The 56,905-nt window shown below is 73.0% G+C and carries 50 protein-coding genes (1 of these 50 cut by a window edge); 24 read left to right on the top strand and 26 right to left on the bottom strand.

Features of this window, described 5'->3' with window-relative positions; all coding sequences use genetic code 11:
* The first annotated feature begins 175 nt into the window (after positions 1-175).
* A complete protein-coding gene (locus tag ACFC09_RS34680) occupies positions 176-841 on the top strand; it encodes a response regulator (RefSeq protein ID WP_376534979.1) in 666 nt (221 codons plus the stop codon).
* 197 nt (positions 842-1,038) lie between these two features.
* Positions 1,039-2,196: an ROK family transcriptional regulator gene (locus tag ACFC09_RS34685; RefSeq protein WP_376534981.1), complete on the top strand. Its 1,158-nt coding sequence runs from the start codon at positions 1,039-1,041 to the stop codon at positions 2,194-2,196.
* 108 nt (positions 2,197-2,304) lie between these two features.
* Here ACFC09_RS34685 and ACFC09_RS34690 read toward each other — a convergent pair whose 3' ends face one another.
* Both ACFC09_RS34690 and ACFC09_RS34695 read right to left on the bottom strand, forming a co-directional pair.
* Positions 2,305-3,066: a GntR family transcriptional regulator gene (locus ACFC09_RS34690; protein ID WP_376534983.1), complete on the bottom strand. Its 762-nt coding sequence runs from the start codon at positions 3,064-3,066 to the stop codon at positions 2,305-2,307.
* 326 nt (positions 3,067-3,392) lie between these two features.
* Positions 3,393-4,277, bottom strand: coding sequence for an RNA polymerase sigma-70 factor (locus ACFC09_RS34695; protein ID WP_376534985.1), 885 nt, complete (start codon positions 4,275-4,277; stop codon positions 3,393-3,395).
* Positions 4,278-4,563: 286 nt separating this feature from the next.
* Here ACFC09_RS34695 and ACFC09_RS34700 point away from each other — a divergent pair, with 286 nt between their 5' ends.
* The 4 genes from ACFC09_RS34700 (at position 4,564) to ACFC09_RS34715 (ending at position 10,868) form a co-directional block, all read left to right on the top strand.
* Positions 4,564-5,394: an alpha/beta fold hydrolase gene (locus tag ACFC09_RS34700; RefSeq protein ID WP_376534987.1), complete on the top strand. Its 831-nt coding sequence runs from the start codon at positions 4,564-4,566 to the stop codon at positions 5,392-5,394.
* A gap of 160 nt (positions 5,395-5,554) precedes the next feature.
* A complete protein-coding gene (locus ACFC09_RS34705) occupies positions 5,555-7,141 on the top strand; it encodes an alkaline phosphatase D family protein (protein WP_376534989.1) in 1,587 nt (528 codons plus the stop codon).
* 469 nt (positions 7,142-7,610) lie between these two features.
* Positions 7,611-9,056 (top strand): GNAT family N-acetyltransferase, encoded by a 1,446-nt coding sequence (locus ACFC09_RS34710; RefSeq protein ID WP_376534991.1) that lies wholly within the window; start codon positions 7,611-7,613, stop codon positions 9,054-9,056.
* A gap of 120 nt (positions 9,057-9,176) precedes the next feature.
* A complete protein-coding gene (locus ACFC09_RS34715; protein ID WP_376534993.1) occupies positions 9,177-10,868 on the top strand; it encodes a DUF885 domain-containing protein in 1,692 nt (563 codons plus the stop codon).
* A 232-nt stretch (positions 10,869-11,100) separates the two neighbouring features.
* Here ACFC09_RS34715 and ACFC09_RS34720 read toward each other — a convergent pair whose 3' ends face one another.
* The 4 genes from ACFC09_RS34720 to ACFC09_RS34735 form a co-directional block, all read right to left on the bottom strand.
* Positions 11,101-11,616 (bottom strand): immunity 21 family protein, encoded by a 516-nt coding sequence (locus ACFC09_RS34720; RefSeq protein ID WP_376534995.1) that lies wholly within the window; start codon positions 11,614-11,616, stop codon positions 11,101-11,103.
* A gap of 110 nt (positions 11,617-11,726) precedes the next feature.
* A complete protein-coding gene (locus tag ACFC09_RS34725) occupies positions 11,727-14,720 on the bottom strand; it encodes an AAA family ATPase (RefSeq protein ID WP_376534997.1) in 2,994 nt (997 codons plus the stop codon).
* The gene (locus ACFC09_RS34730) at positions 14,717-15,964 is read right to left on the bottom strand and encodes an exonuclease SbcCD subunit D (RefSeq protein ID WP_376534999.1); all 1,248 of its coding nucleotides are present in this window, start codon (positions 15,962-15,964) and stop codon (positions 14,717-14,719) included. The genes ACFC09_RS34725 and ACFC09_RS34730 overlap by 4 nt, the downstream gene beginning before the upstream one ends.
* Before the next feature lie 116 nt (positions 15,965-16,080).
* Positions 16,081-16,707, bottom strand: coding sequence for a YigZ family protein (locus tag ACFC09_RS34735; protein ID WP_376535001.1), 627 nt, complete (start codon positions 16,705-16,707; stop codon positions 16,081-16,083).
* A gap of 325 nt (positions 16,708-17,032) precedes the next feature.
* Here ACFC09_RS34735 and ACFC09_RS34740 point away from each other — a divergent pair, with 325 nt between their 5' ends.
* Positions 17,033-18,991 carry an amino acid transporter gene (locus ACFC09_RS34740; RefSeq protein WP_376535003.1) on the top strand — a complete coding sequence of 653 codons (1,959 nt, stop codon included), beginning with the start codon at positions 17,033-17,035 and terminating at the stop codon, positions 18,989-18,991.
* Between the two features lie 99 nt (positions 18,992-19,090).
* On the opposite strand, the gene ACFC09_RS34745 is transcribed toward ACFC09_RS34740, so the two are convergent.
* The gene (locus ACFC09_RS34745; protein ID WP_376535005.1) at positions 19,091-19,672 is read right to left on the bottom strand and encodes a histidine phosphatase family protein; all 582 of its coding nucleotides are present in this window, start codon (positions 19,670-19,672) and stop codon (positions 19,091-19,093) included.
* Positions 19,669-20,445 (bottom strand): hypothetical protein, encoded by a 777-nt coding sequence (locus ACFC09_RS34750; RefSeq protein WP_376535007.1) that lies wholly within the window; start codon positions 20,443-20,445, stop codon positions 19,669-19,671. Before ACFC09_RS34750 ends, ACFC09_RS34745 begins: the two co-directional genes overlap by 4 nt.
* A 183-nt stretch (positions 20,446-20,628) precedes the next feature.
* Here ACFC09_RS34750 and ACFC09_RS34755 point away from each other — a divergent pair, with 183 nt between their 5' ends.
* Positions 20,629-21,036 carry a CoA-binding protein gene (locus ACFC09_RS34755; RefSeq protein WP_376535094.1) on the top strand — a complete coding sequence of 136 codons (408 nt, stop codon included), beginning with the start codon at positions 20,629-20,631 and terminating at the stop codon, positions 21,034-21,036.
* Here ACFC09_RS34755 and ACFC09_RS34760 read toward each other — a convergent pair.
* The 3 genes from ACFC09_RS34760 to ACFC09_RS34770 form a co-directional block, all read right to left on the bottom strand.
* Positions 21,033-22,004 carry a hypothetical protein gene (locus tag ACFC09_RS34760; RefSeq protein ID WP_376535009.1) on the bottom strand — a complete coding sequence of 324 codons (972 nt, stop codon included), beginning with the start codon at positions 22,002-22,004 and terminating at the stop codon, positions 21,033-21,035. The two genes, ACFC09_RS34755 and ACFC09_RS34760, sit on opposite strands and share 4 nt — an antisense overlap.
* 450 nt (positions 22,005-22,454) lie before the next feature.
* Complete coding sequence (locus tag ACFC09_RS34765) at positions 22,455-22,886, bottom strand: hypothetical protein (RefSeq protein ID WP_376535011.1); 432 nt, start codon at positions 22,884-22,886, stop codon at positions 22,455-22,457.
* Complete coding sequence (locus ACFC09_RS34770) at positions 22,846-23,049, bottom strand: hypothetical protein (protein ID WP_376535013.1); 204 nt, start codon at positions 23,047-23,049, stop codon at positions 22,846-22,848. The genes ACFC09_RS34765 and ACFC09_RS34770 overlap by 41 nt, the downstream gene beginning before the upstream one ends.
* Positions 23,050-23,579: 530 nt before the next feature.
* Here ACFC09_RS34770 and ACFC09_RS34775 point away from each other — a divergent pair.
* Together ACFC09_RS34775 and ACFC09_RS34780 are read left to right on the top strand one after the other, a co-directional pair.
* Positions 23,580-24,554 (top strand): SGNH/GDSL hydrolase family protein, encoded by a 975-nt coding sequence (locus ACFC09_RS34775; protein ID WP_376535015.1) that lies wholly within the window; start codon positions 23,580-23,582, stop codon positions 24,552-24,554.
* A 743-nt stretch (positions 24,555-25,297) separates the two neighbouring features.
* Entirely contained in the window at positions 25,298-25,819 is a 522-nt protein-coding gene (locus ACFC09_RS34780; RefSeq protein ID WP_376535017.1) for an SMI1/KNR4 family protein, read from the top strand.
* A gap of 279 nt (positions 25,820-26,098) precedes the next feature.
* On the opposite strand, the gene ACFC09_RS34785 is transcribed toward ACFC09_RS34780, so the two are convergent.
* The 5 genes from ACFC09_RS34785 to ACFC09_RS34805 all read right to left on the bottom strand — a co-directional run bounded on the left by ACFC09_RS34785 (position 26,099) and on the right by ACFC09_RS34805 (position 32,991).
* Positions 26,099-27,169 (bottom strand): FUSC family protein, encoded by a 1,071-nt coding sequence (locus ACFC09_RS34785; RefSeq protein WP_376535019.1) that lies wholly within the window; start codon positions 27,167-27,169, stop codon positions 26,099-26,101.
* 484 nt (positions 27,170-27,653) lie between these two features.
* Entirely contained in the window at positions 27,654-28,307 is a 654-nt protein-coding gene (locus tag ACFC09_RS34790) for a GntR family transcriptional regulator (protein ID WP_376535021.1), read from the bottom strand.
* 194 nt (positions 28,308-28,501) lie between these two features.
* On the bottom strand, positions 28,502-29,521 hold the full coding sequence (locus tag ACFC09_RS34795) for a cupin domain-containing protein (RefSeq protein ID WP_376535023.1): 1,020 nt from the start codon (positions 29,519-29,521) through the stop codon (positions 28,502-28,504).
* A gap of 325 nt (positions 29,522-29,846) precedes the next feature.
* Entirely contained in the window at positions 29,847-30,686 is an 840-nt protein-coding gene (gene fdhD / locus ACFC09_RS34800) for a formate dehydrogenase accessory sulfurtransferase FdhD (RefSeq protein ID WP_376535025.1), read from the bottom strand.
* Between the two features lie 7 nt (positions 30,687-30,693).
* Entirely contained in the window at positions 30,694-32,991 is a 2,298-nt protein-coding gene (locus ACFC09_RS34805; RefSeq protein ID WP_376535027.1) for an FdhF/YdeP family oxidoreductase, read from the bottom strand.
* Positions 32,992-33,233: 242 nt separating this feature from the next.
* Here ACFC09_RS34805 and moaA point away from each other — a divergent pair, with 242 nt between their 5' ends.
* The 4 genes from moaA to ACFC09_RS34825 all read left to right on the top strand — a co-directional run bounded on the left by moaA (position 33,234) and on the right by ACFC09_RS34825 (position 37,107).
* Positions 33,234-34,220 carry a GTP 3',8-cyclase MoaA gene (moaA, locus tag ACFC09_RS34810; protein WP_376535096.1) on the top strand — a complete coding sequence of 329 codons (987 nt, stop codon included), beginning with the start codon at positions 33,234-33,236 and terminating at the stop codon, positions 34,218-34,220.
* Positions 34,221-34,280: 60 nt separating this feature from the next.
* Positions 34,281-34,535, top strand: a complete 255-nt coding sequence (locus ACFC09_RS34815; RefSeq protein ID WP_376535029.1) for a hypothetical protein — start codon at positions 34,281-34,283, stop codon at positions 34,533-34,535.
* Between the two features lie 2 nt (positions 34,536-34,537).
* The gene (locus ACFC09_RS34820; protein WP_376535030.1) at positions 34,538-35,761 is read left to right on the top strand and encodes a molybdopterin molybdotransferase MoeA; all 1,224 of its coding nucleotides are present in this window, start codon (positions 34,538-34,540) and stop codon (positions 35,759-35,761) included.
* A gap of 128 nt (positions 35,762-35,889) precedes the next feature.
* Positions 35,890-37,107, top strand: a complete 1,218-nt coding sequence (locus tag ACFC09_RS34825) for a 4-hydroxybenzoate 3-monooxygenase (protein WP_376535032.1) — start codon at positions 35,890-35,892, stop codon at positions 37,105-37,107.
* A gap of 24 nt (positions 37,108-37,131) precedes the next feature.
* Here the strand turns inward: ACFC09_RS34825 and ACFC09_RS34830 are convergent, their stop codons facing one another.
* Entirely contained in the window at positions 37,132-37,497 is a 366-nt protein-coding gene (locus ACFC09_RS34830) for an ArsR/SmtB family transcription factor (protein WP_376535034.1), read from the bottom strand.
* 61 nt (positions 37,498-37,558) lie between these two features.
* On the opposite strand from ACFC09_RS34830, the gene ACFC09_RS34835 reads away from it, so the two are divergent.
* Entirely contained in the window at positions 37,559-38,782 is a 1,224-nt protein-coding gene (locus ACFC09_RS34835) for a cation diffusion facilitator family transporter (protein ID WP_376535036.1), read from the top strand.
* A gap of 2 nt (positions 38,783-38,784) precedes the next feature.
* On the opposite strand, the gene ACFC09_RS34840 is transcribed toward ACFC09_RS34835, so the two are convergent.
* From ACFC09_RS34840 to ACFC09_RS34850, 3 genes are all read right to left on the bottom strand, one after another.
* The gene (locus ACFC09_RS34840; RefSeq protein WP_376535038.1) at positions 38,785-39,342 is read right to left on the bottom strand and encodes a YbaK/EbsC family protein; all 558 of its coding nucleotides are present in this window, start codon (positions 39,340-39,342) and stop codon (positions 38,785-38,787) included.
* 181 nt (positions 39,343-39,523) lie between these two features.
* Positions 39,524-40,096 (bottom strand): helix-turn-helix domain-containing protein, encoded by a 573-nt coding sequence (locus ACFC09_RS34845; protein WP_376535040.1) that lies wholly within the window; start codon positions 40,094-40,096, stop codon positions 39,524-39,526.
* A gap of 194 nt (positions 40,097-40,290) precedes the next feature.
* Complete coding sequence (locus ACFC09_RS34850) at positions 40,291-41,055, bottom strand: acyltransferase (protein ID WP_376535042.1); 765 nt, start codon at positions 41,053-41,055, stop codon at positions 40,291-40,293.
* Between the two features lie 148 nt (positions 41,056-41,203).
* On the opposite strand from ACFC09_RS34850, the gene ACFC09_RS34855 reads away from it, so the two are divergent.
* Positions 41,204-41,731, top strand: a complete 528-nt coding sequence (locus ACFC09_RS34855) for a gamma carbonic anhydrase family protein (RefSeq protein ID WP_376535044.1) — start codon at positions 41,204-41,206, stop codon at positions 41,729-41,731.
* Between the two features lie 124 nt (positions 41,732-41,855).
* Here the strand turns inward: ACFC09_RS34855 and ACFC09_RS34860 are convergent, their stop codons facing one another.
* Positions 41,856-42,512 (bottom strand): DedA family protein, encoded by a 657-nt coding sequence (locus tag ACFC09_RS34860; protein WP_376535046.1) that lies wholly within the window; start codon positions 42,510-42,512, stop codon positions 41,856-41,858.
* Between the two features lie 464 nt (positions 42,513-42,976).
* On the opposite strand from ACFC09_RS34860, the gene ACFC09_RS34865 reads away from it, so the two are divergent.
* The 3 genes from ACFC09_RS34865 to ACFC09_RS34875 all read left to right on the top strand — a co-directional run bounded on the left by ACFC09_RS34865 (position 42,977) and on the right by ACFC09_RS34875 (position 46,291).
* On the top strand, positions 42,977-43,909 hold the full coding sequence (locus tag ACFC09_RS34865) for a YbhN family protein (RefSeq protein ID WP_376535048.1): 933 nt from the start codon (positions 42,977-42,979) through the stop codon (positions 43,907-43,909).
* 238 nt (positions 43,910-44,147) lie between these two features.
* The gene (gene galU / locus ACFC09_RS34870) at positions 44,148-45,101 is read left to right on the top strand and encodes a UTP--glucose-1-phosphate uridylyltransferase GalU (protein WP_376535050.1); all 954 of its coding nucleotides are present in this window, start codon (positions 44,148-44,150) and stop codon (positions 45,099-45,101) included.
* A 179-nt stretch (positions 45,102-45,280) separates the two neighbouring features.
* The gene (locus ACFC09_RS34875) at positions 45,281-46,291 is read left to right on the top strand and encodes a hypothetical protein (protein ID WP_376535052.1); all 1,011 of its coding nucleotides are present in this window, start codon (positions 45,281-45,283) and stop codon (positions 46,289-46,291) included.
* Between the two features lie 203 nt (positions 46,292-46,494).
* Here ACFC09_RS34875 and ACFC09_RS34880 read toward each other — a convergent pair whose 3' ends face one another.
* Positions 46,495-47,340: a spermidine synthase gene (locus ACFC09_RS34880; protein WP_376535054.1), complete on the bottom strand. Its 846-nt coding sequence runs from the start codon at positions 47,338-47,340 to the stop codon at positions 46,495-46,497.
* Between the two features lie 119 nt (positions 47,341-47,459).
* A complete protein-coding gene (tuf, locus tag ACFC09_RS34885) occupies positions 47,460-48,638 on the bottom strand; it encodes an elongation factor Tu (RefSeq protein WP_376535056.1) in 1,179 nt (392 codons plus the stop codon).
* A 419-nt stretch (positions 48,639-49,057) separates the two neighbouring features.
* On the opposite strand from tuf, the gene ACFC09_RS34890 reads away from it, so the two are divergent.
* The 3 genes from ACFC09_RS34890 to ACFC09_RS34900 all read left to right on the top strand — a co-directional run bounded on the left by ACFC09_RS34890 (position 49,058) and on the right by ACFC09_RS34900 (position 51,310).
* Positions 49,058-49,849, top strand: coding sequence for a TVP38/TMEM64 family protein (locus ACFC09_RS34890; RefSeq protein ID WP_376535058.1), 792 nt, complete (start codon positions 49,058-49,060; stop codon positions 49,847-49,849).
* Between the two features lie 257 nt (positions 49,850-50,106).
* Positions 50,107-50,982 (top strand): undecaprenyl-diphosphate phosphatase, encoded by an 876-nt coding sequence (locus ACFC09_RS34895; protein ID WP_376535060.1) that lies wholly within the window; start codon positions 50,107-50,109, stop codon positions 50,980-50,982.
* A gap of 148 nt (positions 50,983-51,130) precedes the next feature.
* Positions 51,131-51,310, top strand: coding sequence for a hypothetical protein (locus ACFC09_RS34900; protein ID WP_121891261.1), 180 nt, complete (start codon positions 51,131-51,133; stop codon positions 51,308-51,310).
* A 144-nt stretch (positions 51,311-51,454) separates the two neighbouring features.
* On the opposite strand, the gene ACFC09_RS34905 is transcribed toward ACFC09_RS34900, so the two are convergent.
* Entirely contained in the window at positions 51,455-52,195 is a 741-nt protein-coding gene (locus ACFC09_RS34905) for an SDR family NAD(P)-dependent oxidoreductase (protein WP_376535063.1), read from the bottom strand.
* A 489-nt stretch (positions 52,196-52,684) separates the two neighbouring features.
* Positions 52,685-53,671, bottom strand: a complete 987-nt coding sequence (locus tag ACFC09_RS34910; RefSeq protein WP_376535065.1) for an LLM class flavin-dependent oxidoreductase — start codon at positions 53,669-53,671, stop codon at positions 52,685-52,687.
* A gap of 228 nt (positions 53,672-53,899) precedes the next feature.
* On the opposite strand from ACFC09_RS34910, the gene ACFC09_RS34915 reads away from it, so the two are divergent.
* Entirely contained in the window at positions 53,900-54,385 is a 486-nt protein-coding gene (locus tag ACFC09_RS34915; protein ID WP_376535068.1) for a nuclear transport factor 2 family protein, read from the top strand.
* Between the two features lie 101 nt (positions 54,386-54,486).
* A complete protein-coding gene (lnt, locus tag ACFC09_RS34920; protein ID WP_376535070.1) occupies positions 54,487-56,085 on the top strand; it encodes an apolipoprotein N-acyltransferase in 1,599 nt (532 codons plus the stop codon).
* Here the strand turns inward: lnt and ACFC09_RS34925 are convergent.
* Positions 56,003-56,905 carry the 3' portion of a Gfo/Idh/MocA family protein gene (locus ACFC09_RS34925; RefSeq protein WP_376535072.1) on the bottom strand. 9 nt of this gene lie beyond the right edge of the window, so only the last 903 of its 912 coding nucleotides appear in the window; its start codon lies off the right edge, out of view; the stop codon is at positions 56,003-56,005. The two genes, lnt and ACFC09_RS34925, sit on opposite strands and share 83 nt — an antisense overlap.

Consider the following 56,905-nt stretch of genomic DNA (forward strand, 5'->3'; position numbering starts at 1 on the left):
ACACCCCCCAGGTCATCCCTTCGACAGGGGGCAGACAGCCATACCGGGCCCGGAGGCCAGGCGCCCCATTGCGGGGCCACGAGAAAGGTAACGGGACCGAGCACTCAACCACCCACCCCCCGCACACGGCGAAACAACCCCACCCCACCTCCAGCGGAGCGCATACGCTTGGCGGATGCCGGTCACCGTTCTCCTCGTAGACGACGAACCCCTGGTCCGTGCCGGTCTGCGCGCGGTGCTCGCGGCACAACCGGACATCGAGGTGGTCGGCGAGGCGGCCGACGGCGCCGCGGTGATCCCCCTGGTGCGTCAACTACGCCCCGACGTGGTCGCCATGGACGTCCGGATGCCGCTCATGGACGGCATCGAGGCGACGCGCGCGGTGCTGCGCACGGTGGCCGATCCACCGAAGATCCTGGTGGTCACCACGTTCGAGAACGACGAGTACGTGTACGACGCGCTGCGGGCCGGTGCCGACGGGTTCCTGCTGAAGCGGGCCCGGCCGGCCGAGATCGTCCATGCCGTACGGCTGGTCGCGGAGGGCGAGTCGCTGCTGTTCCCCGCATCGGTGCGGCAGCTCGCGGCGCGTTACGGCGACGACGGGCACGGCAACCGGGCCGCACGAGCGGTCCTGGAGCGGGCGCGGCTGACCGAACGGGAGGCCGAGGTGTTGCGGTTGATGGCCCGGGGGCTGTCCAACGCGGAGATCGCCGACCGGCTGGTCGTCGGCACGGAGACGGTCAAGTCGCACGTCAGCGCCGTCCTGGCGAAGCTGGGGGCACGGGATCGCACCCAGGCGGTGATCGCGGCTTTCGAGTCCGGCTTCGTCGCTCCGGGCTGATCGACCATGCTCACACCCGTGCCCTCGCCCGTGTCCTCTCCCGTGCCCTCTCCCGCGGCGTCTCCCCTGGCTTCTCCCCGGGCTTCTCCCGGCTCATCTCCCGTGCGGCGGGAGGGAGTCGGCGCCAGGCACTCGCCGGGGGTTCACAGCGCCGAGTACGATCCGGCCAACACGCGCACGAGCTGGGAGGACGGACGTTGGGGCGGCTGACCGGCGGCGATCCCTCGCTGCTGCGAAGGATCAATTCCGCGGTGGTGCTGCACGCGATGCGTGCGGCCGACTTCGCGACACTCACGGAGATCACCCGGGTGACCGGGTTGTCCCGGCCGACCGTCGAGGGGGTCGTCGAAGGGCTCATCGAAACCGGTCTGGTGGTGGAGACCGCGGCCGAGGAGGGCATCACCCGGCGCCAGGGGCGCCCCGCGCGCCGGTTCCGGTTCCGGGCCGAGGCCGGGCATCTGCTGGGCCTGGAGATCGGCGCGCACCGGGTCGCGGCGGTGCTCTCCGATCTGGACGGCCGGGTGCTGGGCGCGCAGGCCAGAGAGGTGGCCGAGGCGGCCCCGGCCGACGAGCGACTGGAGCGGCTGCGGAGCGCCGTCGCCGAGTTGCTCAGGCGGGCCGGCGTCGCGCGCAGCTCGCTGTGGGCGGTCGGGGTCGGCACACCGGGGATCGTCGAGACCGACGGCACCGTACGGCTCGGTACGGCGCTGCCCCAGTGGACCGGCCTGCGGCTCGGTGAGCGGCTCAGCCGTTCCTTCAAGTGCCCGGTGCTGGTGGAGAACGACGCGAACGCCGCCGCGGTGGCCGAGCACTGGAAGGGCGTGGCGACCGACTCGGACGACGTGGTGTTCGTGCTGGCCGGACTGAGTCCGGGGGCCGGAGCGCTGATCGGCGGGCGGCTGCACCGGGGCTTCAGCGGTGCGGCCGGGGAGATCGGCGCGCTGCATCTGCTGGGCCGGGAGGCGACCCCGGAGACGCTGCTGTCCACCACGGACCAGCCGCTGCCCCCGCTGGACGAACAGGCGGTCGCCGAGGTGTTCGCACTGGCCCGCAAGGGCGACGAGCAGGCGCAGGCCGCTGTCGAACGGTTCAGTCAGCGGCTCGTGCACGACGTGGCGGCGCTCGCCCTGGCACTCGATCCGGAGCTGGTCGTGATCGGTGGCTGGGCGGCCGGCCTGGACGGTGTCCTCGAACCGCTGCGCCAGGAACTCGCGCGTTTCTGTCTGCGCCCGCCCAGGGTCGCCCTTTCCCTCCTCGGCGAGGCGGCCGTGCCCATGGGGGCCCTGCGGCTCGCCCTCGACCACGTGGAGGAGCAGCTGTTCGCGGTGGAGGGTACGGCGACGGCTCGGCGCTGACCGACGGCGCTCACGCCGTCGGCGTACGGCCGGCCGGTGCACCGGGCTGCGCCCTGGTGCGGGACGCCGCCGTGCGCCGCCTCGGGGCGCGCGGGGCGGACGACGGTGCTACGAAGCCTGCCGTTCGGGCCCGTGGTGGATCTCCACCCCGCCGGAGTCGGCGAAGGTGAGCCGGCAGGTGTCCGCGCGGTACAGGGCGACGGAGAGCGCGGCCGTGCGTCCCTCGGCGAAGAAGCGGGTGGTGACGACCAGGACGGGCGCCCCGGGCAGCCGGTCCAGTTCCTTGGCGTCGTCCGCGTGCGCCGAGCCGAGTTCCACGGCGCGGTCCTGGCCCTCCAGGTCCAGTCGCTGTAGCTCACGCAGGACCGCACGCGCGCGTGCGGGGCCGGAGGGGGCGTCTATCGCCGGCAGGTCGGGCACCGAGGAGTCGGGGACGTAGAGCAGTTCGGAGGCCACCGGCTGACCGCGGGACACCAGGGTGCGGTGCACGATGTGCGCGGGCTCGCCGGGGGTGGTCTCCAGGGCCGCGACGACACTCGCGGGCGGCACCGCCCGCGTGCACTCGGCGGGCTGCCAGGCGTCGGCGGCGGCGCCCGGCCAGGCGTGCTGCTCGGTGCCGACGGCCACGCCGAGGCGCGGCGGTGCGACGGTCGTGCCGACACCGCGGCGGCGCTGCAGTCGGCCTTCCAGTTCGAGCTGTTCGAGGGCCTGGCGGAGCGTGGCGCGGGCCACCCCGAAGCGGGCGGCGAGGTCCCGCTCGTTGGGCAGGATCTCACCGACCGAGAACTCCGAGTCCAGTGCCTCGCTGAGTACGGTCCTGAGATGCCAGTACTTCGGTTCCGGCACCGATTCCAGCTGCGTGGTCCCCACCCTGTCCTCCGCGATCGCCGTGGTCCGGCGGCGTTTTAGCGCCTTGTTTATTAAAGGTTGTTGCACTTATCGGTGACGATAAGGCGGTGCTCCACCCTTGGTCAAGACCAATCCTCGAACCCTCGGGCCAAAGAATGACCGTCCGCAGTGGAGTGTTCACGAACCGTTCGCACGGAGCCGCCTTCGTCACCTGCGGGCAAAGCCGTCGTCGTACGGCGCGGCCGGCACACGACGGGCTCCGGACGGAGCGCGAGGGCGGACGACGCAGGGCGGACGACGCAGGGCGGAGAGCGGGGGCCGAGGGCGGGGGCCGAGGGCGGAACGGATCAGCGGGACGTCAGGAACCGGAGCTTGTCGGGGTTGCGGACGACGTACACCGTGCGGACGAGGCCGTCGGCGACGTCCAGTTGCAGGACGGAGTCGGGGCGGCCGTCGCTGAGGGCCAGCACCGAGAAGCCGCCGTTGACCTCCAGGAAGCGGAGGGACAGCCGCGTCTCCTCGCCGCCGGTGACCGCGACGAGGAAGCGGCCCACCTTGTCCGCCGTCTCCAGGATCCGCACCGGCGCCTTCGCCTTGCCCCCGCCGTCACCCACCAGGCGCGCGTCCGGGGCGAGCAGGGACAGCAACGCCGCCAGGTCGCCGCCGGCCGCGGCGGCGAGGAACCGCTCCGTCAGGTCGCGCCGCTCGGCCGGATCGACCGTGTAGCGCGGCCGCCGCTCCTCGACGTGCCGACGCGCCCGCCCGGCGAGCTGGCGCACCGCCGCCTCACCGCGGTCGAGCACGGCCGCGATCTCAGCGTACGGACAGCCGAACGCCTCCCGGAGGACGAACACGGCGCGCTCCAGCGGTGACAGTGACTCCAGGACGACGAGTACCGCGAAGGAGACGGAGTCGGCGAGCACCGCGCGCTCGGCGCCGTCCGGGACGGTGTCCGCGAAGTCGGTGAGGTACGGCTCCGGGAGCCACGGGCCGACGTACGCCTCACCGCGGGCCCGGATCTGCCGCAGCCGGTCGACGGCCAGCCGGGTGGTGACGCGGACCAGATAGGCGCGCGGCTCGCGCACCTGGGCATGGTCGGCTCCGGACCAGCGCAGCCACGCGTCCTGGACCACGTCCTCCGCGTCGGCCACGCGCCCGAGCATGCGATAGGCGACGCCCATGAGGACGGGACGGTGCGCTTCGAAGACATCGGTCGGGGTCTCCACGGTCACCGCTCCATCCCATCCGACCCGTCCTGCCATGTCCAGGCGGCGAACCGGGGCGGGAAGCCGGCGGCCGGACGGGCGACGACATGCGGCGCGCGACGGGAACGGACAAAGGCGACGAGCGACGAGTTGCCCACGGCGGACGGACCACGGCAGACCGGGCGGTGGACACGGCCGGAGCGGCGCGCCGGTCCGGCGGCGGGACACGCGGGAGCCGGGGGCTACCCGGCGGTAGCAATTGCTGACAAGCTGTCTACGGCGTGCGCAGTCGTCCCTGAGGAGGAGCACCCCCATGTCCGCGACCGCCTCCTTCGAGGTCCCCACTCCGTACGGCCCCCGGAACGTCACCGTCTCCTACGCGCGCGTGGGGCGAGGCGAACCGCTGGTCCTGCTGCACGGCATCGGCCACCACCGGCAGGCATGGGACCCGGTGGTGGACGTCCTCGCCGCCGAACGCGACGTGATCGCCGTGGATCTGCCCGGGTTCGGCGCGTCCCCGGGTCTGCCGGACGGCCTCGCCTACGACCTGCCGGCGACCAATACCGTGCTCGGCGCCCTCTTCGAGGCCCTGGAGCTGGACCGTCCGCACGTGGCCGGGAACTCGCTCGGCGGTCTGCTCGCCCTCGAACTGGGCCGCGAGAAACTCGTACGGTCCGTCACCGCGCTCTCCCCCGCCGGGTTCTGGACACCGGCCGAACGGCGCTACGCCTTCGGTGTCCTGATCGCGATGCGGCGGATCTCCCGGCAGCTGCCACCCGAGCTGGTCGAGCGGCTGGCCCGGACGTCGACCGGCCGGACGGCCCTGACCAGTACGATCTACGCCCGGCCCGCCCGCCGTCCACCGCAGGCCGTGGTCGCCGAGACCCTGACGCTGGCCCGAGCCACCGGCTTCGACGCGACCCTGCGGGCCGGTAGCGCCGTCCGGTTCACCGACGAACTCGCGGGCCTCCCGGTCACGGTCGCCTGGGGCACCCGGGACCGGCTGCTCGTACGCCGGCAGGGGATCCGCGCCAAGCAGATCATCCCCCGGGCCCGGCTGGTGCGGCTGCCCGGTTGCGGACACTGCCCGATGAACGACGACCCGGCGCTCGTCGCACGGGTGATCCTCGACGGCAGCCGCTGACCAGCACGCCGGTCGGTCGACGCAGCCGGGGCCGGGGAAGCGCCCTCCGATTCCCTTGCCCACCGGGCCAGTTGTTCACTTGTGGTTTCCGTGCCGGCTGCGGCGCCCCAGTAGTTGTGGCACGGCAGACTGACCGGTTCCCGACCCCGGAGGCGCATTCATGTCGCACCGTCATTCTCCCGGCCGCCGCAGCGTCCTGCGCGGATCGCTCGCCGCGTCGGCGGCCCTGGCCCTTCCCGTCGGCGCCGGGGCGGCGCCGGCGTTCGCCCTGTCGGGACGCCCGAAGGCGGGCTGGGGGGTGCAGGTCGGTGACGTGACCTCCGACTCCGGCCTGGTGTGGGTGCGCTCGGACCGGCCGGCCCGGATGGTCGTGGAGACCTCGGCCACCGAGTCGTTCCGCAACCCGCGCAGATGGTACGGCCCGCTGCTCGGCCAGGACACCGACTTCACCGGCACCACCGCGCTGCGCGGACTGCCCTCCGGCGAGCAGATCCACTACCGCGTGCTGCTCGCCGACCCGGACGACCCGCGGCGCACCGGCGAGCCGGTGACCGGCACGTTCCGTACCGTGTCGGGGCGCAGGCGCGACGGCGTGCGCTTCCTGTGGTCGGGGGACCTGGCGGGCCAGGGCTGGGGCATCAACCCCGACCTCGGCGGCTACCGGATCTACGACGCCATGGCGAGGCTCGACCCGGACTTCTTCCTGTGCAGCGGCGACAACATCTACGCCGACGGCCCGATCACCGCCACCCAGGCCCTGCCGGACGGGCGGACCTGGCGGAACATCACCACCGAGGAGAAGTCCAAGGTCGCCGAGACGCTGGCGGAGTTCCGCGGCAACTTCCGCTACAACCTGCTGGACGAGCACCTGAAACGGTTCAACGCGCAGGTCCCGTCGATCATCCAGTGGGACGACCACGAGGTGCGCAACAACTGGTACCCGGGTCAGGTGATCGCCGACTCGGACGCCCGGTACACCGAGAAGAGCGTCGACGTGCTGGCGGCGCGCGCCCGGCGGGCCTTCAACGAGTACTTCCCGATCCCGACGCTGCGGCCGGGCGCCGAGGAGGGCCGCGTCCACCGGGTGGTGCGGTACGGTCCACTGCTCGACGTGTTCGTCCTGGACATGCGGACCTACCGCAACGCCAACTCCCCCGACGACCAGACCGTCGATCCGCGGGGCATCCTCGGCCGCGAGCAGCTGGAGTGGCTCAAGCGGGAGCTGTCCAGGTCGCGCGCGGTGTGGAAGGTGATCGCCTCCGACATGCCGCTCGGCCTGGTCGTGCCGGACGCGACCGAGGGCCGGCCGAACATCGAGGCGGTGGCGCAGGGCGACCCGGGCGCTCCGCTGGGGCGTGAGCTGCAGATCGCCGAGCTGCTGCGGTACGTCAAGCACCGGCGGATCACCGGGACGGTGTGGCTGACCGCCGACGTGCACCACACCTCGGCCCAGCACTACCAGCCGTCGCGGGCCGCCTTCACCGACTTCGAGCCGTTCTGGGAGTTCGTCTCCGGTCCGCTCAACGCGGGCGCCTTCCCGGCCAGCGCGCTCGACGCGACCTTCGGTCCGGAGCGGGTGTTCGTGAAGGCGCCGACCGAGTCGAACGTCTCCCCCGCCGGTGGCTACCAGTTCTTCGGCCAGGTCGACATCGACGGCGACAGCGGGGAACTGACGGTGCGTCTGCACGAACAGGACGGCACGGTGTTGTTCACCCAGCGGCTGCAGCCGGGCCGCGTCGGCCAGTAGGCGCGGCGGAACCCACCGGGCGGCCGACTCCCGTACCCTCGAAGGCGTGCCGCGCACCGGCGTCATCCCCCGGTGCGCGGCACAGCTCGCCCGCATCCGCCAACTCACCGCCCGGAGAATCGTTTTCGCCGGGTTGCGGCAACGGCTCATGGGGCTCCGCCCTCGCTCCCTGACGTCTCCTCAGGCCGTCGTCCGACACCGTTTCGGACCGCTGCGGCGGCGGGCGATCGCATACCACCCGTCGGCCCGCAGCGCGGCGGTGCGGGACGGGCGGACGGCGGCTGCGCGGGGCCGGGCGGGTGGACGACCGGGCCGGCGACCCGCCGGGGCGTGCGCGGGCACCGCCGCTGGAGAGATCCATGGCAACCACAAGGATGATCAAAAAGCAGCAAAAGGGACAGAAGCATGCTTTACCTATCAGTCACAGACCGTTCGTGATCACGCAACACCACTCCTTCACAGTGGGTGCATGACTGGAGACATGTCGGATGTGACGGGTGCGAAGCGCGGACGCGCCGTGCACCACTGGCGACGGGACGTCGTCGAACTCGCCGCCCTCTTCACGGCCGTCGCCGTGGCGGACGTGGTGGCCAACCTGGTCGGGCACGGGCCCGACGGCCCGGCGCTGCTGGTGATCGCCGCCGCCGCGCTGATCGCCACGGCGGCGTTCCACACCTGGTGGGCGCGGCGCCATGGACACGCCCCTCCGGCGAGCCATACCGGCGCCCGGCCGCCCGCCGGGGCGCGGCGGACCGGGCCGTCCGAGCAGCCCGGGGCGACAGGCGCGGCCGGGGGCGGGGCGAGCGCGCTGTGGCGGATGCGGACGACGGTGCAGGACGAGCCGGGCTCACTGGCCGCGCTCTGCGCGGCCCTCGCGGGCCGCAGGATCGACATCCTGAGCCTGCAGACGCATCCGCTGGCCGAGGGCACGGTCGACGAGTTCCTGCTGCGTTCCCCGGCCGGCCTCGCGGCAGCCGAGATCACCCGGGCGGTCTCCCTGGCCGGGGGTGCGCACACCTGGATCGAGCGGGCCGACGCGCACGATCTCGTGGACGCGCCGACCCGGGTCCTCGGCCTCGCCGCCCGCACCGCCCAGGACGCGGCGGAACTCCCGCTGGCGCTCCGGCAGTTGCTGGGCCGGTGCTCCGTGCGCTCGCTGCCCGCCGCGGCGCCCCGCGGCGGCCCGGGAGCGGCGGAGTCGGCCGAGGCGGCGCTGGAGGACACGGTGATACGGCTGCCGGCGCCCGAGGGCGGAGTGATCACCGTGGAGCGGCCCCATCTGCCGTTCACGCCGACCGAGTTCGCGCGGGCCCGGGCGCTGGTGGAGCTGGACGCGCGGCTCGGCCCGCGGATCCCGGACAGCCAGGACCTGCTGACCCCGGCGGAGGACACCGCGATCACCGTGTGCCGGGCCGACGCGGGCGACCTGGAGGCGGCGAAGGCGATGCACGCGCGCTGCTCGGCACGGACGCTCGGCCTGCGCTATCACGGTCCGGTCCGGGACGCGGACCGCTACCTCGACCATCTGCTCAGCCCGCGCTTCGGGCGGACGCTGGCCGTGCGGACCGCGTCGGGCCGCCTCGTCGCTCTCGGCCACCTGCTGTGGGACGGCGACGAGACGGAGGTCGCGCTGCTCGTCGAGGACGAGTGGCAGCGGCGCGGCATCGGCGGCAAGCTCCTCGGCCGCCTGGTGGCGCTGGCCGTCGAGGCGGGCTGCGACAGCGTGTACGCCGTGACGCAGGCGTCCAACACCGGCATGCTCGCCACGATGCGTGGCCTCGGTCTGCCCCTCGACCACCAGGTCGAGGCCGGCACGCTGGTCGTCACGGCCCGCCTGGACGCCACCCCGGTCGTCTCGCGCCCGCCGTACGACTGCCTCCCGGAGCGGTTCGGCGGGCCGGCCGACCGGGACTGAGCGTCGCGCGGGGCGTCCCGTCGCACCCGCCGCCGATCCGGCACGCCCTGAGCTGAATCGGGGTGAAGATCACCTCGTACAGGGTGACGCGGACATCGTCGCCGTATCAGGATGGACAGCATGTCTGAAACCAAGAGCCCACTGCCCCGTGAGGTGGCCGACGCCTACGTCGACGCGTTCGTCGCCCTGGACCCGGTCACCGGTACCTACCTCGGTGTGAAGGAGAGTTCGAGCCGGCTGCCGGACTTCTCACCCGCGGGCCAGGCGGCCCTGGCGGAGCTGGCGCGGAACACCCTCACCGCGCTCGCGGAGGCCGAGCGGCGGCCCGGGGCGGACAGCGCCGTGGAGCGCCGCTGCGCGCGTCTGCTGCGCGAGCGGCTCACCGCCGAACTCGCGGTGCACGACGCCGACGAGCACCTGCGCGCGGTCGGCAACATGCACACGCCGGGACACGCCGTGCGCGACGTGTTCACCGTGACGCCCACCCAGACGGAGGAGGACTGGGCGGCGGTCGCCGAGCGGCTGCGCGCGGTTCCGGCCGCGCTCGCGGGCTACCGCGAGTCGCTGGCGCTCGGCCTGGAGCGGAAGCTGTACGCGGCGCCCCGCCCGACCGCCACCTTCATCGAGCAGCTGACCGAGTGGTCGGACCCTGACGGCAAGGGGCGCGGCTGGTTCGAGGACTTCGCCTCGGCCGGACCCGAGGCGCTGCGGGCCGAGCTGGACGAGGCGGCCCGCGCGGCGACCGCGGCCGTCGTCGGGCTGCGGGACTGGGTGCGGGACGTGTACGCGCCGGCCGTCGAGGGCACCCCGAACACCGTGGGCCGTGAGCGGTACGCACGCTGGTCGCGCTACTTCAACGGCACGGACCTGGACCTGGACGAGGCGTACGCGTACGGCTGGGCCGAGTACCACCGCATCCTGGGCGAGATGCGGCAGGAGGCGGAGAGGATCCTGCCCGGTGCCGAGACGCCGTGGGTGGCGCTCGCCCACCTCGACGAGCACGGCGCGCACATCGAGGGCGTCGAGGAGGTGCGCGTCTGGTTGCAGGACCTGATGGACCGGGCGATCGAGGAGCTGGACGGCACGCACTTCGAACTCGCCGAGCGGGTGCGGAAGGTGGAGGCCCGTATCGCCCCGCCCGGCGGTGCGGCGGCGCCGTACTACACGTCCCCGTCGGAGGACTTCTCGCGTCCCGGCCGTACCTGGCTGCCGACCATGGGGCAGACCCGGTTCCCGGAGTACGACCTGGTGTCGACCTGGTACCACGAGGGCGTGCCGGGCCATCACCTCCAGCTCGCGCAGTGGGCGCACGTGGCCGAGAACCTCTCCCGGTACCAGGCGACGCTCGGCGGTGTCAGCGCCAACGCGGAGGGCTGGGCGCTGTACGCCGAGCGCCTCATGGACGAGCTGGGCTATCTGACCGACCCGGAGCACCGCCTCGGCTACCTGGACGCGCAGATGATGCGCGCCGCCCGGGTGATCGTCGACATCGGCATGCACCTGGAGCTGGAGATCCCGGCGGACTCGCCGTTCCACCCGGGTGAGCGGTGGACGCCGGAGCTGGCCGAGGAGTTCTTCGGCGCGCACAGCAGCCGGCCGGCCGACTTCGTGGAGAGCGAGCTGACCCGCTATCTGACCATTCCGGGTCAGGCGATCGGCTACAAGCTCGGCGAGCGGGCCTGGCTGCTGGGCCGGGAGAACGCGCGCAAGCGGCACGGCGACGCCTTCGACCTCAAGGTCTGGCACATGGCGGCCCTGTCCCAGGGCTCACTGGGTCTGGACGACCTGGTGGACGAGCTGTCCGCGCTCTGACCGGGAGGGCGCGGGCCGACTCCCGGCACGGGACGGCTCCCAGTTCGGGACGGATCCCTGTCCAGGACGGATCCCTGTCCAGGACGGGTCCTGGCTCGGTTCGGCTCCCGGTTCGGCTCCCGGTCGGGGGCCGGCGCCCTGGACGGGCCCGGGGCACGCCCGCGCTCGGGCCCGCCCGGCCGGTGGTGCGCACGGCCGCGTCGCGGCACCACCCGGCCGGCGGGCCACCCGTTCAGTCCGGCAGCCGCCGGAGCTGGACCAGGCCGAGCCAGGTCTCCGGTCCCGGCTGGGCGTGCGCCGCGCGCACCGTGTACCGGCCCGGCTCCAGCGGCACGCGCAGGTGTTCGGTGCGGTCGGTCGCGGTGCCGGGCCAGGCCGAGTCGAACAGGACGACCGGGCCGGGCACCTGCCAGCTGACCTCGTCCTGCCACACGGCCCCGTCCAGCGCGGCGGGCACACCCGCGAGCAGTTCGTCCTCGGAGCCCGCGGCGCTCCACCGTACGAAGATGCCGTGGTCCGGCAGGAACGAGGTGGAGGCCGGTTCGTCGCCGAGCACGAGGGCCGCGCTGTCCCCGACCGGGAGCAGACCGACGTACCCGTCGACCTCGCACGCCCGGTCGTAGTCCGTGGCGAGATCCTCACCGTCGGCCCCGGCCCAGAACGGCAGCACCGCCTCGGGAACCACGATCAGCGGGCCGCCGCCCGACTCCACCCACTCCACCGTGCCTGGATCCGCGTATCGCGCCATGGGCAGAACCTACACGGAAAGCGATCAAGCCGATTCACTGACCTGCCTTCGTCCGTCCGCCGGCCCACCGACCCGCTGACCCGCCGGGCCGGTCGGCGGGGTTCGGCCGGTCATCCGGCCGCCCGCTGCCGCAGCACCGAACCCGATCGGCCCTTCACCACCTCCAGTTGGGCGTGGACACGGCGGCGCAGATCGGCGACATGGCTGACGATGCCGACGCTGCGGTCCCGTTCGCGCAGGGAGTCGAGCACGTCCAGGACCTCGTCCAGGGTCTGGTCGTCGAGGCTGCCGAAACCCTCGTCGATGAAGAGGGTGTCCAGCCCGGCGCCGCCCGCCTCGTCGGTGACGACGTCCGCCAGGCCGAGGGCCAGCGCGAGGGAGGCGAAGAACGTCTCGCCGCCGGACAGGGTCGCCGTGTCCCGCTCGCGGCCGGTCCAGGCGTCGACGACGTGCAGGCCGAGCCCGCTGCGGCCGCGCCCGGTGCGGTCGTCCGAGTGGACCAGCGTGTAGCGGCCGGAGGACATCCTCAGCAGCCGTACCGTCGCGGCCGCGGCGACCTGCTCCAGGCGGGCAGCCAGCACGTACGACTCCAGGCGCATCCGGCGCTCGTTGTCGGCGGAGGTGCCGGCGGTGAGGGCGGCGAGCCGGGCCACCCGGTCGTACTCCTCGCGCAGCGGGGCGAGCCCGCGTACGCCGTCGGCGGCGCGGGCGGAGAGCCGGTCGAGTTCGGTGCAGCAGCGGGCCGCCGCGTCACGTGCGGACGCGGCCTCGCGCAGCCGTCCGGCCGCCCCGGCCGCGGCCCGTTCGGCCGCTTCGAGGTCGGCGGGCGGTCGCTGGGCCGCGGCGGCCGTGTCCGGTTCGGCGAGGATCGCGCGTACGGCGGCTTCCTCGGACTGCCGGGCGTCCAGGCGGCGTTGGAGTGCGCGGTGGGCCGCGTCGTCGAGCAGGGCGGCAGCGGCGGCCCGCGGGGTGTCGAAGCCCGCGCGGTAGGCGGCGTCGGCCAGCCGGGCGTCGGCGTCCTTGAGCCGCCGGGCGCCGTCCTCGGCGGCGCGGGTGGCGTCGGCGGCGTCGGTGAGCAGCGCCGCCTGCCGCTCCAGTTGCCCGGCGCGGGCCGTCACACTGGCGGCACTGCCCCGGGCCTGCGTCAACTCCGCGTCCAGGACGGCGCGTTCCCGGTCGAGGGTGTCCCGTCGGGTGAGCCGGGAGGCGGCCCTGACCTCGGCCTGCTGCCGGTCGGCCAGGCGGCGCTCGCGCTCCTGCTCGGCGCGCCGCAGCTCCTCGCGGGCCGCGTGCAGCCCGGACGCGTCCCGCCGGGCCTGCGCGTACGCCTGCTCCAGCTCGTCCGCCTCGGCGGCGAGTCGTTCCGTCGGGGTGTCGCCGGCCTCGGCGGTCGCGGCGGCCAGCGCCTCCCGTACGAGGCCCAGTCGGCGTTCGTCCTCGGCGCGCTGTTCGTCGGCGCTCCGGTGGGCCGCGAGCGCGCGCTCCTCCGCCTCGCGGTCGACGTGCCCGACGGCTCTGCGGGCGGGCGCGGGGTGTTCGGTGGCACCGCAGACGGCGCACGGTTCGCCGTCGGTGAGGTGCGTGGCGAGTTCGGCGGCGATGCCGTTCAGCCGCTGTTCCTTGAGGTCGAGCCAGTGGGCGCGGGCCGCCAGGGCGGCCGTCCGGGAGGCGAGCACCTGTGCCTGGGCCGCTTCCGTGTCCTCCGCCAACTGGTCGCGCAGCCGGGCGGCGTCGAGCCGGCGCCCGGCCGGTTCGCGCCGCACGGCGAGGTGTTCGGCGCGGGTGGCCGCGTCCTGGGCGGACTCCAGCCGGGCCTGGAGTCCGGCGCGGGCGGTGTCCCAGCCGGCCAGCCAGCTCCCGGTGTCCCGCAGGACGTCCTCGTCGGCCCGTTCCTGACGGTCCAGGCCGGCGCGCTCGGCGACGAGGTCGGCGAGCCGCTGCTCGGCGCGGCGGGCCGACTGAAGCCCGCCCAGTTCCTCGGCGGCCCGGCGCGCGGCGGCGGCGAGCCCGCCGGCGCCGGCGTCCGCGAAGGTCTCCGGCAGCAGCCCGCGCGCCCGGACCTCGGCGGCGGCGGCCCGCCGGTGCTCGGCCTCGGCGGCCTCCCGCAGCTCCAGGGCGGGCGCCACGGTCTCCGCCTTGCGGCCCCGCTCCATGCGGATCTGTACCTCGCGGTGGGCAACGGCCCGCTCCTCCAGGACCGCGGCGCGCCGTCGGCCCTCGGCGAACCTGTCCTGGAGCCGGGCGAGTTCGCGTGCGTCGGCCAGGGCGCGGTCGGAGGTGGCGTGGGCGGACTCGGCGGCGGTGAGCCGGCTGTGGGCGACGGTGAGCCGTTCGCGGGCGGTGCTGCGCGCGACGGCGGCGGCACCCAGGACGGCCGCGGCCAGGCCCGGCTCGCCGGGGGTGAGTTCGGGCAGCTCCATGGCCGCGCCCGCCTCCTGCTGCATGCGGTGCGCGTCGGCGAGGAGCGCCGCGTCGCCCTCGCGCACCCGGGCCTCGGTGGCCCGGCGCCGCTCGGCGAGGCGTTTTTCGACGTCGGCGAAGCGCCGGGTGTCGAAGAGGCGGCCCAGCAGCCGCCCCCGGGCCTCGGCGTCGGCGCGCAGGAAGCGGGCGAAGTCGCCCTGCGGCAACAGGACGACCTGGCAGAACTGTTCCCGGCTCATGCCGAGCAGCTGGGTGATCTCCTCGCCGATCTCCTGGTGCGAACGGCTGAGGTCCCGCCAGGCACCCGCCACCGGGTCGTAGCCGCGCAGCCAGGTCTGGGCCTTGTCGAGCGTGGTGCCCGACCCGCGCTTCTTGGGCCGCTCCCAGGGCGGTTGCCGGGTGACCTCCAAGCGCCGTCCGGCGACGGTCAGTTCGAGCCGGACCTCGGTGCGGATGCCGGGGTCGGCGTGGTCGCTGCGCAGGGAGAGGCCCTGGCCGCTCTGCCGGGCGCCCGGCACGGAGCCGTACAGCGCGTAGCACACGGCGTCCAGGACGGAGGTCTTGCCGGCGCCGGTCGGTCCGTGCAGCAGGAAGAGCCCGGCCGCGGACAGTTCGTCGAAGTCGACACTCTGGGAGCCGCCGAACGGGCCGAAGGCGGTGACGTCGAGCCGGTGCAGTCTCATCGCGCCACCTCGCGCACCGTCATGTCCGCGCGCACCGTCATGTCCTCACGCACCGTCGTGTCCTCGCGGATCGCGTCCGTGCGCGCCCCGTCCGCCCGCAGTGCCTCCTCGGCGCGCACGGCGTCGAACGCGTCCCGCAGCACGGCCCGCTCCCGCTCGTCAGGTGCGGCGCCGCGCACATGGGCCACGAAGTCCTGCGCGATCTGCTGGTCGCCACGGCCGACGAGGCGGCCGGCGTACGTCGTGTCGACGTCGTCCGGGGTCCGGTCCGGGGCGAAGACGAGGCTGAGCGTGTGCGGGAAGCGGACGGTGAGCCGGGCCATGGGGTCGGCGGGGCGCACCGGGTCGGTGAGCGTGGCCTCGACCCAGGCGGCCTCGCAGGCGGTGAGGGCCGGGTCGGCGAGCAGGTCCTCCAGGGTGCCCCGGATCCGGGCCAGCGGGCGCGGCACCGGGCAGTCGACGCGCTCGGCGGCGACCGAGCCGTCGGCGCCGAGGTCGACCAGCCACATGCTCTTGCGGTGGGCGGCCTCGGAGAAGGAGTAGGCCAGCGGGGAGCCCGAGTAGCGCACCCGCGGGGTGAGGGTCTGGCAGCCGTGGAGATGGCCGAGCGCCACATAGTCGACGCCGTCGAAGACTCCGGCCGGGACGGCGGCCACCCCGCCGACGGTGATGTCCCGTTCGCTGTCGCTGGCCTCGCCGCCGGTGACGAAGGCGTGCGCGAGGACGACGGAGCGGGTGCCGGGCGGCCGGGCGGCGAGGTCGGCGCGCACCCGGTCCATGGCAGCGCCGAGCACGCTCTCGTGGCCCGCGCGGCCCACCCCGAACGCGTCCTTCACCAGGGCGGGTTCCAGGTAGGGCAGGCCGTAGAAGGCGACGTCCCCGAAGGTGTCGGCGAGCACGACCGGGGTGCCGCAGCCGGCCGGGTCGGTGCGCAGGTGGACGCCCGCGCGGTCGAGGAGTCCGGCGCCGACCCCTAGCCGGCGGGCCGAGTCGTGGTTGCCGGAGATCATCACCGTGGGCACGCCGAGGTCCGCGAGCCGGTGCAGCGCGTCGTCGAACAGTTCGACCGCGGCGAGCGGGGGCACCGCCCGGTCGTACACGTCTCCCGCCACGACCACCGCGTCCACCTCGTGTTCGCGCACGGTGGCGACGAGGTGTCCGATGAACTCGGCCTGGGCGCCGAGCATGTCCACCCGGTGGAACGCCCGGCCGAGGTGCCAGTCGGAGGTGTGCAGGAGTCTCATGATCCCCGAGACTAACGGCCGGGTCCGACATCACCGGCGGTTACTCCCGTACCGGGTCGTCACCAGCCGCACACCAGCGTACCGTTATGCCCGATTAGCCGCGAAGATCATGGATGTCACGCGTCCCCGTAGGACTCGCCGCCCGTCTCGAACCGGGCGGTCCCGGCCGTGATGTCGGCCAGCCAGGCACGGAAGGCGGCCACGTCCGCGTCCGGCAGGCCGATCTCGATGGTGACCGCCTCCGCGTAGTGGACGTCGCGCACCGTACGGCCGGTCGCGCGCAGGTCGTTCTGCACCTTGCCCGCGCGCTGGTGGTCGACGGTCACGGTGGCCAGCCGGAACCGGCGCCGGGTGACGGTGCCCAGCGCGTCCAGGGCCTCGCCGACGGCTCCGCCGTACGCCCTGATGAGGCCGCCCGCGCCCAGTTTGACGCCGCCGTAGTAGCGGGTGACGACGGCGACGACGTACCGCATGTCGCGGCGCAGCAGCATCTGGAGCATCGGGACGCCCGCGGTGCCACCCGGTTCGCCGTCGTCGCTCGCCTTCTGGACGGACGCGTCGGCGCCGATGACGTACGCCCAGCAGTTGTGGGTGGCGTCGGCGTGCTCCGTGCGGACCGCGGCGACGAACTCCTGGGCCTCCTGCTCGGTGGCGGCCGGGGCGAGCGCGCACAGGAAGCGGGAGCGGTTGACCTCGGTCTCGTGCACGCCCGCGCGGGGGACGGTGCGGTACTCGTCCTGCATCCGGCCAGCCTATGCGGACGCCCGCGGCGGTCCCGGCCCGAGGGGCGCTACGAACGGCCGTGGCCGCCCCGGCCCGCGGAGCGGTGCGGACGTGCGGCCTGCTGCGGTCGCCCTGGCTGCACGGGGCCGTGCGGGCGTCCGCTCCAGCCCGCGGCCCATGGTGCCATGCGGGCGTCCGCGGCAGCCCCCGGTCCACGGGGCCACGCGGGCATCAGCGGTCGCCCGGGGCCAAGGGGCGGGTCACGATGTGGTGGACGCCGCCGCCCGCCGGCCGGACGTCCCGCCCAGGCGGCCGTAGTGAGCCCGAGCAGGCAGGAGGAGACCGATGACCGGCACCCCGGTGCGCAGCACGGCCCTCCACGACCGCTGCCGGGGGTGGCTGCTGAAGGGGCTGAACGAGCAGCCCGCGCGGCACCCCGGGCCGCACCGCACGCCCCGGCCCGGCCAGGAGGGCCACTCGTGGTGGCGGGTGATGTGCCTCACCGGGGTGGACTACTTCTCGACGCTGGGCTACCAGCCGGGCATCGCCGCCCTCGCGGCCGGCCTGCTCTCCCCGTTGGCCACCGTCGTGCTGATCGCGCTGACCCTGCTCGGCGCGCTGCCGGTCTATCGCAGGGTCGCCCACGAGAGCCCGTACGGCTCGGGTTCGATCGCCATGCTGGAACGGCTGCTGCCCTGGTGGACCGGGAAGATCCTGGTCCTGGTGCTGCTGGGCTTCGCGGCCACCGACTTCATGATCACGATCACCCTGTCGTCCGCGGACGCCACCGCCCACGTGGTGGAGAACCCGTACGCGCCGCACTGGCTGAAGGGCGGGAACCTCTGGATCACCCTGGTGCTGATCGGTCTGCTCGGCGCGGTCTTCCTGAAGGGCTTCCGGGAGGCCATCGGCGTCGCGGTGCCGCTGGTCGGCATCTACCTGGGGCTCAACGTCATCGTGCTCGCGGTCTGCGCCCAGGAGGTCCTCACCCACCCGGCGCACATCGGCGACTGGACCACCGCGCTGACGGCGCAGCACGCCTCTCCCCTGGCGATGATCGGCGTGGCGCTCGTCGTGTTCCCGAAACTGGCGCTCGGCATGTCCGGCTTCGAGACCGGTGTCGCGGTGATGCCGCAGATCAAGGGCGACCCGACGGACACCTACGAGAACCCGGCCGGCCGTGTCCGCCGCACCCGCAAGCTGCTCACCACCGCCGCGCTGATCATGAGCTGCTTCCTGCTGCTGTCCAGCCTGGCGACGACGCTCCTCATCCCGCAGGCGGACTTCCAAAGCGGCGGCCCGGCCAACGGCCGCGCGCTCGCCTATCTGGCCCACGTCCAGTTGGGCCAGGGCTTCGGCACGGTGTACGACCTGTCGACCATCACGATCCTGTGGTTCGCGGGGGCGTCGGCGCTCGCCGGACTGCTGAACCTCGTCCCGCGCTATCTGCCGCGCTACGGCATGGCGCCGGAGTGGACCCGGGCGGTGCGTCCGCTGGTCCTCGTCTTCATGGTGGCCGCCGTCCTCATCACCCTGTGGTTCCGCGCGAACGTCGACCGGCAGAGCGGGGCGTACGCGACCGGGGTGCTGGTGCTGATGCTGTCGGCGGCGTTCGCCTCCACCGTCGCCGTACGCGCGCGTGGCCGTCGCGGCGCCACCGTCGGCTTCGGGGCGATCACCGTCGTGTTCGCGTACACGCTCGTGACGAACGTCCTGGAGCGGCCCGACGGCATCAAGATCGCGGCCATTTTCATCGTGGCGATCCTGGTCACGTCGTTCTTCTCCCGGGTACACCGGTCCTTCGAACTGCGCGCGGGCGACGTGGACCTGGACGACACGGCACGGCGGCTCGTCGACGAGGCCGCCCGCGCCGGTCCGCTGCGGCTGATCGCGAACTATCCCGATGAGCGCAGCAGCCGGGAGTACCACTCCAAGGAACACGCGCAGCGCCGGCGCACGCTCATCCCGAAGGGCGCGCCGGTGCTGTTCCTGGAGGTGACGGTGGCGGACTCCTCGGAGTTCAGCACCGATGTGACCGTGCACGGCGACGAGCGGTTCGGGGTGCGCAGGCTGCGGGCGACGGGGCCGACGGTGCCCAACACCATCGCGGCCGTGCTGCTGGCGCTGCGCGACCGCACCGGCGAGGTCCCGCACGTCTACTTCAGCTGGACGGAGGGCAGTCCGTTCGGTTTCCTCATCCGCTTCCTGGTGTTCGGCGAGGGCGAGGACGCGCCGGTCACCCGTGAGGTGCTGCGCCGCGCGGAGCCGGATCCGCGGCGGCGGCCGTGGGTGCACGTGGCGTGAGCCCCGGGGCCGCTCCGGCTTCCCCCTGCCGTCGGGCCGGTCCGGGCCCGCGGTTCCGCCGGCCCTGCCCCGCGCCTGTCCGCCGGCCCTGCCCCGCGGCTATCCGCCGGACTTGCCCTGCGGCCTTCCGCCGGACTTGCCCTGCGGCTTTCCGCGCGGCACGGTCACCGAGGTCAGCAGGGCGGTGCCGGGGGCGAGCGCCTGCCAGCCGGTGCCGTGCCAGGCAAGCACCGCGATGGCCGAGGTCGGGAACTTCGCCCGGACCACGGCCAGGGTGTCGTCCAGGCCGTCCCCGGCCAGGTCGAGGACCAGGTCCGCCAGTCCGGGGTTGTGCCCGACCAGCAGCAGCGTCTCGACCTCGGGCGGCACCTCGTGCACGACGCGCAACAGGTCCGGTGTGCCGGCCGCGTACAGCCGCGGGTCGAACCGGGCCGGCGGCGGGGTGCCCCACTGGGCGGAGGCCAGTTCCCAGGTGTGCCGGGCGCGCAGCGCGGTGGAGCACAGAGCGAGGTCGGGCAGGCAGTCGGCCTCGGCGAGGGCGCGGCCCGCGGCGGGTGCGTCACGTCGGCCGCGGGACGCGAGGGGGCGCTCGTGGTCGGCGATGTCCTCCGGCCAGGCGGACTTGGCGTGTCTGAGCACGATCAGGCGGCGATGCGGGCCGACGCCCGCGCGGGCTCTCACGCGGGGCTCCCGATGTCGCGGACGAGGTCGAGGCCGAGCAGCCGGTCGGCGTAGGCGTACGTCTCGAAACGGGCGCCGTCCGGCACGTCGGCGACCTCCGCCACGGTGTTCAGGACGTTCAGTACCTCGGTCACATCAAGATTGTCCTCCCAGGCGGCGCGCAGCCGCCCGCGTACCTCGTCGGGGACCGGCCGGGACGGCTGTCGGGCCCACCGGGCGACGGCCCGCCGCCAGTGGGCGAGCGTCCGGCCGGCCTGGTCGAGGGCGCCGGGGTCGACACGCACGGGTGCGTCCCTCCGGGTGGCGAGCAGGGCGAGGCGGAGCACGGCGGGTTCGGCGTCCCGGTCGGGCGGCGCGGCGCCGGACCCCTCGACGCCACGCGCCGTGGGGGCCTTCCGGGCGCTGTCGGCGCCGAGCGCGGGGGCGACGCCGACGACGACCCCGCTCGCGGGCAGCGCCCCGTCGGCCGCGACGACGTGCACGACCTGTGCCTCGCCGAGGCCGGCGGCGAGGCCGTGGCCCTCCTCGAAGGGGCGTATGCCGAGGGCCGTGGCCGCGGCCCGCAGTTCGGCCTCGCGGTGGCCGCCGGTGAGCAACGACCACACGGGCGTACCGCCGAGTTCCAGGGCGCGGATCAGCAGATCGGCGACGAGCAGCACGCGCAGGTCGGAGGTGTCGGAGCCGGACGCGTGGGCTTCGACCCGGGTCAGGCCCCGGCGGGCCGGAGCGGCGTGGACGGGCCGGCCGGTTCGGGCGTCGATGATGCGCAGCACGGGGCGAGCGTAGGCGGACGGGGCGCCGGACGCAGGAATTGGCACCGAAACCGGACACCGTGCGGACGCATGCGACAGGCGGCCCGTCGTGCGCCGGGTACGCGTACCGCGCGGGGAATCACCGTCCGGCGGGCGCTGTTGCCCCGAGGACAGTCCGGTGCCATGTCCGAGGAGGCCGCGTCCGTGTACGGCGACGAAGAGACGATCCACAGGATCCTGACCGAGCTGGGCGACACCTGGGCCGTCGTCGGCCTGTCGAACAACCAGGGACGCGCGGCCTACCGGGTGGCCGAGGTGCTGCGACGGTTCGGCAAGCGTGTGGTCCCGGTGCATCCCAAGGCGGAGACGGTCCACGGTGAACAGGGGTACGCCGCTCTCTCGGACATCCCGTTCGAGGTCGACGTCGTCGACGTGTTCGTGAACAGCGATCTCGCCGGTCAGGTCGCCGACGAGGCGGTCGCGAAGGGCGCGCGGGCCGTCTGGTTCCAGCTCGGGGTGATCGACAAGGCCGCGTACGACCGCACCCGCGCGGCCGGCCTCGACATGGTGATGGACCGCTGCCCGGCGATTGAACTCAATGCACCACGTTAGCGAGACTCGGCGAGCGGCTCCAACCCGCCTTCACTCACGATCTGCACGGCCGGGAAGCGGTAGCGCGAAACGACACCGTTCCGATAATTATGTTCGACTGTCACCAGGCGCAGTCTGCATACGACATTCCGATCTGCCCTCTGCCGGGCCAGATCCGCCTGCGGAGCTCTGATCGGCTGCACGGCATACCGGGACGCCGTGTACAACTGGAATACCCCCATATCGAATGCCTCCACGAGACGGAACCGCATCGTCACAGTGGTCGGGAGGCGAGCCCCCCGTGGCTGGAGGCCACAGGAATTCCGCGAGACGATGTGATTCCGACTCGCCAAGACGATCGCGACCTCATCTCGGCTCAGATCAGTCCGCCACCCGTCATCCACCGCATGCACAGTGCCGTTCAACCGCTGCACGGCCGCCCCTCCGGGCGCAGGTGCGGGAGCGGACGGCCCCGGTACCGGCCGGCGTCGCGGGGGTTCTGGCCGCGCACGCCGATGCGTCCCGGCAGGGTGGCGGCGTCGCAGCGGGTGCGGCGGGTTGTCCCGGGCGGGCGAAGACGAGTACGTCCTCGTGCTGGATGACGCGAGGGGGATGCCCTGGCGGCGGGCGTCGCGGACGTTCTTCATCTGGAAGAACGAGGGGCGGGTCATCAGGCGGCCGGCGCGGATGCCGGCGAGGTGGGTGGCGCAGCGTTCGGTGGGGGTGAGTCCGGCGGCCTGGCCGGCGGCGAGGACGGCGGCGGGAAGGCCGATGAGTTCGCCACGTTCACGCCAGGGGCGGGTGGTGACGACTACGGTGCCGCCGGGGCGCAGGACGTGCCGGCACTGGGTGAGGATTTCGGTGAAGGCGTCCAGGAGCCGGTCGGTGGAGACGTGGGCGAGGTTGGAGGGGTCGTGGCTGTAGCGGTAGTCCGTCTTGACGACGCCGCGTTCGCCGGTCTCGCGCGTGGAGCGGACCTGTCCGTGCACGGAGTTCCCGGGTGCGGATCTTGTCGATGGCCCAGGCGGGCAGGACCGCACCCGGGATGGGAACGGTGCTGGAGTCGTCCGGGCCAGGGAGCCACATGGTCGCCGGAGGGGGCGAGCGTTATGGGCGGCGGAGTGCGGCAGGGCTGGATGGCACCCGGGGCTGAGGGGTAAGGCCGTGCTCGTGCTGACGTGAAGTAATAGGGAATCTCCGGCCGGGCTTTGCTATCGCCTGGCATGTGTTCGATGGGCTCAGGGTGGCGCACGCACTTCTCCTCACCGTGGTTTCGCGGTTGCGCAGGTTGTCTCGTGTGCGAGCCAGTCGCGCGCCACCTGCGAGCCACCACCGGGCCACTGCTGGGCCGCCAGAGGCGACCGTGCTCCGGGGAGTTCAGGCCGGAGCAAAGAATTTCCGTGTTCGCACTGGTCCGTCTGAGGCGCCGCTCCAGTCCGTCACGGGAGGACCAGGGGCGGGCCATCGCACAGGCCGGACCATCCGACCGGAGGCGGCACGGCACTGGCGTGGGGGTGGCCGCCCAGGGCCTGGCGGAGGCGTGCCCCGTACCGGCGGACCGTCCGCCGCCGGGGCCGGACCGAGTGGCCGCGATGGTGGGGGAGGCCGGCCGGGACCGGGGACCGAGCGTGGTTACCGAAGTCGGAGGCACAGAGCTCCCCCGTCGCACACCCCGCGATCGCCAGGGGCTGGTCGAACTCCGCTCCGATGGCAGGTCCGCCGTCACCACCGAAACCACCGGCTCCGGTGCCCGCGACGGTGGCGATGATGCCGTCCTTTCCGACCCTCCGCACTCGCGAGTTTTCGTAATCGACAATCCACAGGACGCCGTCATTGTCGACAGCCACACTCTGCGGCAGGCTCACCGTCACCGCTGTATTCGCCGCGACCGCATCCTGCGACGGTGGTGATGACGCCGTGTGGAGTAACCTTCCGCACCCGATGGTTATCGTCGTCGGCAATGTAGATGTTGCCTGCATCGTCTGCTGCAACGGCATGCGGGAAGTTGAGTCCGGCCTCGGCAGCGCCCCCCATCGCCGCTGAATTCCGCAATACCGTTGCCGGCAATCGTGGTGATCACACCGTCCGGAGGCACTTTCCGGATCCGCTGATTGGAGCGGTCGGCGATGTACTTGCTGTGATCGCCGTTGTCTCCGTGCCCCTGCTGTCTCCAAGTCCGGAACCAACCGGCAAGGCCCCTGGCAGGAGCGATCTTGCGTCAGAAGGATCCGACCGAGGGGCCTCACTCGGCGACAGCGTCTCATCTACACCGCCGTGCTCGATGTCCGGCGCTCCACCGTCCAGCACCTGGCGGCGAGGTCGCTGCCGGACTCCCCCACATCGTCCCCGCCCGCGACAGCAGGGTGACCGGTGGCTGGTGTTGCTGATCGGCGCCTCGGCGTGGGCGGACTTCGCCAGCGTGACAAGGTTGACCGATTCGGTGTGAAAAGACGATCTATTCGGACCTGCACCGATTCCATGATCAGTACCCTTAGTATCCGTGTGGCTACCCGGCGCCGGGGCCGCTGTCCTGTCAACCACCGTGTCCTGACGGAGATTTCAGCATGCCCCGATTCAGCAAGAAGCTGGCGGGAGCCGCAGTAGCCGCGGCTCTCTGCCTGCTCGGCGCCAGCGCATCATCGTCCGCCCCCGCCGCAGCAGCAGGCAGCTTGCAGTGGGTCGCGCTCGGTGACTCCTACAGCGCCGGCGCCATCCCCGCGGCGGGCGACACCTTCGAGCACCCCCGCGACGGCTGCCAGCGCACCACCGAGTCCTACCCCGAGATCATCAGGCGGGACCTGGGCTCGCTGGTCCACCTGCGCAACGTCAGCTGCGGCAGCGCGACCATCGCCAACGTCTACCGCGAAGAGCAGACGCCGACCGGTTACGAGCTGCACATCCCCGGCGTGATCGACCAGCACGACCCCGACTACCCCTTCGCGCCCGTCCCCCCGCAGATCGACGCCCTGGCCCCCTCCACCGACCTGGTCACCGTGGGTGTCGGCGGCAACAGCCTCGGCTTCGGCGAACTCCTCGGCAAGTGCATCGAGCTAGGTCCCCAGGGATCCGTCGGCTCCAGCCCCTGCAAGGACCACTTCGAGGGGAGCATGCCAACCCGCCTTGAGACCGTCCGTCGCGAGTACGACCAGATGCTGACGGCGATCCACGCGAAGGCCCCCTTCGCCAAGGTCATCACCGTCGGCTATCCAACGGTCATCCCCGACGCCCCCGCCAACTGCCTGTACGGCAACCTCCTGCAGTTCTCCACCATCCGCCACGCGGACCTGAACTGGCTGCGGGAATCGGCTCTTGAGCCGCTCAACGCCGTCATCCAGCAGGTCACCGCCGCGCACGGCGACCGTTACGTCGACATCTACACCTCCAGCAAGGGCCACAGCGTGTGCGCTCCCGCCCAGGAGAAGTGGGTGGAAGGCATCCTGCAGCGCCTCCAGCCCCTGACCTGGGCCCTCGTTCACCCCAACGCCCGTGGCCAGGCCAACGCCGCTGCACAGGTCGAGGACGCCATCCTCGGCGGCTGACTGTCGTACGCCGGACAGCTTGAGGCGTCCGCCGCACCCTCCGGTGGGTTGCGGCGGACGCCGCGTTTCACCCGACCTTGCACAACCCCCCGTCCGCGAACCCCACAACATCACTTGGCCCCTTCGCCTCTTCTTGGTCCAACCCCCTGGCGGCAAGCCATTCACATGTGCCCGCTTGGCCGCCGAGGGCACCAACCTGCGCGCCACAGAGTAATCCGGAGAGGTGTGACCGCCCCGTCAGCCGACGCGCGTATTCGGAAGATGTCCCGGCATGGTCGCAATGAGCGAATCTCCGCAGGTCACGGGGGGGGTTCACACCGCCAGCCCTTGATTGCGGCTCCCGCCGGCGACTCGAACCGGCGGCCAAACGCGACAACGACACCATGACGCCCGACTGATCCGACTACACCTACGATCTGCGGGAACTGGTCAAGACCGTCAAGGTCGGCGGCTCCGCCACGGACGCCAGTCCGAAGGTCACCGGGTACACGTACACCGCCCGTGGCCAGCAGTTGCAGCAGACCAAGGCCAACGGCAACGCGGTCGGCTTCACGTACTGGCCCTCCGGGGGGGTCCACACCCAGACGGAGAAGACCTCCGGTGGCACTAATTCGGCCGTCCCTACAATCGTTCAGGTGGGAATGACCGAACACGGACCCCAGGGGGGATCGTGAACAGTTTTTCGTGTACTGCGATCAACTCCAATACCGGTAAAGGGTCGACGTGCTAGAAGGGGCCTAGTGGTGGCAGCGCTTTCAGAGATCCAAGCCCTGTTGGGTGATCCCCCGTTCAACTGGTCGGATGCGGCGCCATGGACCGAAATGGAGCGGGAATTCGGTATCGAATTCCCTGCGGACTTCCGTGAGATCATGAACGCCTACGGTTCAATCCAGATCAACGGGCAGTTGTATCTGAAGCACCCGGCCGGCCATCTTCTGCACAGTCTGGGAGACACCATCAGGGGGGATCTCGACCTCTGGCGCGAGGAGGACATGGCAGAGTTCCTGCCCAGTCCGGTAGGGGCGAACCCCGGTGAGCTGATGCCGGTGGCGTCGGCCACGACGGGGGAATGGGTTTTCCTTCGCGTTCCAGATGAACCCTCGTCGCCCTGGCGCGTTCTGGTTCAGGAGCTTGACAGTCCGGCCTGGACTCTCCACGAGATGACGTTCAGCGAATGGTTGCTGGCTTATCTCAGGGGTGAGGACGTAACGGTGTGTTCTCGCAACTTCGCGCCTGACCGCCCGTTCTACGAACCCCTGTCCTGAAATTGAACACGGTGGTATCCCCTGCCCTGGTGACAGGGGATACCACTGTGTGAAGATCATCCAGTGATGGTCAATGGAGCCCCACCTGGGCTTCGGCGTGAACCGCGGAGACACGGTGCAGGCGCTCGCCGTTTTCGGGGTCCTGGTAAGAGGGCCAGCGGCGAGCGATCTCGTGCAGAACCGAGTCCCCGGGCTCCAGACCGGAAACGTGCTTTTACGTGGCGCGAGCGGGTACTCGTGCAGGTCAGGAGCGACCGTGGCCTCTTCTGCTGATCGAGATCAGTTCGCTGCGTTGGCGTCCGCCGGCCCGCCCCCTCGTCCGGCGGCGTGCCGTCCGCGCCCGAGTGACCACCAGTCGATGGTGAACAGCGCCACGATCAGGGCCGCGACGGCGGTGTCCGCGACGCGCGCCCGCAGCGCGACGGGGGGCGTGGCGACGGTGGGGTCGGCGAGGACGAGCACGATGACGGTGACCAGACCGGTGTGGAAGGTGTACGCGGCATCGGTGGCGCCCGGGAGGACCGTGCCGACCACCAGGGCGAGCAGCAGCAGCTCCCAGCCGTGCGGGGCCGCGGCGGCGACCGCCAGGACCATGAGGGCACCCAGCGCCGTCCCGGCCGCGCGGTGCTTGAGACGGCTGGTCTGTTCGGCCCTGTCCAAGCGGCAGATCATGATGGCGGTCAGCGGCAGCCAATGGGCGTAGGCGGGGTGCACGAGGTTCGCCACCAGCGCCGCGGTCCCGACGCAGGCGGTGAGGCGGGCGACGTCGAGCCAGGGGACGCGTGGGCGCCGGACCCGGGCGAGGCGACGGACGGGGGCGATCCGGGCGGGGGCGATCCGGGCGGGCCGGGCGAGAAAGGCGGGAAGGAGCAGCAGGGCCATCGGGGCGAGCCCGAGCAGGAACAGCAGACCGGACTGCCAGGCGGGGGCCGCGCCGTTCATGCCGACGCCGATGGCGGTGAGCAGCATGAGTTTGACTCCGCCGAGTTGCCCCACGGGGCCTTCGGCCGCCGCGACCGCGGCGAGCAGAGCGGCCGTCGTCATGGCCAGGACCTGCGGCCAACCGCTGTGGTGCACCAGGGTTCCCAGGGTGATGCCGGCCGTCCCGCCGACGGCGACGGCTCCGAGGCGGGCCAGCCGCGCCTGCCGCGGACCGCTGTGGTCCCCGTTGATCGCGCTCAGTCCGCCCACCACCAGGGCGGTGGACGCGTCGACCTGGGTGAGGAGCGCCAGGCCGACGGACCAGCCCATCGCGATCGCGCCGCGGAGAGTGCGGTCCCACGGGATACGGGCGGAGCGCCTGGGCACGCGGCCGACCGGGGGCCGTCCGGCCTCCTGCGGGTCCGTCATGTCAGGTGTCTCCTCGTACGGTCCTGTCGCCGGCCGTTCCGAGGCGGACAGGATCCTAGATGCAAGTTGTATCTCACATAGCGGTGTGGTTGACCCGGGGCACGCACCGAACAGGTGGTCGGACCGGGACCGCTCGCCGCGCGGACGGGCCGACGGAACGGCCCGGCCGCCCCCGGACGACCGGACGCCCCGGGCAGCCGCCCGGGGTGCCCGCCGTGCGGCGCTAGTGCCTCGGCAGGCAACGTTTGCCCGTCAAGGAGCGGCGTTCGGTGCGTGGCCCCCACTGCCCTGGACGGGCGTGGGAGGTACCCCCACTCGGTGTGCCGGCCGGAAGTCCTCGTACTGGACGTACTTGGGCTTTCGGCCGGTGCGGCGAGTGGGGGTCCCCCCTGCTCGAAGAGCTTGGGGGAGCGTGCCTGGGGGTACCTCCCGGCCGAAGGCTGGGGGAGCGTCGCGACGGGGCGAAACGTTGCCTGCCGGGGCGCTAGGCCAGGCCGAGCGCCGAGCGCGTGCTGGCCAGGTGGGTGCGTACGGCCCCGAGCGCCCGTTCCGCGTCGCCGGCCCGGATGGCGTCGGCGATCTCGGCGTGTTCGGCGAGGATCGAGTCGCTCCGCCCGGGGGTGGCCAGCACGGAATCGGCGGTCATGCGGACCTGCCGGTCGCGCAGCGAGGTGTAGAAACGGGCGAGCAGCGGGTTCTCGGCCGCCGTCAGCAGACTGGTGTGGAACAGCCGGTCGTCCTCGAAGAAGCCGTCCAGGTCGCCGGTCCCCAGCAGCCCGCGTTGGCGTTCGATGCTCCCGGTGAGTTCCTCGGTGAGCGCCTCGCGCACCGCGGCCGGGCCGTCCATCAGCTTCCGCACCGCGAACTGCTCCAGGACTTCGCGCGCCTCCAGCACGGACCGGACCTCGCCGGGAGAGACGGGCACCACCAGGGCGCCCCGCTGCGGATACAGCCGCAGCAGCCCTTCGATCTCCAGCCGCAGGAACGCCTCACGCACCGGAGTGCGCGACATGTCCAGTTCCTTGGCGACATCCCCCTCGCTGATCAGGTCGCCGCCCTCGTACGCCCCGCTCAGGATCTGGCGCTTGACGAACTCGTACGCCCGGTCCTTCGCCTGCACCTTCACGCTTCCGGCCACCGCGTCCTCCAGCACTGCCGCATCCGCCCGGGATCCAAGTCCGGTCCACTCTAGATCCCAGCGGGATCCCGACCGTCGGCACCGGGTGCGGGCGGCACCGGCCGGCGGATCGCTGTCCCGCGCCGGCCGGTGCCGTCCCGAGGCCCGCGTCCGCAGCCCGCACCCGGACCGCGGCAGGCCGGTCCTGGCCGGTCTCAGCGGCGGTTGGTGAAGCGGATGTCGAGGGAGCGCAGGTAGGTCTGGAGACCTGCGTCCTGGACGGGGATGAGGTGGGCGTCCTGGTCGGACTCGTTGAAGTGGGCGTGCCACTTGCCGGGCGGTGTGACGAAGGCGCCGCCGGACTCCCAGTCGACCCGCTGCGGGTTGATGATCTCGCCGCGCTCGTCGAGCCGGTCACCCAGCAGGGTGTAGCAGCCCTCGGGGGTGTCCAGGATCAGGTCCAGGGCCACCGACTGGTGGCGGTGGGGCCGCTGTTCCTGGCCGGCGGGCAGGACGCCGAACATCGCCCACAGCGTGTGGGTGATGGTGAGGGTCTGCTCCTGGTCGGCGTTGTTCAGCAGGACGCTGACCCGGGACTTGTCGTTGGCGCCCGGCCGGGAGGCGATCCGGTCCAGTTCCGCGACGGCGTCGGTGCGGGCGAACTTCGTGGCGCGGAAGCGCGGTTCGGTGGCGGTCGCGCCGAGGTAGCGCAGCAGCGGCTCGTCGGTGACGTAGTAGAAGACGGTCTCGGCCTGCGCGTAGTGCACGGCGGCGCTCTGGGCGGGCAGGACGACGAAGTCGCCCTTCTCCCAGTTGACCAGGCGGCCGTTGACCGCGGAGTAGCCGTGGCCTTTGAGCACGTAGTACAGCTCGCTCGTGGCGTTCGGCCGGGTCGGCACGGACTCGCCCGCGTTGATGCGCACGAAGTTCGCGATCAGGCCCGGACTGGTCGCCGGGCCGTCCTCGATGCCGAGTTCCCGGGACAGGTCCAGCGGGATGATCCGCGAGGGGCCCTCGGCGTGCAGGGACGGGCTGAAGGTGCGCACCGGGACCTTCGGCGTGTGCCCGGACCCGATCGGGTTGGCGGCCTTGGAGTACTCGAAGTAGCGGGCGTCGGCCGCCCAGTCCTCGAACCGGCCCTCGAAACCGTACTCGGCGACGTTCACGACAGCCGGGACGGTCGGGTCGAACTCGTCGCTCTTGGTGGATGAAACCTGCAGCGTCGCGAGGCCCATCTCGAATCACTCCCTCTCATAGGCACGACTTGTATCTCAGTCGTTCTCGCACGGTACCCCTGTTGCATTTATTGCGCAAGGGAGTCCCGCCGGGGCGGATCGAACCGGGACGCGTCACGCTTCACCGCGCGTGGAAGTCATGCTCATGACAATCCTCCGCTCCGGGACATGCGGAGGACCGGGCCGGGGGCGCGGCCCGGTCCTGCTCGTCGTCCCCGCCCGCGTCCGCGCGGCGCGATTCACCCGGAGCGCGGGGCAGGGACGGCCCGGCTCGGGTCCGGTGGCCGCCGCCGGATGGCACCGGACCCGTGGACCCGGTGTCGCCTCAGCCGACCGGTTCGGCCACCCGGACCCGTTCGGTACCGGCGTAGACGTTCGCCGACCTGCCGCGCAGGAAACCCAGCAGGGTCAGGCCGGCCTCGTCCGCCAGGTCCACGGCGAGCGAGGACGGGGCCGACACGGCGGCCAGCACCGGGATGCCCGCCATGACCGCCTTCTGCACCAGCTCGAAGGAGGCCCGGCCGCTGACCATGAGCACGCTTCCGCGCAGCGGCAGCAGTCCCTGCTGCAACGCGTGCCCGACCACCTTGTCGACGGCGTTGTGCCGCCCCACGTCCTCGCGCAGGCACAGCAGTTCGCCGGTGGCGCTGAACAGTCCGGCCGCGTGCAGCCCGCCGGTGCTGTCGAACACCCGCTGCGCGGCGCGCAGCCGGTCCGGCAGGGTGAAGATCACTTCGGGGTCTAGGCGCGTCTCGTCGTCCGCCACGCTCCAGCGGGCGACGGTCCGTACGGCGTCCAGGCTCGCCTTGCCGCACAGACCGCAGGAGGACGTGGTGTAGAAGTTGCGCTCCAGCGACGCGTCCGGGACGGGCACGCCCGCAGCCAGCGCGATGTCGACGATGTTGTAGGTGTTGCTGCCGTCGTCCGTGGCACCCGCGCAGTAGCGGATCCCGAGGACGTCGCTCGCGGCGTGGACGACGCCCTCGCTGACGAGGAACCCCACGGCGAGGTCGAAGTCGTTGCCGGGGGTGCGCATGGTCACCGTGAGCGGCCGTCCGGCGACCCGGATCTCCATCGGCTCCTCGGCGGCGAGGGTGTCCGGACGGTACCCGGGCACCCCGTCCCTGATCCGCAGCACCCGCTTACGGGCGGTCACACGTCCCATGGCCCGCTCACCTCTCGTGGGAGCCAGCGGGCTCCAGCCGGACGACGATGCCCTTGGACGTGGGGCAGTTGCTGATGTCGGCCACGCTGTCCAGCGGGACCAGGACGTTGGTCTCCGGGTAGTAGGCGGCGGCCGAGCCCCTGGAGGTGGGGTACGGCACCAGCCGGAACTCCTCCGCGCGCCGTTCGACACCGTCCTGCCAGATGCTCACCAGGTCGACCAGCTGCATCTCGGCCAGGCCCAGGTCCTCGATGTCCTCGGGGTTGACCAGCACCACGCGGCGGCCGTTGTGGATGCCGCGGTAGCGGTCGTTCATCGCGTACGGGATGGTGTTCCACTGGTCGTGCGACCGCAGCGACTGGAGGATCAGGTACCCCTTGGGCGCCCGCAGGTCGACGAAGTCGTTGCTGGTGAACACGGCCTTCCCGCTCGCCGTGTTGAAGGTGTGGCTGTTGACCGGGTTGGGCAGGTGGAATCCGGCCGGACGGGCGACCCGCTCGTTGAAGTCCTCGAAACCGGGGACCACCCGGGAGATCCGGTCCCGGATGCTGCCGTAGTCCCGCTCGAACTCCTCCCACGGGATGTCCGGGGAGTCACCGAGGGTGCGGCGGGCCAGGCGGGAGATGATCGCGACCTCGCTGAGCAGTTCACCGGAGGCCGGGGTGAGGCGTCCGCGGGAGGCGTGGACCATGCTCATGGAGTCCTCGACGGTGACGAACTGCTCGCCGCCCGCCTGGACGTCCCGGTCGCTGCGGCCCAGCGTGGGCAGGATCAGCGCGGTCTCACCGCACACCGCGTGGGAGCGGTTGAGCTTGGTGGAGATGTGCGCGGTCAGCCGGCAGCGGCGCATCGCCGCCTCGGTCACGTCGGAGTCGGGGGTCGCCCGGACGAAGTTGCCGGCCACGCCGAGGAAGAACTTCGCCCGGCCGTCCCGCATCGCCCGGATGGAGTTGACCGAGTCGTGGCCGTGCCGGGTGGGCGGGGTGAAGCCGAACTCCCGCTCCAGCGCGTCGAGGAACCGCTGCGGCACCTTCTCCCAGATGCCCATGGTGCGGTCGCCCTGGACGTTGCTGTGTCCGCGCACCGGGCACACGCCCGCGCCGGGCTTGCCTATGTTGCCGCGCAGCATCAGGAAGTTGACGATCTCGCGGATCGTCGGCACGCCGTGCTTCTGCTGGGTCACGCCCATCGCCCAGCAGACGATGACGCTCTTGGCGTTCAGGACCCGTTCGTGGATCTCCTCGATCTCCTCGCGGGCCAGACCGGTCGCGGCCAGGACGTCGTCCCAGGAGGTCTTGCCGACGTGCTCGGCGAACGCCTCGAAACCGGTGCTGTGCCGACGGATGAAGTCGTGGTCCAGGACGGTACCCGGGCGGGCTTCCTCCGCCTGGAGCAGCAGCAGGTTCAGCGCCTGGAACAGCGCCAGGTCGCCGCCGGCCCGGATGTGCACGAACTGGTCGGCGATCTTCGTCCCGCGGCCGACGATGCCGCGCGGCCGCTGCGGGTGCTTGAACCGGATGAGGCCCGCCTCGGGCAGCGTGTTGACGGCGACGACCTCGCCGCCGTTGCGCTTGGTCTCCTCCAGCGCCGTCAGCATGCGCGGGTGGTTGGTGCCCGGGTTCTGGCCGACGACGAAGACCAGGTCGGCGTTGTGGATGTCGTCCAGGCTGACGCTGCCCTTGCCGATGCCCAGGGTCTCACCCAGCGCCGACCCGCTGGACTCGTGGCACATGTTGCTGCAGTCCGGCAGGTTGTTGGTGCCGTACGCGCGGGCGAGGAGCTGGAGGAGGAACGCCGCCTCGTTGTTGAGCCGGCCCGAGGTGTAGAACAGGGCCTCGTCCGGGGAGTCCAGGCCGCGCAGTTCCCCGGCCATCAGGTCCAGGGCCTCGTCCCAGCCGATCGGCACATAATGCTCGGAACCCGGCCGCTTGACCATGGGTTCGGTGAGCCGGCCCTGCTGGTTCAGCCAGTAGTCGGACTTGCCGTTCAGCTCGTCGACGGTGTGCTGCGCGAAGAACTCGCGGGTGAGGCGGCGTGTGGTCGCCTCGTCGTTGATGTGCTTGGCGCCGTTCTCGCAGTACTCGTTGATGTGCCGCTTGCCCGGCTCCGGCTCCGGCCAGGCGCATCCCGGGCAGTCGATCCCCTTGCCCTGGTTGATGTTCAGCAGCGTCAGCATGGTCCGGCGGGGCGATGTCTGGCTCAGCGAGTAACGGAGTGCGTGCGTGACGGCCGGGACACCTGTCGCCCAGGTCTTGGGCGGCGTGACCTCCAGAGCGTCGTCCGTAGGGTCTTCCAGAACACTCATGGCCCGCCTGCTTTCCTTTCCGAACCACACAGAAACAGCCGCGAATATGCGCCGCCGAAAAACTACGCCCGCCGCGGACCTGCGTCAAAAAGCTTTTGCCTTTCTCGTGATAGACGGCTTCTATCAGCCGCCTTGACTTTTCCCGGGAAAGCACTTCAGGATTTCTGGTCGTGGAGACTGGTTCAGCGACTTCCGACACGGCCGCCCGGCCCGAGCACCCCGCCCACCAGGCCGGTGCGCCGCTGGTCGATCGGTATGGCCGGATCCACACCGATCTACGGCTGTCCGTGCTCGACCGGTGCAATCTGCGCTGCTCGTACTGCATGCCGGCGGAAGGTCTGGAATGGCTCTCCCGTTCCGCGGTGCTGACCGATGACGAGATCCACCGGCTGGTCCGAATTGCGGTTTCTCGACTGGGTGTACGTTCCATTCGGGTCACCGGAGGCGAACCGCTGATTCGTCGGGGACTCCCCGGACTCGTCCACCGTATTTCCGCCCTCTCCCCCGCACCCGAGATCTCCCTCACCACGAACGGAATCGGCCTGGAGCGTCTGGCCGGACCGCTGCGCGCCGCGGGTCTTGAGCGGGTGAACGTCAGTCTGGACACCCTGCGCCGGGAGCGGTTCCGCGAGATCACCCGGCGCGACCACCTGCACCGGGTGCTGCGGGGGCTCACCGCGGCGCGGGACGCCGGGCTGCGGCCGGTGAAGATCAACACGGTGCTGGTGCGCGGCGTGAACGACGACGAGATCCTCGACCTGGTCTCCTACGCGGTCGACGGCGGCTACCAGCTCAGGTTCATCGAGTCCATGCCCCTGGACGCCCAAGGGGCCTGGGACCGCGAGCGGATGATCACCGCCGACGAGATCCTTGCCGTACTGGGCTCCCGTATGACGCTCCGTCCCCTGCCCCGGGCCGAGGGGGACACCGCGCCCGCCGAGGAGTGGCGCATCGCCGGAACGGACTCCGTCGTCGGGGTGATCGCCAGTGTCACCCGGCCCTTCTGCGGTTCGTGCAACCGGCTGCGGCTGACCGCCGACGGACAGTTGCGGACCTGCCTCTTCGCCACCGAGGAGTCCGACCTGCGCGGCCTGCTGCGCAAGGGCGCCGACGACGAGGAGATCGCCGCCGCCTGGCGCCGCGCGGTGGCCGGCAAGGGCCGCGGGCACGACATCGGTGCCGCGGGCTTCCGGCAGCCGGACCGCCCCATGTCCGCCATCGGCGGCTGACCGCACGCTCCGGCCTCCCTTCCCCGGCCCCGACGGGCCCACCCGCCAAGGAAGAAACCCGTGCTCGACCAATGGATCGCCGAGGTCGAACCCGGCCTCGGTTCCCGGATCGCCGTACCGGAGCCGCCGCGGGCAACCGCCGCCGCGCACGCCGTGGCACGCCCCGCGACGCCGTCGGCCGCTCGCCCGGTCCGTCGCACGGCCGGGGAGGCGGTCGACGGCGCACGGACCTACCGGTCCGAGGCCCACCGCTGCCCGCGCGCCCTCACCGGACGGTGGGCGAGCGAGCACGCCGACACCCCTGAGGAGGCGTGACCATGAGCGTCGCGCACACGCTGCCGGGCCCGCACCCCGTCGCTTCCCCGGCCGCCGAGCACCTTCCCTGGGCGACGGCCCGCGAGATCTCCGGCCGGACCGGTGCGCCGCTGCCCGCGATCAGCCGTTCGCTGTCCGGCGCCGTGGGACACGCGCTGGCCGGACCCCTGACCGCGCTGACCGACCTGCCCGCCTTCGACACCTCCGCCATGGACGGCTGGGCCGTCTCCGGACCCGGCCCCTGGCGACTGTGCACCGGCGGCATCCTGGCCGGTGACGTCCCGCCGCCGCTGCGGACCGGCACCGCCCGGCCCATCGCCACCGGCGCGCCCGTCCCGGCCGGCGCCACCGCCGTGCTCCGCCGTGAGAACGGCACCGAGGCAGCCGGCCTGCTGCGCAGCGGCGCCCCGCTGCCGACCGGCCACGACATCCGCCACCGGGCCCAGGAGTGCGCTACCGGCGCGACGCTCCTCGACGCCGGGACCACGGTCACCCCGGCGGTCGCCGCGCTCGCCGCGGCGGCCGGGCACGACCGGCTGCGCGTACACCGGCGGCCGACCGTGCGGTTGGTGGTGACGGGCAGTGAACTCACCACGTCCGGACTCCCGTCGGCGGGACGTGTTCGCGACGCGCTCAGCCCGCTGCTCGACCCCGCCCTGCGCTCCAGCGGCGCGTGGTGCTCCGGCAGGCATCCGGTCGGGGACGACCCGGACGCGCTGCGGGATCTTCTGCGGCACGCACCGGCCGACGTGATCATCACCACCGGCGGCACCTCCGCCGGGCCCACCGACCTGGTGCACGAAGCCCTCGACGCGGTCGGCGGCCGACTGCTCGTGGACTCCGTCGCCGTACGCCCCGGCCACCCCATGCTGCTGGCCGAACTCCCGCCCGCCGCCGACGAGTCGCCCCGCCGTCTGGTCGGGCTGCCGGGCAACCCGCTCGCCGCGGTCGCCGGCCTGGTGACGCTCGCCGTGCCGCTGCTGCGCCGGCTCGGCGGGCACCGGCCGGCCGGGGCCCGCCGCTGCTCCACGGCCGCTGCGTTCCCCGGGCACGCCCGCGACGTCCGCCTGGTGCCCGCGAGGACCGAGAACGGCCGCGCGGTTCCCCTCCCGTTCGACGGCCCCGCCATGCTCCGCGGCGTGGCACTCGCCGACGCGCTGGCGGTCGTACCACCGGGCGGCGTCCCGGCGGGCACCGACGTGGAAGTGCTCGATCTTCCCCGGTGACGCCGTGCGCCACGGCCGACTTGGGCTCCGCTCGGGATCCTCGCGTCCGCGGCGGACCGGCACCCCGCGCCGGAGGCCGGTCCGCACCGGCGGCACGGGGGCTGACAAGTCACCGTCATAATGATCAGGTGACATTCCCTTCCTCCCGCCCCGCGTCCGCGGGGCGGCGGCCGGTCGTCGTCGTGGGTGCCGGTCCGGCCGGGCTCACCGTCGGCAACATCCTGCGGGCCGCCGCCGTCGACTGCCTGGTCCTGGAGACCGAGAGCAGGGAGTCCATCGAGGCGCGCCCCCGAGCGGGCGTCGTCGAGGAGTGGGCGGTGCGCGGGCTCGACCGGCGCGGCCTCGCGGCCGGTCTGCTGGCGCGGGCGCAGGTGCACGAGGAGTGCGAGTTCCGCTTCGGCGGCGAACGGTACCGGCTCCCCTACCGTCAGCTGACGGGGCGTCATCACTACGTGTACCCGCAGCCGTTGCTGGTGAGGGACCTCGTGCGCGAGTACGCCGACGTCCGCGGCGGCGACATCCGCTTCGGCGTGCGGGACGTACGGCTGCACGACCTGGAGACCGACCACCCCTCGGTGTCGTACCTGTGCCCGGAGACCGGCGAACGCCAAGTCGTCCACTGCGACTTCGTCGCCGGCTGCGACGGGGCGCGCGGGGTGTCCCGGCGGGCGCTGCCCCCGGAACGGGCCCGGCTCGCGCGGCACGACTACGGCATCGGCTGGCTGGCGCTGCTGGCCGAGGCACCGCCGTCGGCCGACTGCGTGGTGTTCGGCGTCCATCCGCGGGGGTTCGCCGGACACATGGCACGCAGCCCGGAGGTCACCCGCTACTACCTCCAGTGCCCGCCCGGCGACGACCCGGCGGGCTGGCCGCACGAGCGGGTCTGGTCCGAACTGCGGGAACGGCTCGGCGCCGCGGGGGCGGCGCCGCTCGCGGAGGGCCGGCTGATCGAGAAGCGCGTGCTGGACATGCACAACTACGTCGTGGGGTCCATGACGTCGGGGCGGCTGTTCCTCGCGGGCGACGCGGCCCATCTCACCGCGCCGATAGCGGCGAAGGGCATGAACCTGGCCCTGCACGACGCCTTCCTGCTCGGCGACGCGCTGGTCGCCCACCTCACGACGGGCGACGCGAGCGGTCTTGCCGGGTACTCGGAGGCGTGTCTGCGACGCGTGTGGGACTACCAGGAGTTCTCCGAGTGGCTGTCCGGCATCTATCACGGCACCGCGTCGGGCGACCCGTACCACGCGGGCACCTCCCTGGCACGGCTGCGCCGGCTGTTCACCTCGCCGGCCGCGGCGACGGCGTTCGCGGAGCAGTATCTCGGCGCCGCCGCCGCGTTCTGACCGGGCCCCGACGTCCGGCGGGGCTCAGTGCGCCGTCCCGGAGCGGGTTTCGCCGAGCCGGTGGTCCGCCACGTCCAGCGCCTCGGTCACCAGGCGGCCGAGATGGTCGTGGCGGAGCGAGTAGACGACGCGGCGGCCCTCCTTGCGCGTGTCCACGAGGCCGGCCAGCCGCAGCCGGGCCAGATGCTGGCTGACCGCGGGACGGGCGGCGCCGCAGACCTCGGTGAGCGTGGTGACGTCGGCCTCCCCCGACGTGAGGGCGTGCAGCAGGGTGAGCCGGGTCCGGTCGCCGAGCAGCGCCAGCAGGTCGGCGGCGACCGCGAACTGTTCCTCGCCCGGGGTACGCGGGTGCGCATGCTGCGCAGGTGATAGGTGCAAGCGTGCGCTCATACGCACATAATGGCTCCGTGGGCGTCGTGCGTCCACTCACGCGCACCGGAAGGGGACCCACGTGAGCGACCGGCACCAGCACGACCACGGACATGACCACGGACACGGACACGATCGCGGGCACGGACACGAGCACGATCGCGGGCCCGACCACGGACACGGACACGAGCACGGGCATGAGGGCGGGCCGAGGGCCGGGCAGGCGCACGGACACGGCCACGGCCACCCGCACGGGCCCGCACCCGGGCGTGGCCACGCCCCCGGGCACGAGCACGGCCACGGGCGCTCCCGGCCGGTTTCCGGTCTGCGGCACCGCCTCGGGCATCTCCTGACCCCGCATTCCCACGACACCGGCGACAAGCTCGACGCGGCCCTGGAGGCGTCGACGCGTGGCATGCGCGCGCTGTGGGTGTCCCTGGTGGTGCTGGGCGTGACCGCGCTCGTGCAGGCCGGGGTGGTGGTCGTGTCCGGGTCGGTGGCGCTGCTCGGCGACACGGCGCACAACGCGGCGGACGCGCTGACCGCCGTGCCGCTCGGCATCGCGTTCGTGGTCGGCCGCCGCGCCGCCAACCGGCGCTTCACCTACGGTTACGGCCGCGCCGAGGATCTGGCGGGCATCGCCATCGTGCTGACCATCGCCGCGTCCGCGGCCTTCGCGGCATGGACGGCGGTGGACCGGCTGCTCGACCCGCGTCCGGTGCACCACGTGTCGGCCGTGGCCGTGGCCGCCCTGATCGGGTTCGCGGGCAACGAGTGGGTGGCCCGCTACCGGATCCGGGTGGGGCGGGAGATCGGCTCCGCCGCGCTCGTCGCCGACGGGCTGCACGCCCGCACCGACGGCTTCACCTCACTGGCCGTGCTGGTGGGCGCGGCCGGGTCCGCGCTGGGCTGGCGACCGGCCGACCCGCTGGTGGGGCTGGCGATCACCGCGGCCATCGCGCTGGTCCTGCGGGACGCCGCGTGCGAGGTGTTCCGGCGGGTGCTGGACGCCGTCGACCCGGCGCTGGTGGACCGCGCCGAGCAGGCGTTGCGGGAGGTGCCGGGGGTGCGCGGGGTGGGCGAGCTGCGGCTGCGCTGGATCGGGCACCGGCTGCGGGCGGAGGTGGCGATCGTGGTGGACGGCGACGCCACGGTGCGGCGGGCGCACGCGATCGCGGTCGACGCCGAGCACGCCCTCCTGCACGCCGTCCCGAAGCTCACCGCGGCCCTGGTGCACGCCGATCCGGCGCCGCTGCCCGGCGAGGCGGACCCGCACCAAATGCTGGCGCACCATCTGACGGCCTGAACTCAGGCGACGCCCAGCCCCTCCAGGACCACGGCGCCCGGCAGCTGGGCGAACGCCTTGCCCGGCACCAGCAGTTTGCCGCGCCTGCGTCCGCTGCCGACCAGGACGTAGGGCAGGTCGACGACGGCGGAGTCCACCAGCACCGTCCAGTCGGCGGGCAGCCCGACCGGGGTGATGCCGCCGTACTCCATGCCGGTCTCCCCGGTCGCCGTGTCCATCGAGGCGAAGGAGGCTTTGCGGGCGCCCAGTCGGCGGCGGACGGTCCCGTTCACGTCGACCCGGGTGGTGGAGAGCACCACGCACGCCGCCAGGGTCGTCCCGCCGCCCCGCCTGCCCGCGACGACCACACAGTTCGCGGACCGCTCCAGCAGGTCACGGCCGTAGTGCTCGACGAAGACGGCGGTGTCCGCCCACTCGGGTTCGGTGTCGACGTACACGATCTGGTCGGCGGGGACGCCGCCGCGCCAGTTGCGCACGGCGTCGGCGACCGGAGCGGCCAGGTCGTCGAGGCAGTCCGGAGCGGGGAGGGCGGTGTCGAAGTCTCCGATGGGTGCGCGCATGTCGGCACGCTAACAGCCCGGCGGGACGGCGAAGGAACGGCCGCCGGCGGCCGAACGACGGCGCGCGGGCGGGCGGAACCGCGGTCCGACGGCCCGGCAACGGCACCGCGGCCCGCGCACGGGGCGGCGGCACGGCGACCGGACGAGGACCCGCGGACGGGACCGCGGCCCGGCGTCGGGATCAGCCCACGGGCGGGACGGAGACGGCCATCACCATCTCCATCGGTACGTCGCCGTCGTTGCCGTAGGTGTGTGCCGTGCCGGCGTCGAAGGACGCGCTCGCGCCGGCCGGGACGTGGTGCTCGACCCCGTCGACGGTGAGCGTCAGCTCCCCCGCCGTGACGTGGACGAGTTCCACCGTGCCCGCGGGGTGCGGATCGGAGGCGCTGCTCTCGCCCGGCATCAGCCGCCAGTCCCACATCTCCAGCGGGCCGGGGGCCTCGGCGCCCGCGAGGAGCCGGTTGTAGCTGCCGGCGTCGGTGTGCCAGAGCCGTACGGCCCGTTCGGCGGGGACGATCCGGACCATGGGGCCCTGCGCGTAGTCGAGCAGCGTGGTGATGCTGATCCCGAGCGCGTCACCGATCTTCACGACCGTGCCGAGGCTGGGGTTGGTGCGGGCCTGCTCGATCTGGATGAGCATGCCGCGGCTGACCCCCGCCCGGGTGGCCAGCGTGTCCAGGGTGAAGCCGCGCTCGGTGCGCCAGCGCTTGACGTTGCGCGCCAGTGACTGGGTCAGCAGATCGAGGTCCGACACGATGAGTCCTGGCTTTCCCGGCAGTCCATTATTTTGAATGACGCAGTTTACTCGATCGCACTACGCTGGGATGCACCCGAGCGTTCACCGAACTGTACTGCGAGGCGGCCCGTGACAGCATGCTCCGCCCCGGCCACGCGCCTCCCGTGGGGGCTCGCCGACTTCGGCGACGGGTGCCGGGGTGCCCGGTCCCCTCAGCCGTCGGAGTCGAGTTCGGCGAGCCGGGCCACGGCCTCCTCGTCGAGGTCGCCCAGTGCCAGCAGCTGCTCCGGGGTGATGCCGGCCGGGATGGGCACCGGGGCGGGTGTGCGCAGCGGGGGCTGCCAGCCCTCGTCGGGCGTCCAGCGCCGTACCACCCGGGCGGGCGCGCCCGCCACCACGGCGTGGTCGGGCACCGCGCCGCGCACGACCGCGCCGGCCGCGACCACCACGTTCCGGCCGAGCCGCGCGCCCGGCAGGATCACCGCACCCGTCCCGATCCAGCACCCGGGCCCGATCACCACCGCCTCCATCCGCGGCCACTGCCGGCCGATGGGCTGGTGCGGGTCGTCGTACGAGTGGTTGGTGGAGGTGACGTACACGTACGGCCCGAAGTAGCAGTCGCTGCCGATGGTGACCGTCGTGTCGGCGATGACGTGGCTGCCCCGGCCGAGGACGACCCCGTCGCCGATGCGCAGGATCGGCTCGGGACCGAGGTCGAGGTCCGGCATCAGGCCCGCGGTCAGGGTGACCTGTTCGCCGACGATGCAGTGGGCGCCCAGGTGGATCCAGGGTTCGCCGAAGACCGTGCCGAGCGGGAAGGCGAGTCTGGTACCTGTTCCCATCGCGCCGAAGCGCAGCCGCCCGGGGTGCTCGGCGGTGACGGAGCCCACGCGCTGCGCCCAGGCCCAGCCCGCCTGGACGACTCGCTGGGCGAGGCGGCGCCCCCAGGACGAGAACGTGTTCTTGGGCTTCGGCACCCGCTCACGGTACTCAGCGCGCGCCGCGGCCATGAGCCGGTACCGCTGTGATCTTCGCCCTACCGGGTGGCGTACGGTGCCGGTGAACTTCCCCCGGCGGGCCGAGACTTCCCGCGCCGGGCAGCGGCAGACAGAACGGTGGACGCACATGACGCACAGGGCGCTGATCGTGGGCATCGGCGGCAAGGAACCCCGGATCGACGAGGGGGTGTTCGTGGCCCCCACCGCGTCGGTCGTCGGTGACGTGACGCTGCGCGCGGGCGCGAGCGTCTGGTACGGCGCGGTGGTGCGCGGCGACGCCGAGCGGATCACCGTCGCGGCGGGCGCGAACATCCAGGACAACGTCACGCTGCACGCCGATCCCGGCTTCCCGGTCAGCATCGGGGAGCGGGTCTCCGTCGGGCACAACGCCGTGGTGCACGGGGCGACCGTGGCGGACGACTGCCTGATCGGAATGGGGGCGACCGTGCTGAACGGTGCGGTGATCGGGGCGGGTTCGCTGGTCGCCGCGCAGGCGCTGGTGCCGCAGGGGATGACGGTCCCGCCGGGATCGCTGGTCGCCGGGGTGCCCGCGAGGGTGAAGCGGGAACTCACGGACGAGGAGCGGCAGGCGGTGACGCTGAACGGCACCCTGTACACGGGGCTGGCCGCGACGCACCGCGAGGTGCACGAGTAGGACGGCGGCGGGACGGACCGGAGCCGCTACGCCGGCGCGCGGGGCGGACGGGCACAGGCCGCTTCCCCCACGAGTCCCGTCCGTCCCCCGAGGAGCCTCGTCCCGCTGCTCCTCGGGGCGCGCCTCACTCGTTGGCGGGTACCGGCTCCGCCTCGGCCCGGGACTCCTGTGCCTTCTGCTCGGCCTTCTTCGCACGGCGCTTGAGCACCAGCATCGAGGTCAGGCCGATCAGGACCGCCGCCACCAGGCCCAGCCAGGAGAACTTGCTCAGCCAGCTCTCGGCGACCACACCGACGTAGTAGATGACGGCTGTGGTGCCGCCGGCCCAGCAGACACCGCCGAGGACGTTGGCGATCAGGAACTTCCAGTACGGCATGTGGAGCACGCCCGCGAGCGGGCCGGCGAAGATCCGCAGCAGAGCGACGAAACGGCCGAAGAACACCGCCCACATGCCCCACTTCTCGAAGGACCGCTCGGCGGTGGCGATGTGTCCCTCGCTGAAGTGCCTCGGGAACTTCTTGCCGAGCCAGGCGAGCAGCGGACGCCCGCCCTTGCGGCCGATGAGATAGCCGATCGAGTCGCCGACGACGGCACCGAGCGTCGCGCAGGCACCCAGGACGAACGGGTCGACCCCGGAGTGCTGCGAGGAGAGCAGCGCCGCCGACACCAGGACGATCTCACCCGGCAGCGGGATACCCAGGCTCTCCACGCCGATGATCAGGGCCACTACGGCGTAGACGGCCACCGCGGGCACGGTGTCGAGCCATTCCTGGACGTGCAACGCCGGTTCCTTCCCTTTCGGGTCCCTGTTTCATCGGGCGGCGCCCACCGCGCGCCCCCGTGCAGGCTACCCGCTCGCCGCCCTGAGCGGTCGCACGTACCGGTCCGCGGCACCGTCCCGCCGACGGTCCTTCGGTTTTCGGACATCCCCCGGTCACACGGAACGGGAAGGCTCCGGGCGGATTCCCCGCCTCGCACCCAGGTCCCCGCCGCGCGGCCCGATGCGGAAGGACGACGTATCCCGTGTCCTCAGTCCCCACCGTCCCGGCCGGAGCCTCCCCACTCCGGCCGGAAGCTCCCACGCTCGGCTCCGCGGCACCCGTGCCCGGACCCGAGCCCGTCCCGCCCGGGGCCGAGCCGTCCGTACCCGGATCCGAGGCACCCGTGCTCGGGCCGGAGGCACCGGCGCTCGGAGCCGGGCCGTCCCCGTTGGGGGCCGACGCGCTCGCGCGTCCGGTGCCCTTCATGGCGACCCGTCCGGTCCGGCTGGCACTGTGCCTGAGCCCCCTCCTGCTGGTGGGGATCTGGGGGCTGGCCAACCGTCCCCTCGTGTACGAGGGTGCCTCCCGGCTGGCCGCGGCCGACCCGGGTTGGCTGCTGGCCGGGGTCGCCTTCAACTGCCTGGGCTGGATCGCGGCCTCCTGCGTCCGGCAGGGCGCCCTGCCGGACCGGCTGCCGCCAGGACTCCTGCTGGCCTCGCAGTTCGCCGCCGGGGCCGCGAACCACGTGCTGCCCGCGGGCCTCGGCGCGCACGCCGTCACCCTGCGCTTCCTGCGGGGCCGTGGCATTCCGCTCGACCGGGCCACGGCGTCGATCGCCCTGTACTCGCTGGTGAAACCGGTCGCCAAGACGCTGGTGCTGCTGGCGTTCCTGCTGGCCTCGCCCGCCGGGCGGCGGCTGGGCGACCTCGTCCCGGACGGACGCACCCTGATCGCGGTGGCCGCCGTCGCGGGCCCCTGTGTCGCCGTGGCGGTCCTGCTGGTCACGGTCGTACGGCCGCTGCGCCGCCCGCTGACCGGTCTGCTGCGCACCGCCCTCGCCGACGCGCGCCGGCTGCACACCCGGCCCTGCCGGGTCCTCGCGCTGTGGGGCGGGGCGGCGGCGATGCCGCTGCTCCAGGCGTGCGTGCTCGCCTCGGTCGGGGCCGCGCTCGGACTGCCGGTGCCGTGGACGCACGTGGTCGTCGCGTTCCTGGCCGCGGGTACCGCCGTGGGGGCCGTGCCCGCGCCCGGCGGCCTCGCGGTGGACGCGGCGGTGGTGTTCACGCTGGTGGCGTTCGGCTCACCGGTCGCCGTCGCCACGGCGACCGTCATCGGATTCCGGGTGGTCACGGACTGGCTGCCGCTGCTGCCGGGGGCCCTGGTGCTGTCGGCGCTGATCCGCGCCAAGGTGCTGTGAGGGCCGCTCGGCGACGAGACGAAACCGCGTCCCGCGCATGGGGACGCGGACCGCGACCGGCGAACGGCATTGAGGACGGCGGGACTTCGGCGCGGCACGGTGGGCCACCGCACCGCGGCCGTCGGCACTGATCTCCAACTACCGCTGCACTACGGAGGAGTTGTGTCCGATCCCGGTCCACAGCCCGCTCCCATGCTGCTCTCGGCCCGCTCTCATCCTCGTGCGCCAGCATGGCCGCATGATCGCCCCCCACTCCTCATCCACCTCCCCTTCCCCTCGTCCCGTACGCAAAGCGGTCGTTCCGGCCGCCGGGCTCGGCACCCGGTTCCTGCCCGCGACGAAGGCGACGCCCAAGGAGATGCTGCCGGTCGTCGACAAGCCGGCCATCCAGTACGTCGTCGAGGAGGCCGCGGCGGCCGGGCTCGACGACGTACTGATCGTGACCGGACGCCACAAGCGCGCCATCGAGGACCACTTCGACAGCGCCTTCGAGCTGGAGCAGGCGCTCGCGACCAAGGGCGACACCGTGCGCCTGGACGCCGTGCGCGATCCGGCGCGGCTCGCGGACATCCACCACATCCGCCAGGGCGACCCGCTGGGCCTCGGCCACGCCGTCTCCTGTGCCCGCCGGCACGTCGGCGACCAGCCCTTCGCGGTGCTCCTCGGCGACGACCTGATCGACCCGCGCGAGACCCTGCTCAGCCGCATGCTGGAGGTGCGCGACCGGTACGCGGGCAGCGTGGTCGCCCTCATGGAGGTCGACCCGGCCCAGCTCCACCTCTACGGCTGCGCCGCCGTCGAGCCGACCGGCGAGGACGGTGTCCTGAAGGTGACCGGCCTCGTGGAGAAGCCCGCGCCCGCGGCCGCCCCCAGCGCCTACGCGGTCATCGGCCGGTACGTCCTGGACCCGGCCGTCTTCGACGCCCTGGAGCGCACCGGGCCCGGCCGCGGCGGGGAGATCCAGCTGACCGACGCCTTGCAGGAACTCGCCGCGGCCGGCACGGTGCACGGTGTCGTCTTCGACGGCCTGCGCTACGACACCGGGGACAAGGCGGACTACCTGCGCACCGTGGTACGGCTGGCCTGCGACCGGCCGGACCTGGGGCCCGAGTTCGTGGCCTGGCTCAAGGAGTTCGTCGCAGGGCTGCCGGGCGACGGCGCCGGACGGACGGAGCGGCACCGGGCCGCCTGAGCGGCCCCCGCCCGGGGAGCGATCGGGGTTCCACCCGCGGATCGGTCAAGGGTCCGCCCACTCGGCCGCCGGCCCGGCTCACCCCGGGCCGCCGCCACCGCGGCGAGCGACGGATTCGGTACGTACCTGACAAAGGCCGGTGACAGAATCGTGCCCCGGCGGCACTAGGGTTGCTGCCCATGTGGCCAGGACAGCAGCCGCCGGGGGGCGAGCAGAACCCGCAGAACAACCCGTATCGGCAACCGGGTTACCAGCAGCCGAATCCTTACACGCAGCCCGGCTACCAGCAGCCCGACCCGTATGCGCAGCAGCCGCACTGGGGGACGCCCGCGCCCGCCGGGGCGCCCCGGCCGCCACAGGGAGGCGGCGGGAACCACACGAAGCTCATCGCGATCGTGTCGGCGACGGCGGTGGTCCTCGCCGCCTGCGTGACGGGATTCCTGGTGCTGGGCAGGGACAAGGACGGCAAGGCGGACGGCGGCGGGGCAGGCGGGAATGCGGGCCGGTCGGCCGCCGCGGACCCGACGACGGCCGCCACCGCGACATCGGGCGCGGACGGCGATCCGCACGGCGACGTGACCGAGCAGCCGCTCGTCGCGGGCTGGAAGACGGTCGTCAACCCGAAGTGGGGCACGGCCTTCGACGTGCCCGCGGACTGGCAGGTCGGCACCCCCCGCTCCCTCGTCGGCTTCGAGGACCGCAAGTCGCCCGACGCCAAGCCGCTGATCGCGATGTCGGCACCGGCCACGTACAAGTCGAAGTGGTGCACCTCCGACGGCGACAAGGACGGCCGGAGCGACGACACGCCCCTGGCCGTGGCGGGCACCAAGGGCGAGAGCGGCGCCAGGAATCCGGGCGACGCGGCGGTCAAGAGCGTGCCCTGGTGGGTCTACGGCGGCTACACGCAGCCGGACAAGAAGAGCGTCACCCAGGACGAGAAGGCCACCGACTACACCACCGCGTCGGGCGTCGAGGGCGCCTACGCCTGGGCGAGTTCGACCGGCACCCCGCGCACGGGCAAGTGCGCCAGCGACGGCAAGGCGATCACGTTCGCGTTCCGGAACGCCGCCGACGACATCGTGTCCTTCAACCTCTACGCCGCCAAGGGCGTGGACGGGGAGGTCGGCACGGCGACCATCATGAAGATCCTCAGCACGGTGCGGATGCACGGCGAGCCGACGGGGTCCTGACCGCGGGCCGGATCGGACGTCCGCGTCCGCGTCGCGTCCCGGCCGGCGGACGCCGACCGGAAGGGCCGCCGCGGATGCCCGGCCGGGAGGCTGCGGCGGATGCCCGGCCGGGAGGCTGCGGCGGATGCCCGGCCGGGAAGCCGTCGCGGATGCCCGGCCGGGAAGCCGTCGCGGATGCCCCGTGGCTCGACGGACGGCGGCCGTCAGCCGATGCCGAACGCGCCCTCGGGGGGCTCGGGCGACGGCACGGCATCCGCGTCCGCGACCGGCCGGGCCGCGCCGATGAACTCCCGTAGCGCGGCGCCGTGTTCCACCCGGGCCGGGAAGGCGTCGGCGGCGGTCCGCCGGGCCACCGCGGCCGTGTCCAGGGGCCGGTGCGAGGCGACGAGCACCGCGTTGCCGAACCGGCGGCCGCGCAGCACACCCGGCTCGGCGATCAGCGCCAGTTCCTCGAAGACGGCCGCGAACGTGGCGAGCTGGGAGCGGAGGAAACCGAACGGCGCGGCGTCGGCCAGATTCGCCAGGTAGCAGCCGCCGGTGCGCAGCACGCGCTCGGCCTCGCGGGCGTAGCCGAGCGAGGTGAGGTGCGCCGGGACCCGGGAGCCGCCGAAGACGTCGGCGACCAGTACGTCCGCCGTGCCGTCGGGGGCCGCTTCCAGCCAGGTTCGGGCGTCGGCGGGGTGCAGGGCGATGCCGGCGCCTGCCGGGACCGGCAGGTGCTCGGTGACCAGGGTGAGCAGGCCCCGGTCGGCCTCGACGACGTCCTGCCGTGAGCCCGGCCGGGTCGCCGCCACGTACCGGGGCAGCGTGAGCGCTCCCCCGCCGAGGTGCACCACGGCCAGCGGCCGGCCCGGCTTGGCCACCGCGTCCAGCACGTGCCCGAGCCGGCGCGCGTACTCGAACTCCAGGTGCGTGGGCTCGTCCAGGTCGACGTACGACTGCGGCGCCCCGTCGACCGTCAGCAGCCAGGCCCGCGCCCGGTCGACGTCGGGCATCAGCTTCGCGGTGCCGTGGTCGGTGGTGCGGACGACGGGTATGGGTTCGCTCACGTCCCCATTGTGCCGGTCCCGGGTGCGCCCCGGGCCGGGCCCGGCCTCCCCCGAACGGGGCGCCGGACCCGGCCGCCTCGCCTACCCGACGGGTCGGCGAGGCGGCGAGGCGGCGGCCGTCAGCCGACGGAGGTCACGGTCCCGGCGCCCACCGTCCGGCCGCCCTCACGGACCGCGAACCCGAGGCCGGGCTCCAGGGGGACCGCACGGCCCAGCTCGACCGTCATGGTGACGGTGTCGCCCGGCCGCGCGACCGCCGTCGCGCCGAGGTCCACGTCCCCGACCACGTCCGCGGTGCGGATGTAGAACTGCGGCCGGTAGCCGGTCGACACCGGGGTCCGCCGGCCTCCCTCGCGCGCCGACAGGACGTACACGCGCGCGGCGAAGCGGCGGCTCGGTACGACGCTGCCGGGCCGCGCCACGACGTGCCCGCGCCGCACCGCGTCGCGGGGCACCCCGCGCAGCAGCAGCGCCACGTTGTCCCCGGCCTGCGTCTCCTGCATCGGCTTGCCGAAGGTCTCCAGGCCGGTGACGACCGCCTCAAGACCGGCGCCGGGCACCTCGACCCGGTCGCCGACGTGCAGCGTGCCGCGCTCCACCGCGCCGGTGACCACGGTGCCCCGGCCGGTGATGGTGAGCACGTTCTCGACGGGCAGCAGGAACGGCGCGTCGAGGTAGCGCTCCGGGACGGGCACATAGGTGTCCACCGCGTCCAGCAGTGCCTCGATGGCGGCGGTCCAGCGCGGGTCGCCTTCCAGGGCCCTGAGCCCGGAGACCCGTACGACGGGGACGGAGTCACCCGGGTAGCCCTGCGCGGTGAGCAGCTCGCGGACCTCCAGTTCCACGAGGTCGGCCAGCTCCTCGTCGCCGGCGTCGGCCTTGTTGAGGGCGACGACGATGTGGTCGACGCCCACCTGCCGGGCCAGCAGCACGTGCTCGGCGGTCTGCGGCATGATCCCGTCGACCGCGGAGACGACGAGGACGGCCCCGTCCAGTTGCGCGGCGCCGGTCACCATATTCTTGACGTAGTCGGCGTGACCCGGCATGTCGACGTGCGCGTAGTGACGGGTGTCGGTCTCGTACTCGACGTGCGCGATGTTGATGGTGATGCCCCGCGCCGCCTCCTCCGGAGCGCGGTCGATGCGGTCGAAGGGCACGTAGCGGGTGCCGCCGCCGCTGCCGCGCTCGGCCAGGACCTTGGTGATGGCGGCGGTCAGGGTGGTCTTGCCGTGGTCGACGTGGCCCATGGTGCCGATGTTCAGGTGCGGCTTGGTGCGCACGTATGCCGTCTTGGGCATGGCTGTACCTCGAATGCCTCGGAAGTGAAGACGGGGACCCCGGCAAGGCGCCGACCCTCCCCCTGCGGGGTCCGCCGGACGATCCGGAGAGGGTCAGCTTCGGGCGCCGTCGACGGCCACGACGATCGGGACGGCAGCCTTCGGAGCATCCGCGACCGCGGATGCTGCGAGGAGGAAGGCGTGCCGGAACATGACGTCGAGCATCGCCGACGCGGTGTCCCGCGTCGAATGGTTTTCCGGCGCGCGGTCCCGCGCCCGTCGTCCGGCCGTCCGGTGCGGGCCCGACGGCCGGTGTCCCGGCCGGATCTGACGGTTCGTCCCGGAACGCGCGGCCGGCCGGCGGCGGCGGGACGTGACGGTGACCGGCATGCGACGGTCCGTGCGGCGATCGGACACCTTCGTCGGTTACTGTCACCGGCATGCTCGATGCCACCAACCGCTCTGGGGGCACCGCCGCGGCCTCACCCCGGGCCACCGCCACGGAGCCGGCCGTCGCAGGCTCCGCGACGACGGCCGCCGCGCCCCTCACGCGCGCGGGATGCGCGGCTCGCTGCATGCGCGTGTTGCTGTCGCCGTGGTCGCGGCTCTCCCTGCTCGTGGTGCTGCTCGCGGCGTCCGCCGTGGCCGTGCTGCTGTTCGAGCCGCAGAAGCTGCTCACCCACGGCTGGCCGCCGCAGCTCGGCGGGGTCGCCGCCGCGACCGTGTTCGCGGTGGCCTACGGGCTGTGCACGGTGGCGTTCGTTCCGCGTCCGCTGCTGAACCTGGCGGCAGGTGCCCTGTTCGGCTCCCAAGTGGGACTCGGCACGGCCCTCGTCGGCACCGTGCTGGGCGCCGGTGTCGCGTTCGGACTGGGCCGGGTACTGGGTCAGGACGCGCTCCGGCCGCTGCTGCGGGGGCGCCTGCTGCGGGCCGCCGACGGCCAGCTCAGCCGGCACGGCTTCCGCTCGATGATGGCGGCACGGCTGTTCCCGGGCCTGCCCTTCTGGGGGGTGAACTACTGCGCCGCCGTCTCCCGGATGGGCTGGTCGGCGTTCCTGCTCGCGACGGCGCTCGGCTCGATCCCGAACACCGCCGCGTATGTCGTGGCGGGGGCGCGGGCCTCGGCGCCGACGTCGCCCGCCTTCCTGATCGCGATGGCGTGCATCGCCGTACCGGCGCTCGCGGGTGCCGTGGTGGCCTGGCGCAAGCGCCACCACCTGCGCGCGCGATGAACCGTCCGACGGCCGGTCGCACGCCCCGTCGAACAGCCGGTCGGGGTGATCGCCGGCAGCCCGTGGTGGCGGACACCTTCACATCCGCCGCGAAGCGAGCGGCGTGCCCGGTGGCCGTCACCGCCCTTGTCCGGTCCCGTGTTCCCCGCCGAACCCCTGTGCAGTGCCCGTCACTTCGGGACGCTACGCTGTGCCCTCACACGCAAGATCACCACATTCCCCGACTTCCCCGATCCGCACTTGGACGTCTCACCTCCATGTCTTGGTTTGAATCCCTCATCCTCGGACTCGTCCAGGGGCTGACCGAATTCCTCCCCGTCTCCTCCAGTGCGCATCTCCGCCTGACCGCGGCTTTCTCCGGCTGGAAGGACCCGGGGGCGGCCTTCACGGCGATCACCCAGATCGGCACGGAGGCCGCGGTGCTGATCTACTTCCGCAAGGACATCGGCCGGATCGTGTCGGCCTGGTTCCGGTCACTGTTCGACAAGGCGATGCGGCGCGACCACGACGCGCAGATGGGTTGGTTGGTGATCGTCGGCTCGATCCCGATCGGGCTGCTGGGCGTGACGCTCAAGGACCAGATCGAGGGCCCGTTCCGCGATCTGCGGATCACGGCGACCATGCTGATCGTCGTCGGCCTGGTCATAGGCTTCGCGGACCGGCTCGCGGCCCGCGACGAGAAGGGCGGCCGGCACCGCGCCCCCAAACAGCGCAAGGGCCTGGAGGACCTGGGCATACGGGACGGCCTGATCTACGGCCTGTGCCAGGCGTGCGCGCTCATCCCGGGGGTCTCCCGCTCCGGCGCCACGATCAGCGGCGGCCTGTTCATGGGCTACCGGCGGGAGTCCGCCGCCCGGTACTCGTTCCTGCTCGCCGTCCCGGCCGTCCTCGCCTCCGGGGCGTTCGAGCTGAAGGACGCGATGAGCAGCGACCACATCGCCTGGGGACCGACCCTGTTCGCGACTGTGATCGCCTTCGCCTCGGGGTACGCGGTGATCGCCTGGTTCATGAAGTTCATCTCGTCCAAGAGCTTCATGCCGTTCGTCTACTACCGGGTGGTGCTCGGCATCGTCATCATCGCCCTGGTCACGGCGGGTGCGCTGAGCCCGCACGCGGCCGAGTCGGCGGGCTGACGCCCGGCACCCCCGACCGCCGGACCGCCGGACCGCCCCACCGCCCGGCGCCGGCCGTCCGGGCAGGGCCGCACCCGTGACCGACTCCATACGGTCTGAGTATCTGTGCGGTAGCGCAGTGTCAGTGCTTGCCCCTAGGCTTGTCCGCATGTCCCCCGATTCCGTGTTCCCTGGTTCCGTGCGGTCCGCCGCCGAGGTGAACGAACAGATCCGGGCGCTGTGGCTGCGTGCGGGCGGATCCCTGTCGGCCCAGGAGCGCGCGGAGTACGAGTTGTTGGTGGTCGAGTGGGCCGAGGCCATCCGCGGCGAGATCATCGAGGCGGCCTGAGGTTGCGGGCCGCACCCCGGCCCCGGCCCGCCCGCCGAGATCCGCGCCGACCCGGCCCGAAGGCCCAGGGCGGCACGGCCGCCACCCGATCGGCGGGATCCTCGCCCCACCTCGGCAGCCGCCGTACGGTCCCCCGGTCGGCCGCTACCGGCCGCCCGCGACCCGCAGCACCGCACCGGTGGTGTACGAGGCGTCCGGGGACATCAGCCAGGAGATCGCGGCGGCGATCTCCGCCGCCCGCCCGGGGCGGCGCAGCGGGATCGAGGCGGCCATGCGGTGTGCGCGGTCCGGGTCGCCCATCGTCGCGTGCATCTCCGTGTCGATCGCCCCGGGGGCGACCGCGTTGACCCGGATGCCGTCCGGGCCGAGTTCCTTCGACAGGCCCAGGGTGAGGGTGTCGACGGCGGCCTTGGTCGCGGCGTAGTGGACGAACTCACCGGGGCTGCCGAGCGTGGCGGCTCCGGACGAGACGTTCACGATCACGCCGCTCCCCCGCCCCGCCATGAGGCGGGCCGCACGGCGTGAGCACAGCAGCGTGCCGAGGAGGTTGACCTCGACGACCCGGCGCAGATCGGCGGGGTCCGCGTCGGCCAGCCGCCCCAGTGGACCGGTCACCCCCGCGTTGTTCACCAGCCCGGTGACGGGACCCAGACACTCCTCCGCCGTGTCGAACAGCCGCTCCACGTCGGCTTCCACGGCGGTGTCCACGCGTACGGTCGTGCAACGGGCCCCCGCCGCCCGCACCCCTTGGGCGACCGACTCGGCCGCCGCCGCGTCCCGGACGTAGCCGACGACCAGGTCGTGACCGTCCGCGGCGAGCCGCAGACAGGTCGCGGCACCGATTCCGCGGCTGCCGCCGGTGACGACGGTGACGGGGCGTGTCATGGAAACCTCCTGGTGACGCTGGTGACGCCGGTGACGCCGGTGACGCCGGTGACGCCGGTGACGCATACGATGCGAAGATCACTCACTCTACGGGCGGACGGCGGCGCGATCACCCGTGGGCGGGAAAGCCCCCCTGGACCGCGGGGCCTCATAGGCCGAGGACATGCACCTCATGGTCCGAGGACATGCGTGAGCCCCGTGGGCGGACCGGATCGCCCCGGGCGGCGCGCGCAGGACCGCGTCGCGGGTGTGGTGGGTGCCGGCCGGTGCGGGAGTGGGGCGCGGGCGGATCTCGTCGACCAGTACGGTCCAGTCCGGGCCGAGGAGCCGGGCGATGTCGGCGGGCCGGTAGTAGGCGCCCGGATCGAAGCCCTGCTCGGGGCGTGGGGTCAGGCCGGTGCGAGGCCGTGCCCCGTCCGGCGCCGAGCCACGCCGGGCCTCCTGCGTCGGAGACGCGTGGGCGTCTGCGTCGGAGACGCGTGGGCGTCGCTACGCCGCCGCGGGCAGCATGACGTGATCCTTGACCAGTTCGTACGACCTCAGGCGGTCGGCCAGGGCGTAGACGGGCGTCACCAGCATGAGTTCGTCGGCCCCGGTCACCGTCACCACGTCCGCGAGGCGCTGCGCGACCGTCTCGGGCGAACCGTACGCCTGGTGGGCGTGGAAGGCGGCCAGTGCCTTCGTCTCCTCCGCGGTGAACGTGTGGGCCGCCGCCGCTTCGGGGGTGGGGAAGGGCCTGTCGCCGCGTCCCACGAGCAGCCCGGCCTTGATGACGTCCATCGGGCCCGTGAGCCGGGCCGCCTCCCGCTCGGTCTCGGCACAGACCGTCTCCACGCAGACCAGGACGCGCGGGCGGGGGCACCAGCGGGACGGCGCGAAGTGCTCGCGGTAGTGGTGGAGCGCGGCGCGCGTGTTGTCGGGGCGGATGTGGTGGGCGAAGGCGATCGGCAGGCCCACCTCCGCGGCGAGCGCGGCACCCGCCGTGCTCGATGCCGGCAGCCAGGGCTCCGGCAGCGTCCCGAGGTCGATCTCGTCCACCAGGAACCGCAGCGTCGCCGCCACGTCGCCACCGTACTCGTCGTCCGTCGTGGGTCCGGCGCCGCGGCGCAGGGCCAGGGCCGTCGCCTCGTCGAAGGTGCCAGGGCCGCGGCCGATGCCCAGGTCGATCCGGCCCGGGTGCAGTCCGGCCAGCGTGCCGAACTGTTCCGCCAGCATGATCGGGGCGTGGTTCGGTGCGAGCACGCCACCGGATCCGAGCCGGATGGACGACGTCGAGGCGGCGGCATGCGCGGTCAGGACGACCGGCGGGAACGCTCCGACGGCCGGGGAGTGGTGGTGCTCGGCATACCAGAGGCGCCGGTAGCCGAGGTCTTCCAGACGCCGGGCGAACTCGGCGGTGTCCTTCAGCGTGTCCACGGCCCGCGCGCCGGTCTGCACCATGGCCACTTCGAGCGCGCTGAACGGAACACTGATCATCTCGCCGGTATAGAAGGCGTGTTGGCGAGCGCGAGGTGCGAACCCCCGGTGGCCCCGGACTTCCCCGGGGCCACCGGGGGCTTCCCCGGCCGTCCCGGCCGTCCCCGGACCCTGCGGACCTCCCGACCGGTCCGGCCCGCCGCACGCGGCTCCCTACGTCCGAATGTTCGCCCGAATGTCGTCGCACACCCTCTTGGCTCCTCGCGCCCGTTGGCCAACACTGAGCCGATGACGCAGCGCGTGGACCTCGCTACCGTGATGGACCGGCTGGCCGTGGACGGACTCGTCACCGAGTACGCGATGGCCGTGGACGACGGGGACTGGGCGGCGTACCGGGGCCTGTTCACGAAGGACGGGCGGGCGGACTACCGGTCCGCCGGAGGCATCGAGGCGGAGGCGGCCCGGGTCGCCGAGTGGCTCGCCGAGAACCTGGGCCTGTTCGCGATGCGCCAGCATCTGATCGTCAACCGCCAGGTGCGGTTCGGGATCCTGCAACGGGATGCCGGTGACACCGCCCGGGTGCGGGCCGACTACATCAACCCGATGCGGTTCGCGGCGGGCGACGGCGGGTCGACGGCGCCCGACTTCGTGTGCGGCGGCCGGTACTCCTTCGGGCTGCTGCGCACCCTGGACGGCTGGCGGCTGCGCGAAGTGGTGGTCGAGGAGAAGTGGCGCCGCCTGCCCGCCCCCCGCACCGCGCCGGTGACCGGCTGAGCCGGGTGGCGCCGCTGACCGGCCCAGCCCGAGGCACCCTGTCGGTGCGGACCGCCCGGCGCGCACACTGGAGTCAGCGGCTGCGCGCAGGGAGGCTACGCATGACGACGCTCGACCACCTGCTCGCCTCCGGCCCGCGGCGCTCCCTCGCCTCCGGCCCGCGGCGCTCCCTCGCCGCGGTCCTCGCGGGCGCGCTGCCCGTACTGTCCTTCCCCGCGCCCGCGCTGTGGTGGTTCGCGTACGTCGCCCTGGTCCCGTGGATCCTGCTCGCCCGGTCCGCCCCCACCGGGCGACGGGCCGCTCTCGACGGCTGGTTCGGCGGCATCGGCTTCATGGTCGCGGTGCACCACTGGCTGCTGCCCAGCCTGCACGTCTTCCTCTTTCTGATCGCGGCGCTGCTGGGCGCGCTGTGGCTGCCCTGGGGCTGGCTGGTGCGCCGGCTGCTGGGCGGGGTGCCGGGGCCGGGGCGGGGCGCGGCGGCCCTGCTGGTGCTGCCGTCGGCGTGGCTGGCGGTGGAGCTGGTCCGGTCCTGGCAGGGGCTCGGCGGTCCCTGGGGCATGATCGGGTCGAGCCAGTGGCAGGTCCAGCCCGCGTTGCGGCTCGCCTCGGTGGGCGGGGTGTGGCTGCTCAGCTTCCTCGTGGTGGCCGTCAACGTCGCCCTCGCCGCGCTGCTGGCGGTCCGCGAGATACGGCTTCCCGTGCTCGCCTCGCTCGTCGCCGGCGCGGCGGCGACCTCGGCGGCCTGGGTGTGGGCGCCGCGGCCGTCCGTCGACGAGCGGGTCCGGATCGCGGTCGTCCAGCCGGGCGTGGTCGGCGGCAGCGACAGCGGCGCCCGGCGCTTCGACCGCGAGGAGCGGCTGACCCGACAGCTCGTGGGGCAGCGTGTCGACCTGGTCGTCTGGGGCGAGAGCAGCGTCGGTTTCGACCTCGGCGACCGGCCCGACCTGGCGCGCCGGATCGCCGTGCTGTCCCGGGAGACCGGCGCGGACGTGCTGGTCAACGTGGACGCCCGCCGCTCGGACCGGCCCGGGATCTACAAGAGTTCGCTCCTGATCGGCCCGGACGGCCCGACCGGCGCCCGGTACGACAAGATGCGGCTGGTCCCCTTCGGCGAGTACATACCGGCCCGTTCGCTGCTCGGCTGGGCGACCTCGGTCGGCAAGGCGGCGGGCGAGGACCGCGAGCGGGGCACCCAGCAGGTGGTGATGGACGCCGGGCACGGGCTGCGCGTCGGCCCGATGATCTGCTTCGAGACCGCGTTCCCCGACATGAGCCGGCATCTCGCCGAGGACGGCGCGGACGTGCTGCTGGGCCAGTCCGCGACCTCGACGTTCCAGGACAGCTGGGCCCCCGGGCAGCACGCCTCGCTGGCCGCGCTGCGCGCCGCGGAGACCGGCCGTCCGATGGTGCACGCGACCCTGACCGGGGTCTCCGCCGTCTACGGCCCGGACGGGCGGCGGCAGGGCTCGTGGACCGGCACGGACGCGAGCACCGCCCGCGTCTACGAGGTGCCGCTGGCGCACGGGACCACGCCGTACGTCCGCCTCGGCGACTGGCCGGTCGAGGTGGCACTGCTGGTGCTGGCCGGCCTGGGCGTGACGGAGGGCGTACGGGCGGTCAGGCTGCGCCGGGGCCTTCCTGCACCGCGTGTACCACGCGCTCGCACAGTTCGTGAGTCGCCAGCGCGTCACGGGCGCTGAGCACCTCACCCGCGCGCACCGCGTCCAGGAAGGCGAGCACCGCCTGTTCGATGCCGCGCTGCCGGGCCACCGGCACCCAGTCGCCGCGCCGCCGTACGGACGGCTGGCCCTTGTGGTCGATCACCTCGGCGAGGTTGACCACCTGGCGCTTGGTGTCCTGCCCGGAGACTTCGAGGATCTCCTCCGTGGAGCCGCTGAGCCGGTTCATCACGCCGAGCGCGGTGAAGCCGTCCCCGGCGAGTTGCAGTACGACGTGGTGCAGCAGTCCGTCCCGCAGGCGGGCGCGCACGGTCAGGTCGTCGAACGGGCCGGGGAGCAGGAAGCGCAGGGTGTCGACGACGTGGATGAAGTCGTCGAGGATCATCGTGCGGGGGTCCTCGGGGAGCCCGACGCGGTTCTTCTGCATCAGGATCAGCTCACGGGGGTGGTCGGCGCACTGCGCGTACCCGGGGGCGTGGCGCCGGTTGAAGCCGACGGCCAGGGCGACGCCGCGCTGCTCGGCGAGTGCCACCAGTCGCCGGGAGTCGGCGAGTTCGTACGCCAGCGGCTTGTCCACATAGGTCGGTATGCCCGCCTCCAGGAGCCGGGTGACGATCTCGGGGTGCGCCGCGGTGGGGGCGTGCACGAAGGCGGCGTCGAGGTCCTGGGCGAGGAGGGAGTCCAGGGTGGCGTGCCGCTGGGCGGCGGGGACGTGCAGGGAGTCGGCGACCCGGTCGAGGGTCGCGGGCGTCCGGGTCTGCAGGTGCAGTTCGAGGCCCGGCCGCATGCCGAGGACGGGCAGGTACGCCTTCTGCGCGATGTCACCGAGTCCGATGCAGCC

This window comes from Streptomyces sp. NPDC056161 (assembly GCF_042268025.1).
Classification (GTDB): domain Bacteria; phylum Actinomycetota; class Actinomycetes; order Streptomycetales; family Streptomycetaceae; genus Streptomyces.

Excerpts from the sequence above, each read along its gene's own strand:
- ACFC09_RS34680 (WP_376534979.1), top strand. The coding sequence starts at position 176 with ATGCCGGTCACCGTTCTCCTCGTAGACGACGAACCCCTGGTCCGTGCC.
- ACFC09_RS34700 (WP_376534987.1), top strand. The coding sequence starts at position 4,564 with ATGTCCGCGACCGCCTCCTTCGAGGTCCCCACTCCGTACGGCCCCCGG.
- ACFC09_RS34705 (WP_376534989.1), top strand. The coding sequence starts at position 5,555 with ATGTCGCACCGTCATTCTCCCGGCCGCCGCAGCGTCCTGCGCGGATCG.
- ACFC09_RS34710 (WP_376534991.1), top strand. The coding sequence starts at position 7,611 with ATGACTGGAGACATGTCGGATGTGACGGGTGCGAAGCGCGGACGCGCC.
- ACFC09_RS34715 (WP_376534993.1), top strand. The coding sequence starts at position 9,177 with ATGTCTGAAACCAAGAGCCCACTGCCCCGTGAGGTGGCCGACGCCTAC.
- ACFC09_RS34720 (WP_376534995.1), bottom strand. The coding sequence starts at position 11,616 with ATGGCGCGATACGCGGATCCAGGCACGGTGGAGTGGGTGGAGTCGGGC.
- ACFC09_RS34725 (WP_376534997.1), bottom strand. The coding sequence starts at position 14,720 with ATGAGACTGCACCGGCTCGACGTCACCGCCTTCGGCCCGTTCGGCGGC.
- ACFC09_RS34730 (WP_376534999.1), bottom strand. The coding sequence starts at position 15,964 with ATGAGACTCCTGCACACCTCCGACTGGCACCTCGGCCGGGCGTTCCAC.
- ACFC09_RS34735 (WP_376535001.1), bottom strand. The coding sequence starts at position 16,707 with ATGCAGGACGAGTACCGCACCGTCCCCCGCGCGGGCGTGCACGAGACC.
- ACFC09_RS34740 (WP_376535003.1), top strand. The coding sequence starts at position 17,033 with ATGACCGGCACCCCGGTGCGCAGCACGGCCCTCCACGACCGCTGCCGG.
- ACFC09_RS34770 (WP_376535013.1), bottom strand. The coding sequence starts at position 23,049 with ATGGGGGGCGCTGCCGAGGCCGGACTCAACTTCCCGCATGCCGTTGCA.
- ACFC09_RS34775 (WP_376535015.1), top strand. The coding sequence starts at position 23,580 with ATGCCCCGATTCAGCAAGAAGCTGGCGGGAGCCGCAGTAGCCGCGGCT.
- ACFC09_RS34785 (WP_376535019.1), bottom strand. The coding sequence starts at position 27,169 with ATGACGGACCCGCAGGAGGCCGGACGGCCCCCGGTCGGCCGCGTGCCC.
- ACFC09_RS34795 (WP_376535023.1), bottom strand. The coding sequence starts at position 29,521 with ATGGGCCTCGCGACGCTGCAGGTTTCATCCACCAAGAGCGACGAGTTC.
- fdhD (WP_376535025.1), bottom strand. The coding sequence starts at position 30,686 with ATGGGACGTGTGACCGCCCGTAAGCGGGTGCTGCGGATCAGGGACGGG.
- ACFC09_RS34805 (WP_376535027.1), bottom strand. The coding sequence starts at position 32,991 with ATGAGTGTTCTGGAAGACCCTACGGACGACGCTCTGGAGGTCACGCCG.
- ACFC09_RS34820 (WP_376535030.1), top strand. The coding sequence starts at position 34,538 with ATGAGCGTCGCGCACACGCTGCCGGGCCCGCACCCCGTCGCTTCCCCG.
- ACFC09_RS34830 (WP_376535034.1), bottom strand. The coding sequence starts at position 37,497 with ATGAGCGCACGCTTGCACCTATCACCTGCGCAGCATGCGCACCCGCGT.
- ACFC09_RS34840 (WP_376535038.1), bottom strand. The coding sequence starts at position 39,342 with ATGCGCGCACCCATCGGAGACTTCGACACCGCCCTCCCCGCTCCGGAC.
- ACFC09_RS34855 (WP_376535044.1), top strand. The coding sequence starts at position 41,204 with ATGACGCACAGGGCGCTGATCGTGGGCATCGGCGGCAAGGAACCCCGG.
- ACFC09_RS34865 (WP_376535048.1), top strand. The coding sequence starts at position 42,977 with ATGGCGACCCGTCCGGTCCGGCTGGCACTGTGCCTGAGCCCCCTCCTG.
- galU (WP_376535050.1), top strand. The coding sequence starts at position 44,148 with ATGATCGCCCCCCACTCCTCATCCACCTCCCCTTCCCCTCGTCCCGTA.
- ACFC09_RS34875 (WP_376535052.1), top strand. The coding sequence starts at position 45,281 with ATGTGGCCAGGACAGCAGCCGCCGGGGGGCGAGCAGAACCCGCAGAAC.
- tuf (WP_376535056.1), bottom strand. The coding sequence starts at position 48,638 with ATGCCCAAGACGGCATACGTGCGCACCAAGCCGCACCTGAACATCGGC.
- ACFC09_RS34890 (WP_376535058.1), top strand. The coding sequence starts at position 49,058 with ATGCTCGATGCCACCAACCGCTCTGGGGGCACCGCCGCGGCCTCACCC.
- ACFC09_RS34895 (WP_376535060.1), top strand. The coding sequence starts at position 50,107 with ATGTCTTGGTTTGAATCCCTCATCCTCGGACTCGTCCAGGGGCTGACC.
- ACFC09_RS34900 (WP_121891261.1), top strand. The coding sequence starts at position 51,131 with ATGTCCCCCGATTCCGTGTTCCCTGGTTCCGTGCGGTCCGCCGCCGAG.
- ACFC09_RS34905 (WP_376535063.1), bottom strand. The coding sequence starts at position 52,195 with ATGACACGCCCCGTCACCGTCGTCACCGGCGGCAGCCGCGGAATCGGT.
- ACFC09_RS34910 (WP_376535065.1), bottom strand. The coding sequence starts at position 53,671 with ATGATCAGTGTTCCGTTCAGCGCGCTCGAAGTGGCCATGGTGCAGACC.
- ACFC09_RS34915 (WP_376535068.1), top strand. The coding sequence starts at position 53,900 with ATGACGCAGCGCGTGGACCTCGCTACCGTGATGGACCGGCTGGCCGTG.
- lnt (WP_376535070.1), top strand. The coding sequence starts at position 54,487 with ATGACGACGCTCGACCACCTGCTCGCCTCCGGCCCGCGGCGCTCCCTC.